Here is a 56,725-nt window from a genome sequence, read left to right as displayed (position 1 = left end):
TCTATGGCACGCTCGGTCTCCTCGTGCAGCTCGCGGGCGGCGCGCTCGGCGTCGGTCTTGATGCCCTCGGCCTGCTCGACGACCTCCTCGCGGTGCCGCTCGGCCTCCTGCCGGGTGCGCTGGAGGGTCTCCTCCGCCTGGCGGCGCAGCGTCGTGGCCCGCTCGATGGCCTCGGTGCGGACCTTCTCGCTGTCCGCGGTGGCCTTCTGGCGCAGCTCGTCGGCGTCCTGCCGGGACTTGGCCAGCAGCTCCTCCGCGGTCTTGGCCGCCTCCTCGATCTGCTGGACGGCCTCCTTGCGGGCCTCCGCGCGGATCTTCTCGCCCTCGGCGACCGCCTCGGAACGCAGCTGCTCGGCCTCGCCGCGCAGCCGGCGGGCCTCCTCCTGGAGCTCGACCGTCTTGGCGCGGTACTCCTTGGTGTCGTCCTTCGCCGCGCCCTTGAGCTGCTCGGCGATGTCATGCGCCTCGCCGCGCAGCCGGTCCGCCTCGGCCTCGGCCTCCCGGCGGATCCGCTCGGCCTCCTCGGCCGCGGCCTTGGTGGTCCGCTGCGCGTCCTCCTGCGCCTTGTTCAGCACGTCCTCGGCGGTCTTGGCCGCCTTGGACAGCTGGGTCGCGCTCTCCTCGGCGGTGAGCGTGCGCGCCTTCTCGGCGGCCTCGGCGAGGACCTTCTCGGCCTCGGCGCGGGCGTCGGCGATGACCTGCTCGGCGTCGGCCTTGGTGGTCTCGGCCTCCTTGGTGGCCTCCTCGACCAGCCGGGCGACCTGCTCCTTCGCCGTGCGCATGCGCTGCTCGTTGGCCGACTCGGCGCCGGAGAGCGTCTTCTCGGCGGCCGTCTTCGCCTCGGTGACCAGCTTCTCGGCCTCGGACTGCGCCTTGCGCAGCGCCTCCTCGGCCTCGGCCATGCGCTGTTCGGCGGCCCGGCTGAGCTCGGTGGCCTGCCGGCGGGCGGTGTCCGACTCGGTCGCGGTGGAGCTGCGCAGCTGCTCGGCGTGGTCGGTGGCCTCCTGGGCCTGCGTGGAGGCGGCGTTCAGCAGTCGCTCGGCGTCCGTGCGGGCCCGGCGCAGGATCTGCTCGGCCTCCGCGCGGGCCTCCTCGGCGGCGTTCGTCAGGCGCCGGCGGGCCTCTTCGGCGAGGCGCTCGGCCTCGGCGCGCGCGGTCGTCATGGCCTGCTCGGCCTCGGCACGGGACTCGTCCAGGAGTCGGCGGGCCTGCTGCTCGGTGCGGGCACGCAGCTGCTCCGCCCACGCCACGTTCTCGTTGACGTGCGACTCGACGGTCTGCCGCCGCTCGGCCAGCTCCTGGTCCAGCTGCTGGCGGCGTGTCACCGCCTCCTGGTGCAGCTCGGCCTGGAGCCGGGCCGCCTGCTCGGCGTGCTCCTGGAGGATCCGCTGGGTCTGCGCGCGGGCCTGGCTGAGCTCCCGCTCGGCGTCCTGGCGCAGCTGGTCGGCCTGGATCTGGGCGTTGCGCAGCAACTGCTCGGCCTGATAGCCGATGTCACCGCCGTCGAAGGCCGGCCGGGACATGATGGTGCGCCGCGCCTCGTGCAACTTGGCGCGCAGCACCTCGACCTGGTAGCCGAGGTCCTCGGCGTGCTGGATCGCCTTCTCCCGCTCGGTCTTCAGCCGATCCATCTCGGCCTCGAACCGAGAGAGGTGGTCGACGTCAGCCGCCGGCTCTCGCTCCTGGCGTTCGTAGCCCCGCACTGCGCGGTCCCATCCGTCCCCTGGTCGCAAGTCTCTCCATACGGGCACCGTCCATCCGCCGAACGGGGCCCCCGGGGAATGGTGTCAGATCAACGGCGGAGCACGGGCTGTCGCCCCGACCCTCGTCCCCCGAAACCCGGACCCCGGACGGTCCCCCCGCGCGGCGGAGGGGCCGGGTCACCCTGGAGTGAGCGGCGACCGCCCCCAACCCTACCGGCCCATATGTACGAGGGTCAGTGCTCAGGTGACTCAACAGGCGCCGAAGTGACCAGTTCTGTCAGTACGCCGTGACAATCCTTGGGGTGCAGGAAGGTGATTCGTGACCCCATGGAGCCGCGCCGGGGCTCTTCGTACAGCACTCGTACGCCCTTGGAGCGGATGTCGTCCGCGTCCGCGTCGACATCTGCCGTACCGAAAGCGATGTGGTGGACGCCCTCGCCGTTCTTGTCGAGCCATTTCGCGACGGTGGAGTCCGGGCGGGTGGGCTCGAGAAGCTGCAGGTAGGAGGCGCCGCCGTCCGAGGTGTCGTTGATCTTGAGCATGGCCTCGCGGACGCCCTGCTCCTCGTTGACCTCGGAGTGGAAGACTTCGAAGCCGTAAGTGGCCCGGTAGAACTCGACGGTCTTGTCGAGATCGAAACAAGCGATTCCGATGTGGTCGATTCGCGTCAGCATGGAATCAGTGGAGCGCCCCGGAGATGGTTACGCAACGTGCGCGCGATCACACCGACGGCCCGGTGACGGCACGGAGTGCCACTCAGTACATTCGAAGTAAACCCTCGTTCACTCCTCGGCCGTGCAGGCTGGAAGGGGATCGCACCTCATGTCTTCTGGAAACGGCACGACCTCCGTCATCGTCGCGGGTGCCCGCACCCCGATGGGACGGCTGCTGGGCTCGCTGAAATCCTTCTCCGGAGCCGACCTCGGCGGCTTCGCGATCAAGGCCGCCCTCGACCGTGCGGGGATCGGCGGCGACCAGGTGCAGTACGTGATCATGGGCCAGGTGCTCCAGGCCGGGGCGGGGCAGATCCCGGCGCGCCAGGCCGCGGTCAAGGCCGGCATTCCCATGAACGTCCCGGCGCTGACCATCAACAAGGTCTGTCTCTCCGGCCTCGACGCGATCGCGCTCGCGGACCAGCTGATCCGCGCCGGCGAGTTCGACGTGATCGTCGCGGGCGGCCAGGAGTCCATGACCAACGCCCCCCATCTGCTGCCGAAGTCCCGCGAGGGCTTCAAGTACGGCGCGGTGCAGATGATCGACGCCATGGCGTACGACGGTCTGACCGACTCCTTCGAGGGCGTCGCGATGGGCGAGTCCACGGAGAAGCACAACACCCGCCTCGGCATCCGGCGCCCCGAGCAGGACGAGATCGCCGCCCAGTCCCACCAGCGCGCCGCCGCCGCCCAGAAGAACGGCATCTTCGAGGCCGAGATCACCCCGGTCGAGATCCCGCAGCGCAAGGGCGACCCGGTCCTCTTCAGCAAGGACGAGGGCATCCGCGGGGACACGACCGCCGAGTCGCTGGGCAAGCTGCGCCCCGCCTTCTCAAAGGAGGGCACGATCACGGCCGGGTCCGCGTCGCAGATCTCGGACGGCGCCGCGGCCGTGGTCGTCATGAGCAAGGCCAAGGCGCAGGAGCTCGGCCTCGACTGGATCGCCGAGATCGGCGCGCACGGCAATGTGGCGGGCCCGGACAACTCGCTGCAGTCCCAGCCGTCCAACGCCATCCTGCACGCCCTGAAGAAGGAGGGCCTGGAGGTCTCCGACCTCGACCTGATCGAGATCAACGAGGCCTTCGCCGCCGTGGCCGTGCAGTCAATGAAGGACCTCGGGGTGTCCACGGAAAAGGTGAACGTCAACGGCGGAGCCATCGCCCTGGGTCACCCGATCGGTATGTCGGGTGCGCGTCTCGTCCTGCACCTCGCCCTGGAGCTGAAGCGGCGTGGCGGCGGCGTCGGCGCGGCCGCGCTGTGCGGTGGCGGTGGCCAGGGTGACGCGCTGATCGTGCGGGTACCCAAGGCCTAGTTCTCGTTGGTAAGACCTCTTTTGTGAACGGAGCTGTGATGCAGGACGTCTCCACCCTGGTGGCCCAGGCCAGGGAAGGCCGGCCGCGGGCCGTGGCCCGGCTGATCTCCCTGGTGGAGGGGGCGTCCCCGCAGCTGCGGGAGGTCATGGCGGCGCTGGCCCCGCTGACGGGCAACGCCTATGTCGTGGGCCTGACCGGATCGCCGGGCGTGGGCAAGTCGACCTCCACGTCCGCCCTGGTGACGGCCTACCGCAAGCAGGGCAGACGGGTCGGCGTCCTGGCCGTCGACCCGTCCTCGCCCTTCTCGGGCGGCGCGCTGCTCGGTGACCGGGTCCGGATGTCGGATCACGCCTCCGACCCCGGCGTCTACATCCGTTCGATGGCGACCCGCGGCCACCTCGGCGGCCTCGCCTGGGCCGCCCCGCAGGCGATCCGCGTCCTGGACGCGGCCGGCTGCGACGTGATCCTGGTGGAGACGGTCGGCGTCGGCCAGTCGGAGGTCGAGATTGCCTCCCAGGCCGACACCTCCGTCGTGCTCCTCGCCCCGGGCATGGGCGACGGCATCCAGGCCGCCAAGGCGGGCATCCTGGAGATCGGCGACCTGTACGTCGTCAACAAGGCCGACCGCGACGGCGCCGACGCCACCGCCCGCGAGCTCAACCACATGCTCGGCCTCGGCGAGTCCCGCGGCCCCGGCGACTGGCGCCCGCCCATCGTCAAGACGGTCGCCGCACGCGGCGAAGGCGTCGACGAGGTGCTGGAAGCCCTGGAGAAGCACCGGGCCTGGATGGAGGAGCGCGGAGTCCTGGCCGAACGCCGCCGCGCCCGTGCCGCCCGCGAGGTGGAGACCATCGCCGTCACCGCCCTGCGCGAACGCATCGCCGACCTGCACGGCGACCGCCGCCTCGGCGCTCTCGCGGAGAAGATCGTCGCCGGCGAGCTGGACCCGTACCGCGCGGCGGACGAACTGGTGGCGGGGCTGACACAGACCTGAAGTCTGGTCAACTCCGCGCGGCCGCTGATACGTTGATCGACATGTTCCTCTCCTTGGCGTAGGGCGCACACCGAGCCACGGTCCGAGCCCCCGGCTCCCGTGGCTCCTCGGTGTCCCCCTTTTTCTCGCCTCCTTCGAGGAACCCACCATGTCTGCGTCCTATGCACAAGTGCTGTGCCTGCCCCATGCCCGCCGCACCTTCGCCGCCGCGCTGACCGGCAGGCTGTCGTACGGGATCGTTCCGCTGTCCGTGCTGCTCGCCGTGGCCCGGGCCTCCGGGTCGTACGCGGTCGCCGGTGTCGTGATGGCGCTGTTCTCGGCGACCAGCGTCTTTCTGTCGCCCGCGCGGGCGACCCTCATCGACCGGCACGGGCCGCGCCGGGCGCTCCTCCCCATGGCCGCGGTGTACACCGCGCTGCTCGGGCTGCTGACGGTGATCGTCTGGCGCCCGGGTGCCGCCTCCCCGCTCGTCCTGGGCGCCGTGACCGCCGCCGCTGGGGCCTGCACCCCACCGCTGGGGCCGACCATGCGGGCCGTGTGGGCCCGGCTCGCACCCGAGCGGGCGCTGGTGCAGCGGGCCTACAGCCTGGACGGCGTCGCCGAGGAACTGCTGTTCGTCTCGGGCCCGTTGCTGGTCGGCGTGATCGTCGGCTTCGCGCCGCCCGCCTTCGGGATCCTGGTCGGAGCGGCGCTGATCGCCTTCGGCACGGCCGCGTTCGTGTCGTCGCCCGCGGTGCGGGACGTACGGCCCGGTGACGGGGCGGCGAAGCCGGGCGGCACGGGCCGGCGTCCGGTGCTGCGCGGGATCCGGCGGCCCGTGATCGCCGCCGCGGGCGTCGGACTCGCCCTCGGCGTGGCGGAGCTGCTCGTCGTGGCGTTCGCCGAGGGACACGGCCACGGCGGCGACAGCGCGGCCTGGGTGCTCGCCGCCCTGTCGGCCGGAAGCGCCGTCGGCGGTCTGCTCAACGGGGCGGTCGCCTGGCGCACCCCGGCCCGCGTACGGCTGCCGCTGCTGGTGGCGGGCCTGGGGCCGGCGCTGCTCGGCGCCGCGCTCGCTCCCGGGCTCGGCACGCTGACGGCGGCCATGGCGGTCACCGGGTTCTTCGTGGCGCCGGCCATCACCACGGCGTATCTCATCGCGGACGAGACCGCCTCGCCCGAGGCCCGAGTGCGGGCCGGTGCCTGGGTCAACACGGCCGTCAACGCGGGCGGCACGGCCGGCGCCGCCCTCGCCGGGCTCCTGATCGGGCCGCTGGCCACGGGTTGGTGCTTCGCGGCGGTCGCCGCGGTGACGCTGCTCGCCGCGGTGGCAGCGGCGAGGGGCGCCACCCGTGACGGGGGCGCCCCTGGGGGAGTGGGGGACGGGGGTGCCGCGGTCGCGGAGCGACGTCAGTCGTCGTCGCCGTCGCTGTCGTCCTGACCGTCCTGGTCGTCGTGGTCCTGGGTGACCTTGCCGGTCTTCAGGTCGACCTTCCACTCGCCCTTGGTGGTCTCCACGCTCCAGGCCGCCGGGCCGTCGTCGTCGAGGTCCACGTCGGTGACGGTGCCCTTCGCCCCCGGGGCCTCGGCGGCGGCACGGGCGTCCACGTCCGCGCCCTTCAGCGCGGCCAGGTCCTCGCGGCCGTCGTCACCGTCGTCGTCGCGCTGGGCGCCGAGGACCTTGCCGTTGTCCGCCGCGACCCGGACGTCGTACTCGGCGCCGTCGCCCTTGACGACGTTCACCTCCCAGACGTTCGCACCGTCGTCGTCCAGTTCGGCGGCGACGGCCGTGCCCGGGGTGTGCTTCAGCGCGGCGGCGACGGCGTCGGCGGCGCCGACCTTCGCGGTGCCGGACCGCGCGCCGGTCTCGGCGGCGTCGTCGTCCCGGTCGCCCTCGGCGGCGTCCGCCCGGTCCTCGGCCCGGTCCTGCGCCCGCTCCTCGGCGGTGTCGTCCGAGGTGTCGTCCGCCTTGTCGTCCTGGTCGTCCGCGATCCTTACGTTGGACTGGCGCTGCGTGGGGGCGCTGTCGCCGTCGCCGGACGCGTAGGCCGCGACGGTGCCACCGCCGACCAGGGCCGCGGCGGTGACGGTGGCGATGACGATGTTGCGCTTCATGGGGTTCCCTCCCAGGTCGTTGCGGTCCACATGGACCCGTGTTGCTTCATGTCGTTCCGTGTCACTTCGTTTCGACGAGAACCAATCTGCCGAACCGACGCTGAGAGGAACCTGAAGCCCCCTGAAGAAATCTTCAGCTTCGCTTTGCCACGCTGTACGCATGCGCATGCTGATCGTGGAGGACGAGAAGCGGCTGGCCCTGTCGCTCGCCAAGGGGCTGACCGCCGAGGGGTACGCCGTGGACGTCGTCCACGACGGCCGGGAGGGGCTGTACCGGGCCTCTCAGGGGTCGTACGACCTGGTGATCCTCGACATCATGCTGCCCGGTATGAACGGCTACCGCGTCTGCGCCGCCCTGCGCGCCGCGGGCCACGACGTGCCGATCCTGATGCTCACCGCCAAGGACGGCGAGTACGACGAGGCCGAGGGGCTGGACACCGGCGCCGACGACTACCTCACCAAGCCGTTCTCCTATGTCGTCCTCGTCGCCCGGGTGAAGGCGCTGCTGCGGCGCGGCGGACAGGGCACGGGTGCCTCGCCCGTGCACGTCCACGGCGATCTCAAGGTCGACACCGCGGCCCGCCGCGTCTTCCTCGCCGACGACGAAGTGACCCTCACCGCCAAGGAGTTCGCGGTCCTGGAGCAGTTCGTGCTGCGGGCCGGCGAGGTGGTGTCCAAGTCCGAGATCCTGGAGCACGTCTGGGACTTCGCGTACGAGGGCGATCCGAACATCGTCGAGGTGTACGTCAGCACCCTGCGCCGCAAGCTGCGCGCCGGGCTCATCCGGACGGTCCGGGGCGCCGGGTACCGGCTGGAGGTCTCGCCATGAGCGGCCGGCTCCTCGGCTCGGTCCGCTCCCGGGCGACCCTGGCCGCGACGCTGGTGGTCGCCCTGGCGCTGGTCGTGGCCGGCGCCGCCGTACTGCTGTCGCTGCGGTCCAATCTGATCGGGCAGGCCGGTACGGACGCCGAGCGCACCGCGCGGGCCGTGGCCACCGACATCGCCATCACACCGCCGAACAAGCCGCTGTCGGTGGACAACGACGATCCGGTCCAGGTCGTCGACGAGAACAAGAAACTGATCGCGGCCGTCGAGGACCTGGAGCGGATCAGCGGCACGGGCACCGGCGAGGTGCAGCCGCAGCGGCAGCCGTCGCCCCCGGCCACCGCCGGCGCCAAGACCCCCGGCAACGCGGACGACGGCCACAACGGCAACGGCAGCAGCAGCGGCAACGACGACGAAGCGGACGACACCGACGGCGACACGGACACCGCCGCCTCCGACGACGGGGACGACCCGGACGACGACTCCGCCCCCTCCCTCGAACCGGGCGAGATCAGCGACCACACCACCTTCACCGACGGCACCGCCACCCTCGACGGCGAGACGGACGACTACCGCTTCGCGGCCGTCCATGTCGAGGTCGAGGGCAGGGGCACCCTCACCGTGTACGCGGGGGCGCCGCTCTCCGCGGAACAGAGCGCCGTCCGCACCGCGCTGACCGTCATGCTGATCGGCTTCCCGCTGCTGCTCGGCGTCGTCGCCGGTGTCACCTGGCTGGTCACCCGGCGCGCGCTGCGCCCGGTGGAGGGCATCCGCAGCGAGATGGCCGCGATCACGGCGTCCGAGGACCTCGCGCGTCGCGTACCGGTGCCGGACACGCACGACGAGGTCGCCCGGCTCGCCCTGACCACCAACGAGACGCTGGCCGCGCTCCAGACCTCCGTGGAACGCCAGCGCCGTTTCGTCGCCGACGCCTCCCACGAACTGCGCAGCCCCATCGCCTCCCTGCGCACCCAGCTCGAAGTGGGCACCGCGCACCCCGAGCTGCTGGACCTGGACGGCGCGGTGCAGGACACCGTACGGCTGCAGGATCTGGCCGCCGACCTGCTGCTGCTCGCCCGGCTGGACGCGGGGGAGCGGCCCGGGGACACACGGTTCGACCTCGGTGCGCTGGCCCGCCGGGAGGCGGAGGGGCGGACCGGGGTGACGGTCCAGGCGCAGGACGTCCAGGTGGCCGGGTCGCGGGGGCAGGTGGGGCGAGTGCTCGTCAACCTGCTGGACAACGCCCAGCGGCATGCCCGCTCCGAGGTCACCGTGACCGTCGGCCGGCAGGGGGACTGGGCGGTGGTGGCCGTCGCCGACGACGGGGACGGCGTGGCGGAGGCCGACCGGGAGCGGATCTTCGAGCGGTTCGTCCGGCTGGACGAGGCCCGCAGCCGCGACGACGGCGGTGCCGGGCTGGGCCTGGCCATCGCCCGCGACGTCGCCGTACGGCACGGCGGCACGCTCACCGTGGGCCGGGCGCCGACGGGCGGAGCCCTGTTCGAACTCCGCCTGCCGTCGGTTCAGTGAGTGCCGGGAGGCACCGGGGCCGCCCGGGTCACGGACGCCCGCGCTGACCGCGCAGGTGTTCCGCGATCGGCTTGAGGGCCTTGTCGAGCTCGGTCAGGGAGTCGGGGGACAGCAGATCGATGAAGTGCCTGCGCACCGACGCCACGTGGTAGGGCGCGACCTTCTGCATCGTCTCCATGCCGTGATCGGTGAGTACGGCGTAGAGACCACGGCGGTCGGACTCGCAGTTCTCGCGCCGGACCAGGTTCGCGTTCTCCATCCGGGTGATCTGGTGGGAGAGCCGGCTCTTGGACTGAAGGGTGGCGGACGCGAGGTCGCTCATCCGCATCCGTACGTCCTCCGACTCGGAGAGATTCACCAGGATCTCGTAGTCGTTCATTGTCAGGCCGAACGGCTGCAGGTCTTTTTCGAGCTGGTACGTCAACAGCCTGTTGACCTCCAGGTGGGTGCGCCAGGCGCACTGCTCCGCATCGGTCAGCCAGCGGGTGGCCGTCTCGGTCTCCATGAATGAAGTCTACCTAAAATGTTGAAAGGCGAACTAGTGAGGGGTTTTCTGTGACAGGACAGTGTGCGCACACGTTCGATGTCACACTCCGCAGACTACCGCTCACAGCCCGAAGCGACGCTGGAGGTCTCCCAGCTGTCCGGGAAGGCGCGGTGCCCCGGCCTGTTGTGAAGAGCCTGTGTGCGTCCCGCCGCCGGGCACTCCGGCCTCCGGCGGAACCGCCCCTGTGGCGTGCTCGGCCATGAGGGTCTCGGACGACTGGAGCAGCACGGTGCCGGCTCCGACGAACTCGAACTGATGCTCCTCCCCGGAGGCCCCTCCGAGGCCCGTCAGTGCACGTAGACCGCCCATTACGCCGGTCATGTAGCCATGGTCGTAGTGGTGGCACGGCGACGGGCAGTCGGCCCAGCCGACGAGTGCCTGCGGGTCCACCCGGATCGGGGGTTCCATGAACACCACCGGACCGTTAGATGCGGCCACGAACTTTCCGGTTCCGATGAGTGTCAGAAAACCCGGCACGATCGATTGCTTGAGGGCGAGACTTGGCTGAAAAGCGAGCAGGTTGCCCGAGCGAATGGTCAGATTGCCGTCTTCGAGGTCGTACGAGTTCACGTCGAAAGCGCGGTCGGCCAGCAGCATCTTGCCCGAGCCCGCCGCCACGACCCAGTCGCTCGCGTGCAGAGGCGAATGGAAGGACGTACGGACCAGTCGGTCGAGTCGGCCGTGCCCGACGCCGTTGAACTCCATCGAGCCGTAGTAGGCGATCATCTTCCCCTTCTGGAGGAACCACTCGGTTCCCTTGAGCTCCACGCAGAAGGTGTAGGCGTTGACGTTGTCGTCGCAGGGCAGCGTCATGGGGTCGTACACGGTGGGACCCGCGCCCGGGTAGTGGCTCACAGCTTCTCCTCCGACGCCTGGACGTACACCGCACCGTTGCCGCTGAGCTCCAGCTGGAAGGCCTCGCCGGAGCCCCTGCCCACCATGTCGCGCCAGCCGAGCGCGGTGGACAGCTTGTTGCGCACGTCGCCGTGGTGGGCGACGTAGGCCTGGGGGTCGACGTGGACGGGCCGCTGCGGGGTGATCGGGATCTCGAAGACGCCGCCGTGCGCCATGACCGCCACGGCGCCGTGCCCCTTGAGGGTCGTGGTGAACAGGCCCTGCCCGCTGATCTGGCCCCGCACCATGCCCATGACCCCGCCCTGCGAGCCGAGGAACATCGTGCCCTGCTGGAGGGTGCCCTCGAAGGCGAGGAGGCGGTCCGCCTCGACGCACAGGGTGTCACCGGAGAGGTGGATCAGCTGGATGTGATGGCCGCCGTGCCCGAACAGCACGGTGCCGCTGCCCTCGACGCTCATCAGCGGGGTGTCCTCGTTCGCCACGCGGCGCCCGATCATCGACATGACGCCGCCCTGGCCGCCTGTCATGTTCGGGGTGAAGGACACCTCGCCCTGGTAGGCGAGCATCGCGCCGCGCTGGCTGAACAGCTTCTGGCCGGGCGCGACCGTCGCCTCGACCATCCTGGAGTTGATCTCACGGAAGGCCATCTCAGACGTCCCCCGCGATCGTGTTCCGCTCGCTCGGCTGTACGTACACCAGCCCGTCCCCCTCGAACCGGATCTGGAAGGCCTCGCCACCGCCCTCGCCCATGAATGTGCGGAACGTCACGCCGGACTGGAACGACTGCCGCAGATTCCCCTGGTGGGCCACGTAGGCCCCGGGGTCGACGGTCAGCGGGTACTGCGCGCTGACCCGCAGGACCACGGCCGGCCCGTCCGACATGATCGCCGCCTGTCCGTGCCCCTCGACGGTCGTCGTGAACAGCCCGTTGCCCTGCGAGGCGCCGCGCAGGCCCGTGAAGGACGTGCCGGTGCGCAGCCCCGCGTCGGTCGCGAGCAGATTGCTCGACTCGACGTACAGCTTGTCGCCCTGGAGGCCGACGAGGCTGATCTCGGACGCGCGGTCCGCGAACCAGCACGTCCCGTGCCCCTTCACCTCCATCACCGTCATCTGCTCACCGGTCAGGCGCCGGGTCACCATGCCCCGGATGCCCTCACCGCCGCCGCTCATCTTCTTGAAGGCCATCTGCCCGTCGTACGCGACCATCGAGCCGTTCTTCGCCTTCACGGCGTCCCCGGTCATGTCGACGGCGAGCACCTTGCTGCCCTGAAGTCGGAACATCGCCACGCAGCGAAGGTAGCCGCAGGTGGCTGCCGCCAACAGATCCTGTGGGCGTACTTCACCCCTGACGACACCCTGAGGGGTCCCGTTCGGGCCGCAGCCGGACGACCGCCTTCCCGCTGTCCAGGTCGACTGTCGACCTCGGTGGCGCCCCGTCCTGCTCGTCGTCCCGCATCACCAGAGCGCTGCGCCGCTCCTCGAGCTCGCTCTGCTTGCCCGGCGAGAAGGAAGCGTGCAGCTGCTCGAAGCCGGTCGCGGAGATCTGCCCCTGCCGCGCGGCGTTCCGCCAGGGCAGCCGCCCGGCCCGGCCGGCCCGCATCAGCAGCTGATCGATGAAGGCGAGCAGGGTGAGAAGCACCACGAGCCCCGGCAGGGTCATGAAGAAGACGAACTGCATGCGAACCCCTCGGATGACCGCGATCAGTCTCCCTCGTCCCCGGCCGTGCCGTCACCCCTCGGTCCGCGATCCCGACCCCCCGGCCCGAGGGGCCCGGCGGGTTTGCCACAATGGGCGAGCGTTTGTGCTTGCGTTCACAAGCTGATCCGAGCCGACCGACGTTCTCTCCCACCGAACCCATCGAAGGTGACCCGTGGACATCAAGACCGCCACCGCCCTCCGCCGCCTCCGTCTCGTCTCGGCCCCCGAGGCGGTGTCGTTCCTGATCCTGCTCGTCTGCTCGGTGCTGAAGCGGACCACCGAGTTCAACGCGGTGCCCGTGATGGGTGCCGTCCACGGCGTCCTCTTCGTTCTGTACGTGATCTTCTGGGCGGACGCCTGGAACCGCGCCAAGTGGCCGCTGAAGACCGCCGCGCTCTACTTCGTCCTCTCGGTCCTGCCGGCCGGCGGCTTCTTCGCCGACCGCAAGCTCAGGCGCGAGGCCGAGGACGCGGTCATCGCCTCCCGCGCCCGTAAGGAAGGGGTCGTGGGCGCATGATCGTCGCGTTCTCCGTGACTCCGCTCGGCGTCGGCGAGGACGTGGGGGAGTACGTCGCCGACGCCGTGCGGGTCGTCCGGGAGTCGGGTCTGCCCCACCGCACCGACGCGATGTTCACCTCGATCGAGGGGGACAGCTGGGACGAGGTCATGGACGTCGTCAAGCGCGCCGTCGCCGCGGTCGAGGAACGGGCCCCGCGTGTCTCGCTGGTGCTGAAGGCGGACATCCGGCCCGGTGTGACGGACGGACTCACCTCCAAGGTGGAGACCGTGGAACGTCACCTCGCCCAGTAGTCGTCGCCCGTCCGCCCGCTCCGGCGATGTCGGCGGTCGGGCGCCGCGCACACCCCGGTCCCTGTGGGCCGGGGTTTTTTGTCTGCCATGGTTGATTCACCAACAAGAATAAAATACCCATTTGGCCTAGTTTAGGTAGCTGGGGTGACTCCAACAGGCCCATAGGCAGAGGAGATCCATCATGGGCACAGTCACCACCGGCGCCTTCAAGACGTACCGGGCCGTGGCCAGCTTCGAGCGGGCCAGGGAGATCGCCAACACCACGTCACCGTTCACCATCGACGTCCGCTTCCTCGGCGGGCTGACCCCGAATCAGGAGGACGCCTTCGCCGCCGCCGCCGACCGCTGGGCCCGGGTCATCATCGGTGACCTGGACACCGCCCTCATCGGCAACGACATCATCGACGACCTGCTGATCGAGGCGGAGGGCGTCGAGATCGACGGCGTCTCCGGCATCCTCGGCATGGCCGGGCCGACCGACTTCCGTGACGAGAACGCCGCGTTCGGCGCCCATCTGCCGGCGAAGGGCCTGATGCGGTTCGACACCGCCGACCTGGCGTCGATGGAGGCGAACGGCACCCTCGTCGACGTCATCACGCACGAGATGGGGCATGTGCTGGGCAGCGGCACCCTGTGGAAGTTCTTCGGCCTCCTTCAGGGCGCCGGCGGCCCGAACCCCCTCTTCACGGGGCCCGGCGCCATGGCCGAGTTCGCGGCGCTGCTGGGTCAGGAAGCGCCGGAGCGGGTACCGGTCGCCAACTTCGGCGGTCCCGGCACCCGGGACAGCCACTGGCGTGAGGCGGTGTTCGTCAACGAGCTCATGTCGCCGTTCATCTCCGGCCGCGACAACCCGCTGAGCCGGATGACCGCGGCGAGCCTCGGCGACATGGGCTACCAGGTCGACCTGGACGGCGCCGAGCCGTACACGCTGCCGAACCTGCTCCAGGTGGCCCGGGACGGCGATCTGGTGCCGCACGTCGCGCCGATCGACGACGGCATCATGCTGCCGGTCGTTCCCACCCGGCTCCCCGCCGCCACACCCTGAGCGCCGCGCCCGGCCGCCGAAGGCCGTACGGCGGCTCGGGTGCGCAGGCACAGGATCGAAGGAACCGACCGCGAGGAGCCGCGGTCCGCAGCTCGCCCGACGAGCGCGGACCGCGGCTCCTCGTGCGCGCTGTCCCGGCTCGCGCCTGTGCTCAATCGCCCGGCCGCTGAGGGAACTTGCAGTGGACGGCGGTGAGCCCGGGGGCGGGACGGCAATGTGTCCGGGCGTGCCTGAACCGCACCTCCACCCGGGGTCCCCGGGCGGCCCCCGAACTGCACGCCCACGACCGCCCCTTCGGTCCCACCCCTACCGCTGACGCCGCGTCGGCAGACATCCCCGCGCCCTTCGTCATCCGGATGCACCTGCGAAGGAACCGGTCGGCGGACAGCGGGCATTTCCCTCAATTGGCCCGCATGGCTCGCGCCCCCCGTGCCGCTCACACACGATGAAGGCTCAGGGCCGACCGGAGTTCGCACTGGTGGGACACGGACGGCCGCCGCTTGCTCCCGCGAAGGAAGGGTCTGCCGGATGACCACTTCGCCCTATACATCCCAGACGGCATTCGACGGCTCCAGGATGCGTGTCACCCTCCTGGTCGACCTCCACGAAGGTGCCCAGCAGGAGTTCCTCGACGCGTACGAGCAGATGCGCGACCGAGTCGCGTCGGTCCCCGGTCACCTCGGTGACCAACTGTGCCAGTCCCTGGAGAACCCGTCCCAGTGGCTCATCACGAGCGAATGGGCGACCGCCCCGCCGTACCTCGCCTGGGTGAACAGTGAAGAGCACCTCGAGACGGTCAAGCCCCTTCAGGACTGCGTCCGTGAACTGCGGTCGATGCGGTACGGCATCGTCCGCGAGACCGGCGGCGCCCGCCCGGGCCTCGGCGGACTCCAGACGGCCGCACGCCTCGGCGACGGCGTCACACGCCACGCTCTGACCTTCACCGTCAAGCCCGGCTCCGAGTCCAAGGTCGCCGAGATCCTCGCCGGCTACGCGCCGCCCGAGTCCCGCGTCGACGACTCCACGCGGCTGCGCCGCACCACCCTCTTCATGCACGGCAACCGGGTCGTGCGCACCGTCGAGGTCGAGGGTGATCTGACGACGGCCCTGCGCCATGTCTCCCGGCAGCCCGAGATCCGGGCGGTCGAGGAGGCCCTCAACCCGCACCTGGAGCAGCACCGGGATCTGACCGACCCCGAGTCCGCGCGGGCCTTCTTCGTCCGTGCCGCCATGCCCGCCGTCCACCATGTGGCGCGCGGCGGCCCCGAACCGGACGGCATCACCCGCCACGCCCTGTACTACCCGGCCCGCGAGGGCTGCGGCATGGCACTGGCCCAACTCCTCTCCCGCCAGGACGAGGCCGCGGCGGCCGACCCGGCGAGCCCCGTGCACCGCAGCACGGTCTTCCAGCGCGAAAACATCGTCGTCCGCCTCATCGACGTGTGCGGCGACCCCGAGACCGATCCGGTCAGGGCGCTCGGCATCCAAGGCCCGAGGAAGGCCGCCGTACTGGCCCGGCTGCTCGACGGCGCCGCACTCGGCGTGAGCGAACCGCCCACGGACGATCGCGCGGCGACCCGGCTGCTGACGCACGCCGACATGAGGCTGATCACCGACCGCAGGGCTGCGCAGTCCTGACCTCGCAGGGACCCCCACCCCACCGAACGACCTGGAGACAGAAGCATGGACAAGATGCGCCCGCGCGTCGTGGACGTGAGAGAGATCGAGCCCAACCGCAAGCGCGGCGGTGACCTGCGCACCCTGCTCACCCCTGTCACGGTGGGTGCCACGAGCGGCTTCATGGGCCTGGCCATCATGCGGCCCGGCGAACGCATCAGCGAGCACTACCACCCGTACTCCGAGGAGTTCGTGTACGTCGTCGAAGGCCGGCTGGAGGTCGACCTGGACGGCGAAGCGGTTCCCCTCCGGTCCGACCAGGGCCTCATGATCCCCATGAACATGCGCCACCGGTTCCGCAACGTCGGTGACGAGGAGGCCCGCATGGTCTTCCATCTGGGCCCGCTCGCACCGAAGCCGAGCCTCGGCCATGTCGACACCGAGGCCCCGGAGATCAGCGACGACATCAAGCCGTATCCCGTCGTCCAGGAGGAGGGCGGGCAGCCCGAGCGACCCGGAGTCCTCTCGTGACCCGGCGGGTGGCGGTCACCGGCATAGGCGTGGTCGCTCCGGGAGGCATCGGGGTTCCGGCGTTCTGGGACCTCCTCTCGAGCGGCCGTACCGCGACGCGTGGCATCACCCTGTTCGACCCCGAGGGACTGCGGTCCCGTATCGCCGCCGAGTGCGACTTCGACCCCCTCGCCCATGGGCTCGACCCCGAGCTGGTCGAACGCTCCGACCGCTACATCCAGTTCGCCCAGGCCGCAGCCACCGAGGCGGTGACCGACAGCGGTGTCGACTTCGGCGCGGAGAACCCCTGGCGCGTGGCCGTGTCCCTCGGCAGCGCGGTGGGCGGCACCACCCGCCTGGAGCACGACTACGTCCTGGTCAGCGAGCGGGGGACACGCTGGGACGTCGACCACCGCGCCGCCGAGCCGCAGTTGCACCGGGCCTTCTCGCCCAGCACGCTCGCGGCCGACGTCGCCGAACGGTTCGGCGCCCAGGGCCCGGTGCAGACCGTCTCCACCGGCTGCACCTCCGGACTCGATGCGGTGGGCTACGCCTTCCACACCATCGAGGAGGGCCGCGCCGACATCTGCATCGCCGGGGCCTCGGACTCCCCGATCTCCCCGATCACCATGGCCTGCTTCGACGCCATCAAGGCCACGTCGCCCAACAACGACGACCCGGAGCACGCCTCCCGCCCCTTCGACGCCCATCGCGACGGGTTCGTCATGGGCGAGGGCGCCGCCGTCCTCGTCCTGGAGGAACTGGAGCACGCCCGGGCGCGCGGCGCGCACATCTACTGCGAGATCGGCGGCTACGCCACCTTCGGCAACGCCTACCACATGACCGGTCTGACCAGTGAGGGCCTGGAGATGGCCCGGGCCATCGACGAGACGCTGGCCCACGCGCGCGTGGACCCCACCGAGATCGACTATGTCAACGCGCACGGCTCGGGCACCCGGCAGAACGACCGTCACGAGACCGCCGCGGTCAAGAAGTCCCTGGGTGCCCACGCCTACGACACGCCCATGAGCTCCATCAAGTCCATGGTGGGCCACTCGCTGGGCGCGATCGGCGCCATCGAGGTCGTCGCCTGTGTCCTCGCCCTGGCCCGGCAGGTCGTCCCGCCGACGGCGAACTACGAGACCCCGGACCCCGAGTGCGATCTGGACTACGTCCCGCGCACCGCACGCCCGCGCAGGCTCGACAACGTGCTCTCCGTGGGCAGCGGCTTCGGCGGGTTCCAGTCCGCGGTCCTCCTGACGGGACCGGCTGGGAGGAAACGATGAGTGGAAGTGACATACGCACCCGGCCCACCGCCGTCACCGGCATCGGCGTGGTCGCGCCCAACGGCCTGCACCCGGACACCTACTGGAAGTCCGTCAAGGAGGGCGCGAGCGTACTGGACCGAATAACCAGGGAGGGCTGCGAGCACCTCCCCCTCCGCGTCGCCGGCGAGGTCCGGGGCTTCGACCCGTCGGCGCTCATCGAGGAGACCTTCCTCGTCCAGACCGACCGCTTCACCCACTACGCGCTGGCCGCCGCCGACGCCGCCCTCAAGGACGCGGGGCTGAGCACCACGGCCGCCGACTCGCCGTACTCCGTCGGTGTGGTGACCGCCGCCGGTTCCGGCGGCGGCGAGTTCGGCCAGCGCGAACTCCAGAAGCTGTGGGGGCAGGGGTCCCGGTTCGTCGGGCCCTACCAGTCCATCGCCTGGTTCTACGCGGCCAGCACCGGCCAGATATCCATCCGCAGCGGCTTCAAGGGCCCCTGCTCAGTGGTGGCCAGCGACGAGGCGGGCGGCCTCGACGCCGTCGCACACGCCGCCCGGGCCGTCGGCCGGGGCACGGACGTGGTCGTCGTCGGGGCGGCCGAGGCCCCGCTCGCCCCGTACTCGGGGGTCTGCCAGCTCGGTTACCCCGAGCTCAGCACCGTCGCGGACCCGGCCCGCGCCTATCGCCCCTTCACCTCCGCGGCCTGCGGTTTCGTACCCGCCGAGGGCGGCGCCGTCCTCATCGTCGAGGACCTGGAGCGGGCACAGCGCCGCTCCGCGCCCGTACGGGCGACCGTGGCGGGACACGCCGCCACCTTCACCGGGGCCTCCCGCTGGGATCGGTCGCGGGAGGGGCTCGCGCAGGCCGTCCGAGGCGCCCTCGACGAGGCCGGCTGCGCGCCGGAGGAGATCGACGTGGTCTTCGCCGACGCGATGGGCGTACCCGAGGCGGACCGCGCCGAGGCCCTCGCCCTCGCCGACGCCCTCGGCCCGCACGGCACCCGGGTGCCGGTGACGGCACCCAAGGCCGGCATCGGACGGTCCTACTGCGGGGCACCCCTGCTGGACATCGTGGCCGCCGTGCTGGCCATGGAGCACGGGCAGATCCCGCCGACGCCGAACGTCTTCGACGTCTGCCACGACCTCGACCTGGTGACCGCCACGGCCCGCCCGGCCGAGCTGCGCACCGCCCTGATCCTCAGCCGAGGGCTCATGGGCTCCAACGCGGCGCTGATCGTGCGCAAGGGCCCCGGGACCGCCGCATAGAACGCTGCCGCCCGGCCGGCGCCCGGCTGCGCGCCGGCCGGGCGGCACCGACCTCCGTACCCGGTACGACAAGGAGAACGGACATGACCACCGAAGTGAAGGAACTGACCGTCGAGGAACTGGCCGCGCTGATGAAGAAGGCCGCCGGGGTGACCGTCGACCCGCAGGAGCTCCAGGCCCGCGCGGACACCCCCTTCGCCGAGTTCGGGCTGGACTCGCTCGGCCTGCTCGGCATCGTGGGCGAGCTGGAGAACCGGCACGGCCGGGCGCTGCCCACCGACGCGGAGCGCTGCAAGAGCCCCCGCGCCTTCCTCGACCTCGTCAACAGCGCATCTACGACGGGAGCCTGACATGGCCGGACACACCGAGAACGAGATCACCATCGCCGCACCCGTCGACCTCGTCTGGGACATGACGAACGACCTGGAGCAGTGGCCCCAGCTGTTCAGCGAGTACGCCTCCTGCGAGGTGCTCTCCCGCGAGGGCGACACGGTGACCTTCCGACTGACCATGCACCCCGACGAGAACGGCAAGGTGTGGAGCTGGGTCTCGGAGCGGATCGCCGACCGCGACAAGCTCGTCGTCCGGGCCCGGCGCGTCGAGACCGGCCCCTTCGAGTACATGAACATCGTGTGGGAGTACGAGGAGACCCCCGCCGGCACCCGTATGCACTGGACGCAGGACTTCGCCATGAAGCCCGACGCGCCGGTCGACGACGCGGGGATGACGGACATCATCAACCGCAACTCGCCCATCCAGATGGCCCTCATCCGCGACCGCGTCGAGCAGGCCGCGGGCGAGCAGCGGGCCCCCTCCACCACCCGCGGCTGAGCGACCCAGTCGCCCGAGGAGATCCCATGCACCACGCCCTGATCGTCGCCAGGATGGCACCGCAGTCGGCCAAGGACATCGCCGGCGTCTTCGCGGACTCAGACCGCGGCGAACTCCCGCACCTCGTCGGTGTGACCCAGCGCTCCCTCTTCCAGTTCGGCGATGTGTACATGCACTTCATCGAAGCCGAGCAGGACCCGGGCCCCGCCATCGCGAAGGTGGCCGGACACCCCGAGTTCGTCGACATCAGCAGACGGCTCGAAGCGTTCGTCAGCCCCTACGACCCGCAGACCTGGCGGAGCCCGAAGGACGCGATGGCGCGGCGCTTCTACCACTGGTCGAAGGACTGAGGTCGAAGGACCGAGGTCGAAGGCATGAGAAGCCGGAAGCCGCCGCCCGCGCTCGGTCAGCGCGGGCGGCGGCTTCGTCGTTCTCGCGGCTCTGCTCGCCGATCGTTCTCGTCGGCGTCGTTCTAGCGGGCGCGGGCGAGCGCCGGCATCAGCCGCAGCGCGTTCTCCCGGTTGATGTCCTGCAGTTGCTGCTCCGACAGGAAGGGATCGCTGTCCAGCGCGGGTGCCACGCTGTCGGCGATGACATGCGCCGGGGTGGGCGGCCAGTCCGTGCCGAACAGGATGCGGCCCGGGTCCACCGTGGCCAGCAGGGTAGGTGTGGCCGAGGGGGACATGGGACCGGCCGTGTCGAAGTAGAACCGGTGCAGATAGTCCCGGACCCGGCCGGGCTCGATCCCCGGCGTGAGCTTCCCGCCGAAGAGCTCCAGCCGGGTGGCCATATAGGGCAGGAAGCCGCCCCCGTGCGGGAGGATGAAGCTGAGGTTGGGATAGCGGTCCAGGGTGCCGTTCCTGATGAGGTTGATGGCCGCGCGGGTGGTGTCCATGAGGAAGTCGCACACGAAGGGCGGCATCCCGGGCAGTCCCGCGTTCCCGTCCTTGCCCCCGGCCGGCACCTCCATGGGGTGCGTGCTGATCACGGCCGACCGGTCGTTCAGCTCCTGGAGGAGCCGGTCGTGCGACTCGTCCCCGAGGACCGCGCCGTCCACGCTCGTGCGGGTGCTCACTCCGATGGCGCCGAGCTCGTCGAGACCGTGACGCACGCTCCACTCGGAGAGCTCCAGGTCGTCGAGGAACACGGGGGTGAAGAAGGCGAAGCGCCCTGGGCTGGCCTCGACGACGTCGGCCGCCGCCCGCAGGGCGACGCGTGCGCTCTCCTGCCGCTGGGCGCGCTCATGGAAGCGGCCGAGCATCGCGACGGTCATCACCGACGTCTCGATGCCCGTCTTGTCCATGACCTCCAGTGCCGTGTCCAGGTCCCAGCGGGTCCACCAGGGCAGCTTCTCGCGGTTGACCACGCCTCGTTCCTCGGCCCAGTCCAGCCAGGCGGGCGAGGTGAAGTGGTGATGGACGTCGACGCGTCCGGCAAGGGTCATAACAACGTCCTCGGGGTGGGGGGTTCGACGGAGTCCGACGGGGTTCGGCGGACGGCACAAGGAGTTCAGTCCCGGGACAGCACGGTCCGCAGCACCTGCGTCAGGACGCGGTCGGCGTCCGGCATCGCCGCGTCCGCCCGCCATGCGACGAAGCCGTCCGGACGCACCAGGACGGCACCGTCCTCGGCCGTGCCGTGCAGCTCCGCCCAGTCGGCGTCGGCTTCGGGGGAGAGGTCGTGGTCGGCTCCCGTGCCCACGAGGTACACCTCGACCGGGACGCCCAGGGCGGCGGCCGCCTTCTCCGCCGCGGTCCGCCACTTCTGCCCGCCGGAACCAGCGAGCAGCACGAAGGACCGCTCGTACAGGTCCAGGGTGGAGATCCGGTCGCCGTCCCGCACGACCCACATGTGCGGGGCGCGGCTGCCCGGCTCGCCGCCCAGCTGGAAGGTGTCCGGGACGATCGGCACCTCGGGCGGGGCGCCCACCACGGCGCCGGACGCGTACCGGTAGCACAGGGCGACGGTCATCAGGTCCGCCGGGTCGTTGTTGCGTCCGGCGGCGGGGCTGAAGCCCGGGTGCTGTTCGTCGGCTGCCTGGACGCAGGCGCGGGTGCCGGTCGCGAGGGCGACGGGGCGTCGTTCGTCGCCGTAGGACTCGAGCAGCGGCAGGCCGGCCCAGCCGCGCAGCACCGCGGCCAGCTTCCAGGCCAGGTTGTGGGCGTCCTGGATGCCGGTGTTGGAGCCGAAGGCGCCGGTGGGCGGCATCTCGTGGGCCGAGTCGCCGGCCAGGAAGACCCGGCCCTCGCCGTAGCCGTCGGCGACCCGCTTCGAGGCGTGCCAGGGCGCCTTCCCGGTGATCTCGACGTCGATGTCGGCCGCCCCGACCGCGGCACGGATGTGGGCCGCGAGCCGCTCGTCGGTGAAGTCGTCCAGGGTCTCGTTCCGGTCGGGATACCAGGGAACGTGGATCACCCAGCGCTCCTCGTTGTCCACCGGCAGCAGGGCGCCCTCGCCGTGGGCGTCGGTGACGTAGCAGACGACGAATCGTTTCTCCCCGACGTACTTCTTCAGGGTCCGGCTGCGGAAGGTGACGCTGACGTTGTGGAACAGCTCGCCCGGCCCCGACTGGCCGATCCCCAGATGACCGCGGATGGGACTTCTCGGGCCGTCGGCGGCCACCAGGAAGCCGGCGTTCACGGTGTACGTCTCACCGGTGTCACGGCGCATGATCCGCGCCCGCACCCCGTCCGCGTCCTGGGTGAAGGAGAGCATCTCGCAGCCGAAGCGGATGTCGGCGCCCTGCTCGCGGGCGTAGCTCAGCAGCACGGGCTCGAGGTCGTTCTGGCTGCACAGGCACCAGTCCGAGGAGCTGACCCGGGAGACGTCCATGCCACCGGAGATGTCCCCGATGATCCAGCGGCGCTGTGTCCCGGTGAGGGTGTCGACCTGAAGAATTCCGTCGTTCTCGGCGAGAACGCCGGCTGCGTCCCGAATACGCGATTCGAGACCGGCGGTCCGGTAGATCTCCATCGTGCGCACATTGTTTCCGCGGCCCCGCGGGTGCGTCGATGTCCCGGCATGCCGCTCCACGAGCATGTGCTCAATTCCGAGGCGCCCCAGGAAAACCGAAGTGGAAAGACCCACCAGGGAGCCGCCGACAATCAGAACTGGTACAGATTCCGCTTCGTGTCCGCTCACGTCGACGATGTTTACCAGTTCGGGCTGCCGCCCACACGTCGAGCGGCGACCCGACCCGTATGGCGCAGTGCCGTTTGCGGCGCGGTGCCGACCGGGAAACCGTGGCAGCACCGACGGAATCCGACCGCCGGAATCCACACCTACCCCGGGACAGCCATGACGCAAGCGTTCGCATCCGAGGAATCCGAGGCACTGTCGCCCGAGGAGGCCGCGGCCGCGGCTTCGTCGTGCAGCCGGGAGTTCCGCGCCAACCCGCACCCGGTGTACGCCACGCTCCGGGAGGCGGCGCCGGTATGTCCGCTGTCGCCGCCCCATGGCGTGGAGACGTACCTGATCACGCGGTACGACGACGGGCGCGCCGCGCTGGCCGACCCTCGCCTCAGCAAGGACATGTACGGGGCCATCGACGCCTACCACCGTATTTTCGGTGACTCGTCGATCGCGCTGGACGACAACATGCTGTTCTCGGATCCGCCGAAGCACACCAGGCTCCGCAGGATCGTCGGAAGCACCTTCACACCGAAAAGGGTGGAATCGCTGCGGACCCGCGTCCAGGAGATCACCGACGACCTTCTGGACCAGTGCCCGACTTCGGGGCCTGTGAACCTGCTCCCGGAGTTCTGCTTCCCGCTCCCGATGCATGTCATCTGTGAACTCCTGGGCGTCCCGGAAAACGAGCGCAAGCAGGCCCAGGAATGGTCCGCCACCGTCGCCCAGACCGGTTTCGGACCGGAGGCGAGAAAGGCCCTGGAAATCGCGGAGGGAAACCTGCGCGAGTATCTGGTCGACCTGTGCGCGCGAAAGCGGCGGGAGCCGGACGGCGGCCTGCTCAGCGCGCTCGTCCAGGCCAAGGACCAGGAAGGCTCCCTCACCGACCACGAACTGGTGTCGACGGCGTGGGTCCTGCTGTTCGCGGGCCACAAGTCGACGGCGTACCAGATCGGCAACGCCGTCTACCACCTGCTCAGCCGCCCCGACCAGAAGGCGCTGGCCCTGCGCGACGCGACCTCCCTGACCTCGGCGATCGAGGAGATGCTCCGCTTCGAGACCTCCGTGGAGAACGCCACCTTCCGCTGGGCGAAGGAAGACATCGTGCTGCGCGACCAGCTCATCCCCAAGGGTGCGCTGGTGCAGATCTCCATCACCGGGGCCAACCGCGACCCGGAGATGTTCGAAGCGCCCGACGAGCTGGACGTCGAACGGCCGAACGTCCAGGCCACGCACCTCGCCTTCGGCTACGGCCCGCACTACTGCGTCGGCGCGCCCCTGGCCCGGCTGGAGATGCACACCGCCCTCAGCTCGCTGTTCAGGCGCTTCCCCGACGTGGCCCTGGACATGGCGCCCGAGGAGGCACGCTGGATGACCGTGCCGTTCCCCGCCTTCCGCGGCCTCGCGGAACTCCCCGTCGTCCTCGACCCGTCCTGACGGGAGCACCATGGAACGCGTACGCGTCCTTCGGCTGCTCCATGTGCGCGACGGCAAGGAGACGGCCTTCGTGGAGTCCTACCAGGGTGTCCTCGAACGTGCCCGGCGATTCCCCGGGCACCTCGGCGAACAGCTGTGCCGTTCGCTGGACGATCCCACTCGCTGGCTGCTCACCAGCGAGTGGGAGAGCCTCGACGCCATCAACAGGTGGCGGGCGGATCCCGATCACTCGGTGCTGGTGGAGCCGATGAACGCCTGCCTGCACGACGACCGGTGGACCGGGGTCTTCGAGGTCCGCGAGACGGTGCCCGGGTAAGCGGTCCGACCGAAGGGCGAGACGGGGCTGACCACCATATGACCGGCCGGTAAGGTCAGTCCCGTGCCGAAGCCGCTCAGCCTTCCCTTCGATCCCATCGCCCGCGCCGACGAACTCTGGAAGCAGCGCTGGGGCAATGTGCCGTCCATGGCCGCGATCACCTCGATCATGCGCGCCCAGCAGATCCTGCTCGCCGAGGTCGACGCGGTGGTCAAGCCGTACGAGCTGACGTTCGCGCGGTACGAGGCCCTGGTGCTGCTCAACTTCTCCAAGGCCGGCGAGCTGCCGATGTCCAAGATCGGCGAGCGGCTCATGGTGCATCCCACGTCGGTGACCAACACGGTCGACCGGCTGGTCAGATCCGGCCTGGTGGCCAAGCGCCCCAACCCCAACGACGGCCGCGGCACGCTCGCCTCCATCACCGACAAGGGCCGCGAGGTCGTCGAGGCGGCCACCCGTGACCTGATGGCGATGGACTTCGGGCTCGGGGTCTACGACGCCGAGGAGTGCGCGGAGATCTTCGCGATGCTGCGGCCGCTCAGGGTCGCGGCGCACGACTTCGACGAGAGCTGACCCGCCACAAGGCCCGACCCAGGGCCCGGAGCAAGATCTCCCGGAACGGGTGGTTACGCTCGTACGCATGAAGAAGAGCGTCCTGACCCGCTACCGGGTGATGGCCTATGTCACCGCCGTCATGCTGCTCGTGCTGTGTACCTGCATGGTGTTCAAGTACGGCTTCGACAAGGGCGAGGACGTCACCTTCGCCGTCTCCCAGGTGCACGGCTTCCTCTACATCATCTACCTGATCTTCGCCTTCGACCTCGGCTCCAAGGCCAAGTGGTCGTTCGGCAGGCTGCTGTGGGTGCTGCTCTCCGGGACGATCCCCTTCGCCGCCTTCTTCGTCGAGCGCAAGGTCTCGCGCTCGGTCGAGCCCCTGATCGGCGAGCCCGCCCCGGCCGTCGCCAAGGCCTGAGAAAACCGCCGTACGCATGAGTGCGGCGGTTCTCCCATCGACATTTACTAGGACGTCCTAGTAAATTCGAAGGTATGGACGCTGACGCCATCGAGGAGGGCCGCCGCCGCTGGCAGGCCCGGTACGACTCCGCACGCAAGCGCAACGCGGACTTCACGACGCTCTCCGGGGACCCCGTGGAGCCGGTGTACGGGCCCCGGCCGGGAGACGCCTACGAGGGCTTCGAGCGGATCGGGTGGCCCGGCGAGTATCCCTACACCCGCGGGCTGTACCCCACCGGCTACCGGGGGCGGACCTGGACCATCCGGCAGTTCGCCGGGTTCGGCAACGCCGAGCAGACCAACGAGCGCTACAAGATGATCCTGAGCAACGGCGGAGGCGGTCTGTCGGTCGCCTTCGACATGCCGACGCTCATGGGCCGCGACTCCGACGACCCGCGCTCGCTGGGCGAGGTCGGACACTGCGGGGTCGCCATCGACTCCGCCGTCGACATGGAGGTCCTGTTCAAGGACATCCCGCTGGGTGATGTGACGACGTCCATGACCATCAGCGGTCCGGCCGTCCCCGTCTTCTGCATGTACCTGGTGGCGGCGGAGCGCCAGGGCGTCGACCCGGGCGTCCTCAACGGCACGCTCCAGACCGACATCTTCAAGGAGTACATCGCCCAGAAGGAGTGGCTCTTCCAGCCCGAGCCGCACCTGCGCCTCATCGGCGACCTCATGGAGTACTGCGCGGCCGGCATCCCCGCCTACAAGCCGCTGTCCGTCTCCGGCTACCACATCCGCGAGGCCGGCGCGACGGCCGCGCAGGAGCTGGCGTACACCCTGGCCGACGGGTTCGGGTACGTCGAGCTGGGCCTGTCGCGCGGACTGGACGTGGACGTCTTCGCCCCCGGTCTGTCCTTCTTCTTCGACGCGCACGTCGATTTCTTCGAGGAGATCGCCAAGTTCCGCGCTGCCCGCCGCATCTGGGCTCGCTGGATGCGCGACGTGTACGGGGCGAAGAGCGAGAAGGCGCAGTGGCTGCGCTTCCACACCCAGACCGCCGGTGTCTCCCTGACCGCCCAGCAGCCGTACAACAACGTGGTGCGTACGGCCGTGGAGGCGCTGGCCGCCGTGCTCGGCGGGACGAACTCGCTGCACACCAACGCCCTGGACGAGACCCTCGCGCTGCCCTCCGAGCAGGCCGCCGAGATCGCGCTGCGCACCCAGCAGGTCCTCATGGAGGAGACCGGCGTCGCCAATGTCGCCGACCCGCTGGGCGGTGCCTGGTACGTCGAGCAGCTGACCGACCGGATCGAGGCCGACGCCGAGAAGATCTTCGAGCAGATAAAGGAGCGGGGCCTCAGGGCACACCCGGACGGGCAGCACCCGATCGGGCCGATCACCTCCGGCATCCTGCGCGGCATCGAGGACGGCTGGTTCACCGGGGAGATCGCCGAGTCGGCCTTCCGCTACCAGCAGTCGCTGGAGAAGGGCGACAAGAGGGTCGTCGGCGTCAACGCCCACACCGGTTCGGTCACCGGCGACCTGGAGATCCTGCGGGTGAGCCACGAGGTCGAGCGCGAGCAGGTGCGGGTGCTGGACGCCCGTAAGACCGCGCGTGACGACCGTGCCGTGCGGGCCGCCCTCGACGCGATGCTCGCCGCCGCACGTGACGGCGCCAACATGATCGAGCCGATGCTGGACGCGGTGCGTGCCGAGGCCACGCTGGGCGAGATCTGCGGCGTACTGCGCGACGAGTGGGGGGTGTACACGGAGCCGGCCGGCTTCTGAGCTCACCCACGGCCCGGGTGGCGGCAAGGCAGGGTCGGGCAAGACCTGACCAGGCCGCCGCGCCCGGGCCGGCGGGGCTTCAGGGGGTCGCGGCTGCCGCCAGGCCGTTCAGCAGGAGGGCGGCGAAGCGCTGCGCCCAGTCCCGGTCGACGGGTTCGGCGCTCACCAGGGCGCGGTGCACGACCGCGCCCGCGATGACGTCGAAGATGAGGTCCGCGGTGCGGGCCGCGGCCTCGGGGTCGGACTCCGCCGGCAGCTCGCCGCGGCCCTGGGCACGGGCGCGGCCCTCAAGCACGAGGCGCTTCTGCCGGTCGACGATCGAGGCGCGCACGCGTGTGCGCAGACCGTCGTCCGTCGTGGATTCGGCGATCAGCGCCATGAGCGCCGTCTTGGTCTCGGGGCGTTGCAGCAGCGCGGCGAACTGGAGCACCACGCCCTCGACGTCGGCCGCGAGGCTGCCCCGGTCCGGCAGGTCGAGCTCGTCGAAGAGAGCCGCGACCGCGTCGACCACGAGCTCGTTCTTCCCGGCCCAGCGCCGGTACAGCGTCGTCTTGGCCACCCCGGCCCGCGCCGCCACGTCGCCGAGCGTCAGCTTCGACCAGCCCAGCTCCACCAGTGCCGCCCGGGTCGCCTCCAGGATCGCCGCGTCGGCGGCGGTGCTGCGGGGGCGGCCGGTGCGGGAGGTGGATGTGGTGGCCATGAGGCCGAACCCTACCCATTGGTTGAATTGTGGCAGTGAGGCAGATCACGGAAGCGTGGTGTTCCGAGGGGTCCGCCTGCCATTACGCTACGACTCGTAGCGAAAGCGATGACCACTGGCGCGGGGTGGGGACCCGGTGCCGAACACACACCCGGGCCGGCCCGGATTTCGCAGCGCTTTTCACGGTGCGCACCGATCGGGGGAGGATAGACGCATGCAGCCACGGAACATGTCCATGAGCGGAGTCGTCGACCTCGCCGCGGTGAAGGCGGCCCAGGAGGCCAAGGCGAAGGCGGAGCAGGCGCGTGCCGAAGCCGCCCGGCAGGGCGGGGGAGGGGCGGTGTCGCCCGCGGACCTCGTCAGTGACGTCGATGAGGCGGGTTTCGAGCGGGACGTCCTTCAGCGGTCCGCCGAGGTGCCTGTCGTCATCGACTTCTGGGCCGAGTGGTGCGAGCCCTGCAAGCAGCTGAGCCCGCTACTGGAACGCCTCGCCGTCGAATACAACGGCCGGTTCGTCCTCGCCAAGATCGACGTCGACGCCAACCAGATGCTGATGCAGCAGTTCGGCGTGCAGGGCATCCCCGCCGTGTTCGCCGTCGTCGCCGGCCAGGCGCTGCCCCTCTTCCAGGGGGCGGCGAGCGAGGCACAGATCCGCCAGACGCTCGACCAGCTCGTCACCGTCGCCGAACAGCGCTTCGGCCTCACCGGTCTCACCGTCGACCCGGACGCCGCGCAGGGCGAGGCCCAGCCCGCCGCCGCAGCGCCGGCCGGCCCGCACGACGCGCTGCTCGAAGCCGCCGTACAGGCCCTGGACGCGGGCGACTTGGGCGGCGCGGTCACGGCGTACAAGAACGTACTGAGCGACGACCCGGCCAACATGGAGGCCAAACTCGGTCTCGCGCAGGCCGAGTTGCTCCAGCGGGTGCAGGGGGTCGACCCCCAACAGGTGCGCAAGGATGCCGCCGACAAGCCCGCCGATGTGACCGCGCAGATCGCCGCCGCCGACCTGGATCTGGTGGGCGGCCATGTGGAGGACGCCTTCGGGCGGCTCATCGAGACCGTGCAGCGCACCGTGGGTGACGACCGGGACACCGTACGACTGCGGCTGCTGGAGCTGTTCGAGGTCGTAGGCGCCGAGGATCCGCGGGTGGCGGCGGCCCGGCGTGCCCTGGCGCGCGCCCTGTTCTGACCAGTCACTAAACGCATTCGCGCATGTTGCGCGAGTGAAAAGATTGTCGACGGAGCGTCACTGCGGCCGCGCTTTACCAAATCTTGGTAATCGCGGCCGTAGTTACTGCGGGTAAGTCGGGGGCGTCGATCTGCCGGATTCTGTCCGGCGAAACCCGGATTTTTCCGGTCGCCTGACGCAACCCTGCGTCGTGGCCCGAGACCTTCGGGTCGTTGTTCGGTTATCCGGCCGTTACTACCGAGTAACGAAGCCCCTTGTGCGGGCGGCGAGAATGCACCACGATCGGCCACGCTCGGTCCGATTCCGCACCCCGACAGCCAGCCGGGTCACGGGAGTTCCTGGGTCCCCACCGGGCAGAGTCGGCGGCAGTGGCGCCGGCTCTTGGACAGGGGGGTCTTCGCCCACCCGGCGAAGCCTGTCCAGCAAGGTTGTGCGTGATGCGTGTCAGGCGCGACCAGTGGTTGTCGCTCGGGGGTGATCGCCGGTGATTCGGGCGCGGTTCGCGCCGCCGAGCGCGGGCGCTCTCCTTCCCGAGGACGTAGCACTTCTCCCATCCCTGCCCGGCTGAGCCGTCGAGCGGACAGTGACAGCCAGGGCCAGGAGATGTACGTCCGAGAAGGAGGAAATATGGAGTCCCAGGTGCGTGGCGGGACCAGATGGAAGCGGTTCGCTGTGGTCATGGTGCCCAGCGTCGCCGCCACGGCTGCGATAGGTGTCGCCCTCGCGCAGGGCGCTCTCGCCGCGTCGTTCAGTGTCTCCGGCCAGTCGTTCAAGGTCACGACCGACAAGCTCGTCGGTACGGGTTTCTCGCAGTACGGCGCTCTTGACGAGGGCTACACGCTCACCGGCAAGAAGACGGTTCACCCCGTCGCCGTGTCGGCGTTCAAGAACGCGACCATCAACAACCTGTGCCAGTCCGTGGTCACCCCCGACGTCCCGATCCTCGGGAACGTCAGCCTGATCCTGCGGGCGGGCGGCGGCGACACACCGGTCGAGGCCAAGAACCTGTACATCGACGTCGCCGACCTGAACGCGGACGCGACGTTCGAGAACATCGACATCGGTGTGGCGGCCAAGGACGCCACCAAGGGTCCGGGCATGAAGGGCGGCGGCGAGCAGGCCAACCCCTTCGGCTTCGCCCAGCAGGCCGACAAGGCCACGCTGGTCGGCGTGAAGCAGACGGCGTGGGCGACCACCGCCGGAACCTTCAAGCTCAGCGGTCTGAAGATGTCGCTGTCGACGGGTGTCAAGGAGTGCTACTAAGCACTCCGTGACGGGCGGGGGAGCCGTTGGCGCCCCCGCCCGTCCACTCTCCGCCCGCTTTCTTCACAGCGGTGACACGTCACCGACTCACCACCGCACCACCACCACAGCAACGCCGTACCAGGGAGCTGTTTTCCATGAGCGCCGAGACTCCTGCCGTACCCGGCCAGTTCACCCGCCGGAGGCTGCAGTTCCGCGCCTGGCGGGGTACGAGGCCGTTCTGGGCCGGTCTGTTCGTCATGCTCGGCGGACTCCCCATTGCCTACTTCCCGTACGCGAACCTCCAGATCGGTCACCTGACGCTGGCGATGCAGACCGCGGGGGGCTCCAGCTCTCTGATCATCGGTGTGCTGCTCGTCGTCCTGGGCTTCACGCTCTGGTTCCAGAAGCACGTACGCACCTTCGCCGGGATCGCAGCGATCCTGCTGGGGCTGGTGTCCATCCCGCTGTCCAACCTCGGTGGCTTCCTCATCGGCTTCCTCTTCGCCCTCCTCGGCGGGGCGATGGCCGTGGCGTGGGCCCCGGGCGCGCCGCCCGAGTCGGAGCCGGCGCAGCAGGACACGACAGCGACGGGTGACGCTCCCGGTGGCCTGGACCCCGACACCACGATCCTCAGTCCCGTCCAGGACACGGCCGAGTTGGGCAAGTCGAACGATCTGTCAGGAACGAGCCCGGCGAACGGGGCGAACGGGAGGCACAGTGCCGGCTGACGAGGTGACCCACGGGGCTGACGTGGATGCGTCCCGTGTGAGAACCGGGCCGCGACACGCGGCACCCAAGAAGCCGCTGTTCACCAGGTTCCACATGCCGGCCGGCAAGGCGATAGCCCTGGCGATGCCCACCGCCGTCCTCATGGGAGTGGGCTTCACGTCGACGCTCGCGCAGGCCGACAGCAACGACGCGTCGAAGCTGACGTCCAACAGCCTGAAGGCCAACGAGTACGACGAGTTCGCGGACGAGTACAAGGAATGCGTGGCGGCCCTGGAGGAGGCCGAGGACGCCTCGGCCTCCCCGTCGCCCTCCTCGAGCGCCGGTGACTCGGCCGGCCAGGACGACGAGCCGGAGCCGAAGCCGTCGGCCACCGCCGGGGGCTCCTCGGACTCCTCGGGCGCCGCGGATTCCGGTGCCGGGTCCGGCTCCTCGGACTCCTCGGACGGTTCGGGTTCCGCGGGTTCCGGGAGCGGCTCCTCGTCGTCGGATTCAGGTTCCGACGACGCGGCCGAGCCCACGCCCGAGCCCTCCCCGAGCAAGGAAGGCGACGCCGGGTCCGGCGACAGCGCCACGCCGAGCCCCTCGCCGTCCGAGAGCGACGGCAACCTGCTGGAGAACATCGGCGACGCCATCACCGGCATCTTCACCGGCGGCTCCAAGGACGAGGAGAGCGCGAGCCCGACGCCGTCGCCCTCCGCGAGCGAGGAGGCGTCCTCCGGCTCCTCCGACGCGTCCGGTTCGGCCGGCTCCTCGGACTCCTCCGGCGGCAACGCCTCCGACCCTGTCGAGGAGACCGCCGAGAAGGTCACCGAGACGGCGAAGGACACCGTCGAGGACGCCGCGGGCAAGGCGTCCGAGGCGGCCGAGGACACCGCGGAGGCGGCCGGAGAGGCTGCCGACGAGGCCACCGCCACGCCCACCCCGTCCCCGAGCGCCTCCACCGACGCCGCGGACTGTCCCGCCGCCACCGACGATGAGAGCGGTGTCGACAACAAGGTGCCGGTGGCGGACGACCCCTGGTTCCTCCAGGCCAGCTCGCTGCTGCTGAAGGGCGCCGACTACCAGGGCATCGTCGAGGTGAAGACGGCGAACGGCACCAAGAAGAAGGTGCTGAAGTACGTCATATCGAACGGCACCGACATCGGTGACCTGCACCAGCTGGTGAAGGACAAGCAGTCCGGCAAGACCTACCACGTGCAGGCGGCCAAGGGCTCGACGTCCACCATCCGGGGCGGCGACACGGTGATGTACACCGAGAGCATCTCCGGCAATCTGCTCGGGCTGATCCCGGTGACGTTCGACCCGGAGCACCCGCCGCCGCTGAACATCCCGCTGATCTACTTCACCAACGTGAAGGTCACCCAGGCCGCTCAGTTCGGCGGCACGCTGCACGTCCCCGGCATGCACGTGTTCACCACCGACTGAAGCTGCGCACAAGCCCGTTCGGGAGCCGCACAACGCTGAGGGCGCCCCCTGGTCGCAGGGGGCGCCCTCAGCGCCGTACCGGACCGGCCACCGGCGGCCCGTGAGGGGTCCTACGCGCGGCTGCCGAGGTGGTGGACGCGGACCATGTTGGTGGTGCCGGGGACACCGGGCGGCGAACCGGCGGTGATCACCACGATGTCGCCCTCGTTGAACAGACCGAGCTTGACGATCTCCTGGTCCACCAGGTCGACCATCTCGTCGGTGCTGTTGACGAACGGCACCACGTGCGGCTCCACGCCCCAGCTGAGCGTCATCTGGTTGCGGGTGGACTCGTCCGTGGTGAACGCGATGATCTGCTGGGCGGCGCGATAGCGGCTCAGACGGCGGGCGGTGTCACCGGACTGGGTGAAGGCCACCAGGCCCTTGCCGCCGAGGAAGTCGGCGATCTCGCAGGCGGCACGGGCGACCGAACCACCCTGGGTGCGCGGCTTCTTGCCGGGGACCAGCGGCTGCAGGCCCTTGCTCAGCAGCTCCTGCTCGGCCGCGCTCACGATCTTCGACATCGTCCTGACGGTCTCGACCGGGTACGCACCCACGCTCGACTCGGCCGACAGCATGACCGCGTCGGCGCCGTCCAGGATCGCGTTGGCCACGTCGGAGGCCTCGGCGCGGGTCGGACGGGAGTTGGTGATCATCGACTCCATCATCTGGGTCGCCACGATCACCGGCTTGGCGTTGCGGCGGCACAGCTCGATGAGCCGCTTCTGCACCATCGGGACCTTCTCGAGCGGGTACTCGACGGCGAGGTCGCCGCGGGCCACCATCACACCGTCGAACGCCATCACGACGTCCTCCATGTTGGCGACCGCCTGCGGCTTCTCCACCTTGGCGATGACCGGGACACGGCGGCCGACCTCGTCCATGACCTTGTGCACGTCCTGCACGTCGTCGGCGTCGCGCACGAACGACAGGGCGACCAGGTCGCAGCCCATGCGCAGCGCGAACCGCAGGTCCTCGACGTCCTTCTCCGACAGCGCCGGCACGTTCACCGCCGCGCCGGGCAGGTTGATGCCCTTGTGGTCGGAGACGACGCCGCCCTCGATGACGATCGTCTTCACCCGCGGGCCCTCGACGTCCACGACCTTCAGCTCGACGTTGCCGTCGTTGATGAGGATCTGGTCGCCCTTGGCCACGTCCCCGGGCAGGCCCTTGTACGTGGTTCCGCAGATGGCCTTGTCGCCCGGGACGTCCTCGGTCGTGATGACGAACTCGTCACCGCGCTCCAGCTCGACCGGGCCCTCGGCGAAGGTCTCCAGACGGATCTTCGGCCCCTGGAGGTCGGCGAGCACACCGATGGCCCGCCCGGTCTCCTGGGCGGCGGCCCGCAGGCGCTCGTAGCGCCCCTGGTGGTCCTCGTGCGTGCCGTGGCTGAAGTTGAAGCGGGCCACATTCATGCCGGCCTCGATCAGCGAGACCAGCTGTTCATGGGAGTCGACCGCGGGGCCGAGAGTACAAACGATTTTCGAACGGCGCATGGGACGATCCTATCGGTTTGTTTCGCCGCGGAATATTCCGTCTGGTGGAAAGTACAAATGAGCTCTGCTTTGCTCAGCCGTGTTACTCGGCCGTTTCCTTCAGTTGCCGGCCTTCCCGACCAGCGCGTAGGTCTGTGTCGCGATCTCCAGTTCCTCGTCCGTCGGCACCACGGCGACCGCGACCCGCGTGCCCGCCGCCGAGATGAGCCGCGGCCCGTCACCGCGTACGGCGTTCAGCTCGGGGTCCAGCGCGAGGCCCAGCTGCTCCAGGCCCGCGACGGCGGCCTCCCTCACCGGTGCCGCGTTCTCGCCGACGCCGGCCGTGAAGGCGATCGCGTCCACCCGGCCGAGCACCGCGTAATAGGCGCCGATGTACTTCTTCAGTCGGTGAATGTAGATGTCGAAGGCCAATTGGGCCCGCTCGTCACCTTCGTCGATCCGCCGGCGGATCTCCCGCATGTCGTTGTCGCCGCACAGGCCGATCAATCCGCTCTTCTTGTTGAGAAGAGTGTCGATTTCCGCGATGGACATTTCGCCAACACGCGCCAAATGGAAGATGACGGCGGGATCGGTGTCACCCGATCGCGTACCCATCACGAGTCCCTCCAAAGGCGTCAGCCCCATGGAGGTGTCCACGCACCTGCCGCCCCGCACGGCGGACGCCGACGCACCGTTGCCGAGGTGCAGCACGATGACGTTCACGTCCTCGGGGGCCTTGCCCAGCAGCTCGGCGGTGGCCCGGGAGACGTAGGCGTGCGAGGTGCCGTGGAAGCCGTAGCGGCGGATGCGGTACCGGTCGGCGGTCTCGACGTCGATGGCGTAGCGGGCGGCCGACTCCGGCATCGTCGTGTGGAACGCGGTGTCGAAGACCGCGACCTGCGGGAGGTCCGGGCGCAGTGCCTGTGCCGTGCGGATGCCGGTGAGGTTGGCAGGGTTGTGCAGCGGGGCGACCGGGATCAGCCGCTCGATCTCGGCGAGGACGGCGTCGTCGATGACGGTCGGCTCGGTGAAGTGCCGGCCGCCGTGCACCACCCGGTGGCCGATGGCGGCCAGCTCGGGCGAGTCGAGCCCGAGGCCGTCCCGGGAGAGCTCCGCCGACACCGCCTTCAGGGCGGCCTCGTGGTCGGCGATGGCACCGCTCCACTCCCGGCTCTCGCCCCCCGCCGCGAGCGGCGTGTGCTTGAGCCGGGAGGTCTCCTCGCCGATGCGTTCGACGAGCCCGGCGGCCAGCCGGCTGCTGTCGCGCATGTCGAGCAGCTGGTACTTCACCGACGAGGAGCCGGAGTTGAGGACGAGGACACGGGTCGGGCTCACTGGATGCCGGCCTTTTCGCTGGAGGACGGGGCGGGGGACTGGGCCTGGATCGCCGTGATGGCGACGGTGTTGACGATGTCCTGGACGAGCGCGCCGCGGGACAGGTCGTTGACGGGCTTGCGCAGGCCCTGGAGCACCGGGCCGACGGCGATCGCGCCGGCCGAACGCTGCACGGCCTTGTAGGTGTTGTTGCCGGTGTTGAGGTCCGGGAAGATCAGCACCGTCGCCTGCCCGGCGACCTCCGACTCCGGCAGCTTGGTCGCGGCGACGGACGGCTCCACGGCGGCGTCGTACTGGATCGGTCCCTCGATCTTCAGATCGGGCCGCCGCGACCGCACCAGTTCGGTCGCCTCGCGCACCTTGTCGACGTCGGCGCCCGAACCGGAGGTGCCCGTCGAGTACGAGAGCATCGCGATCCGCGGCTCCACCCCGAACTGCGCGGCGGTCGCCGCCGACTGGATGGCGATGTCCGCCAGCTGCACGGCGTCCGGGTCGGGGTTCACGGCGCAGTCGCCGTAGACGAGGACCTTGTCGGCCAGGCACATGAAGAAGACGGACGACACGATGGAGGCGTCCTGCTTGGTCTTGATGATCTCGAACCCGGGCCGGATGGTCGCGGCGGTGGAGTGGACGGAGCCGGACACCATGCCGTCCGCCAGCCCCTCCTGCACCATCAGCGTGCCGAAGTAGTTCACATCGGAGACGACGTCGTACGCCAGCTCCACCGTGACCCCCTTGTGGGCGCGCAGCCCGGCGTACTTCTCGGCGAAGGAGTCGCGCAGTTCGCTGGTCGCCGGGTCGATCAACTCGCTGTCGCCCAGGTCGATACCGAGGTCGGCGGCCTGCTTGCGGATCCGGTCGGCCGGGCCGAGCAGCGTGAGGTCGCAGACGTTGCGGCGCAGCAGCACCTCGGCGGCGTGCAGCACGCGCGGCTCGGTGCCCTCGGGCAGCACGATGCGGCGCATGTCCGAACGGGCCCGCTCCAGGAGTTTGTGCTCGAACATCATCGGCGTGACCCGGTCGCTGCTCGGTGCCGAGACCCGCTCGAGCAGGTCGCCGGTGTCGACGTACCGCTCGAACAGGCCGAGCGCGGTCTCCGCCTTGCGCGGGGTCGCCGCATTCAACTTCCCCTCGAGGGCGAAGAGTTGCTCGGCGGTGGGGAAGCTGTAGCCGGGCACCGAGAGCACCGGGGTGCCCGGGGCGAGGCGGGCGGCGAGGGTGAGGATCTCGTCGCCGGGGCGCTCGTCCAGGGTGAGCAGCAGACCCGCGATCGGCGGGGTGCCGGCGCTGTGCGCGGCCAGCGAGCCGACGACGAGGTCGGCGCGGTCGCCCGAGGTGACCACCAGGCAGCCCGGGGTCAGCGCGGTCAGGAAGTTCGGCAGCATCGCGCCGCCGAAGACGAAGCCGAGCGCGTCGCGCGCGAGCCCCGAGTCGTCGCCCAGCAGGACCTCGGCGTCCAGGGACTGGGCGATCTGCGCGACGGTCGGCGCGGACAGGGCGGGCTCGTCGGGGACGACGTAGCAGGGCACGGGCAGCCGTGCCCCCAGCGCCTCGGCGATCTTGTCCCGGTCCTCCCGCGCGACCCGGTTGCTCACCATGGCGAGCACGTCGCAGCCCAGACCCTCGTACGCCCGGTAGGCGTTGCGCGTCTCGGCCAGCACCGACTCGGCGGTCTGCTTACGGCCGCCGACGACGGGGATCACGGAGGCGCCGAACTCGTTGGCGAGCCGGGCGTTGAGCGACAGTTCGTCCGGGAGCTGGGTGTCGGCGTAGTCCGTGCCGAGGACGAGCACGACGTCGTAGTCGCGGGCGACGACCAGGAACCGGTCGACGAGGGTGGACACCAGCTCGTCGGTCCCGCGCTCGGCCTGGAGGGCGGACGCCTCGTGGTAGTCCATGCCGTAGACGGTGGCCGGATCCTGGGACAGGCGGTAGCGGGCGCGCAGCAGCTCGAACAGGCGGTCGGGGGAGTGGTGCACCAGCGGCCGGAACACCCCCACCCGGTCCACCTGCCGGGTCAGCAGCTCCATGACCCCCAGTTCGACGATCTGGCGGCCGTCGCCGCGGTCGATGCCGGTCACGTACACGCTGCGCGTCACGCGTGCTCTCCGTTTCCTCTGTCGTCTTCGTCGTCTGTCGGCTCGGTCTGACAGCTCGGTTTGTCAGCTCGGTCTGTCAGCTCGGTCTGTCTGCGGTTTGGCGGAACCTATGGATCCGAGGACCCGACCGAGTGGTCCGATCCGATTCCAGGGTCGCAAAATCACTCAGTGAGGTGAGCGAAACCCTCTTGACAATACCCTTGCTGCTGGCTAAGGCGCCCGTCAGGATGGAGGGCCGGACCCGGTCGACGGGGACGCCAGGAAGGCTGGAACTGCGGGCAAAAAGGGGCATCTAGGGCTAGATCATATGGAAGCGGCATCGCCTCGAGCGACGTGAAACAATCGGATTGGCTCACCGGCATCCACAGCGAGCAGGAGACACAGCACGATGCGCATCGGAGTTCTCACCGCAGGCGGCGACTGCCCCGGCCTGAACGCCGTGATCCGGTCGGTCGTGCACCGGGCGGTCGACAACTACGGCGACGAGGTCATCGGCTTCGAGGACGGCTACTCCGGCCTGCTGGACGGCCGCTACCGCTCCCTCGACCTGGACAGCGTGAGCGGCATCCTGGCCCGCGGCGGCACCATCCTCGGCTCCTCCCGGCTGGAGCGCGACCGCCTGCGCGAGGCCTGCGACCGGGCCGAGGACATGGTCGCGGACTTCGGTATCGACGCGCTGATCCCGATCGGCGGCGAAGGCACCCTGACCGCGGCGCGCATGCTGTCGGACGCGGGCCTGCCGGTGGTGGGCGTCCCGAAGACGATCGACAACGACATCTCGTCGACGGACCGCACCTTCGGCTTCGACACCGCGGTCGGCGTCGCCACCGAGGCCATGGACCGCCTGAAGACGACCGCGGAGTCCCACCAGCGAGTGATGGTCGTGGAGGTCATGGGCCGCCACGCGGGCTGGATCGCGCTGGAGTCCGGCATGGCCGCCGGCGCGCACGGAATCTGCCTCCCGGAGCGCCCGTTCGACCCCGCCGACCTGGTGAAGATGGTCGAGGAGCGCTTCGCGCGCGGCAAGAAGTTCGCGGTGATCTGCGTCGCCGAGGGCGCCCACCCCGCCGACGGCACCATGGACTACGGCAAGGGTGAGATCGACCAGTACGGCCACGAGCGCTTCCAGGGCATCGGCACGGCCCTCGCGTTCGAGCTGGAGCGCCGCCTCGGCAAGGAGGCCAAGCCGGTCATCCTCGGCCATGTCCAGCGCGGTGGCGTTCCGACCGCGTACGACAGGGTCCTCGCCACCCGCTTCGGCTGGCACGCGGTGGAGGCGGCGCATCAGGGCGAGTTCGGCAGGATGACCGCGCTGCGCGGGACCGACGTCGTGATGGTGCCGCTGGCGGAAGCGGTCACCGAGCTGAAGACGGTGCCGAAGGACCGGATGGACGAGGCGGAGTCGGTGTTCTAGCCGGTGTTGTTCTGGACCTTGGTCCAGAAGAGCTCCACGATCCGGTCGAGGAAGTCCCGGCCGGCCGCGCTGGTCTCGCTGTTGCCGCCGCCCCAGCTCAGGGTGGCGGTCATCTGCCCCTGGTAGTCCTGGTGCAGCTCCTGCAGAGCGGTCTCCAGGACGCGCCGGTCCAGGGGCACCATCTTGCCGACCGGGCGCACATACGCCTGCCAGCGCGTCGTCACGGCACTGCGCAGCAGCTCGGCGAGCTTCCCGTCACGGCCCGTGACGGTGATGAAGTCCGGGATCGACAGGCCGAGCACCTCGGCGAGGGCGGTGGACTGCCGGTCGGTGCCGCGCCAGTCGTCGCGCTCCTCCATGCTCAGATACTCCGCCAGCTGATGGCCGACGGTACGGGCAACGTCCTCGGGCGCCAGCCCGCGGGCGATGCGGTGCTCGCGCAGGGTCCGGGGCCGGCCGAGGAGCTCGCTCGGCGAACACCACAGCACACCCGCGAGGGCGGTCAGCTCCGTGCTGGTCGGCGAGGCGACCTCGCGCTCCCAGGCGACGATCAGATCCTCGGTCACATGGGGCAGGCCGTACGAGGCCCGCATGCCGTAGGCGACATGTTCGGGTCCCATGTTGAGCGCGGCGCGGAGTCTGCGGGCGGCGGGGGCGTTGAACGGAGGGGTGGGCGGGGTCCGGTGACCGGACCGGCTGGTCCGGCCGGATCGGCCCGGCTGGTTCGGTTGAGCTGGGGGTCGGCGCACGCGGCACAACGTAGGGCGAACGGCACGGGATGACTACGGTCTGTTCGGCCAGGATCACGGATTGTAGGAAGCTACGGCTACTCGCCGGTTCGGCGACGGGGAAGTCCGCCCGTGAGGGTGAACGGCATGGTGGCGAGGCCGACGGCGGGCCCCGGAAGGACGGGTCCGGCGGGTGGGCCGGTCGGCGCACGGCGGCGAATGGCAAGGTCATGGAGCATATTCGCGAAGGCTTCCGATTCCGGGCCCGCGCATGGCTCGCGAAGGCGGCTGTCGAACATGTGTCGCGGACCTCGCTCGCGCGCCCGGTCGTCGAAGACGAGTACGGTACGGCGGGCCGGGGAACCGGGTGGGGCGGCGGCACCGGGTACGGCTCAATCCCGACGTTCCGTCCCGCACGCCCGCCCTTACGCCCCGCGCGCACGCCTCCCCGCACACCCGGTGACACGCGCCCGGTCGCACGCGAGGCCCTCACCCCTTGACCGCGCCGCCCAGCGCGAACCCCCCGCCCAGCCGCCGGGCCACCAGCACGTACAGCAGGATCACCGGCGTTGAGTAGATGATCGAGAACGCCGCCAGCTGCCCGTACACCACCGTCCCCCGGTTCCCGAAGAACTCGTTGATGCTCACGGCCGCCGGCATCTGGTCCGGGGTCAGCAGCAGCATGAACGGGACGAAGAAGTTCCCCCACATCATCACGAACGAGAACACCGTCACCACCGCCACGCCCGGCCCCATCAGCGGCAGCACGATCCGCAGCAGCGACTGGAGCGACGACGCCCCGTCCGTCCAGGCCGCCTCCTCCAGCTCCTTCGGCACCCCGTCCATGAAGTTCTTCATCAGCCAGACGGCGAACGGCAGTTGGGAGGCGGCGAAGAAGAAGATCGTGCCCTGCATGGTGTCGATCAGGTTCACCCGCACGAACAGGGCGTACACCGGCACCATGATCGCCGTGATCGGCAGACAGGTCGCGAAGAGGATGGTGAGCAGGAACGGGCGGTTGAAGCGGGAGCGGAACCGCGACAGCGCATACGCGGCCAGCGCCGCGCACACCACGGTCAGGGCCGTCCCCCCGCCGCACAGGAGCAGGCTGTTGAGCAGCGGAGTGAACGTGATGTCCGGGGTCAGGACCGCGTCGAAGTTCTCCAGGGTCACGCCCTCGGGGAGCTTCACCCGGAGATCGGCGTTCGTGTCCAGCGACGAGAGGATCACCCACGCCAGCGGAAGCACGAACGCGGCGGCCACCGCCAGCAGACCCGCGTCCGCGGCCAGTCGGCGCGCGGTCCTGCGGGACGAGGAGGTCCGGCGGGACGGCAGGGTTCTGCGGGACGGGAGGCTCCGGGACATGGGCGTCAGACCTCCGTGCGCAGGAGCCGTAGGTACACCACCGAGAACAGCGAGCCCACCACCAGGAGCAGCAGGGCGACCGCGGTGCCGTAGCCGATCATGCTCTTCTGGAACGCCTCCTCGTACATGAACAGCGGCAGCGTCTGGCTCTTGCCGCCCGGGCCGCCCCTCGTCATCACCCAGATCAGCCCGAAGACGGACAGGGTCTGGAGGGTGATCAGCATGAGGTTGGTGCCGATGGACCGACGGATCATCGGGAGCGTGATGTGCCACATGCGGCGCCAGCCGCCGGCGCCGTCGACCTCGGCCGCCTCGGTGATCTCCTTGGGGATCTCGTTCAGCGCCGCCGAGTACACCAGCATCGAGAAGGCGGTGCCCCGCCAGACGTTCGCGAACGACACCGCCAGGATCGGGAGGGTGAACAGCCAGTTCTGGGTGGGGAGATGGAGCCAGTCCAGGATGGCGTTCAGAGTGCCTTCGCGGCGGAAGAAGGCGTAGAGGAGGAACCCGGCCACGACCTCCGGCAGCACCCACGCGGCGATGACGACGGCACCCACCAGGGTGCGCACCGGCCTCGACGCCCGCTGCATCAGTGCCGCCAGGGCCAGTCCCAGGGTGTTCTGGCCGAGCAGCGCGGAGATGACGGTGAAGACGAGGGTGAGCCAGACCGCGTTACGGAACGCCTCGTCGTCGAACGCGGCGCGGAAGTTGTCGAAGCCGACGAAGGAGTCCTCGGCCTGGCCGGTGAGCTGGAGATCGGTGAAGGCGATGTAGGCGCAGTAGGCGATCGGGCCGGCGAGGAAGAGGAGAAGGAGGACGACGGCGGGGGCGACCGGGAGGGCACGGGTGAGGGAGCGGGCCCGCCTCATACGCGCGGGCCCGGCTCTCGGGGGCTCAGGCCATGTTCCCTCAGGCCATGTTCTCTCAGAACGGCAGCGCTCCGGTCCGAAGCGCTCACTTCTCGATCACCTGGTCGTCCGTCGCCGTCCGCAGTTCCTCGTCGTAGCCCTTGGCCGCTTCCTCCACCGACATGTCACCCGTCGTCACGCCCTCCATCGCCTCCTGGACGGCGGTGGAGACCTTCGGGTACGCCGGGAAGGCGGGGCGGTAGTGGGTGCTCGCGACGAGGTCCGTGAAGAACTTGATGCCGGGCTGCGCCTCCACGTACGCGGGGTCGGAGGCCACGTCCTCGCGTACGGCGATACCGGAGTTGGCGACGTACCACTTCTGGGCGTTCGCCTTCGTCTGCATCGTCTTGATGAACTCGAAGGCCAGGTCCGGGTTGCCCGACTTGGCCGGGATCGACCAGGTCCAGCCGCCGGACATGCTCACCTTGCCGGGAGCCTGGCCGTTCTGGGTGGGCATGGCGGCGAGGCCCAGCTCCTTCGACCACTCGGGCCACTCGTGACCGCTGCCCGGCAGCCAGTCCTGCGGTAGCCAGGAGCCGTCGAGGGCGATGGCGAGCTCGCCCTGGGGAAGCCATTCCCCGCGGACGCGGGTCATGACGTTGGGGTCGAGGGCGTCGGAGACCTCGGGGCCGAGCTTCTCCTCGTAGACCGTCTCGACGAAGGAGAGGGCGTCCTTGAAGCCCTGGCTCCCGGCGATCCACTTCTTGCTGCTCTTGTCGTACAGCGGGTCCGAGCCGCCGTCGTTCGTGCCGTACAGCAGCATCTCGAAGGTCTGCATGGTGGCGGCCTCGCCGACCGGTTTGCCCGTGTACACGTTGAGCGGGATGACCCCGGGGACCTTCCTCTTGACGGCACGGGCGGCGTCGAGGACGTCCTTCCAGGTCTTCGGCTGCCAGTCGGCCGGGAGCCCCGCCTTCGCGAAGATGCGCTTGTTGAACCACAGACCGCGCGTGTCGGTGCCGTCCGGGACGCCGTACGTCTTGCCGTCCTCACCTTTCGCCGCGGCCTTCGCCGTGTCGATGAACCGCCCCCAGTCCCGCCACTTCGCGAGATAGGGGTCGAGCGGCTTCAAGTACCCGCTGGTGATGTCCGAGTTGATGAGGAAGGTGTCCTCGTAGACCAGGTCGGGGGCGGTCTTGGGGGAGCGGAGCATCTGCTGGAGCTTGGTGTAGTACTCCGAGTCCGGGGCCTTGATGGGCACGAACTCGACCTTCTTGCCGGGGTTCGCCTTCTCGAACTGCCGCTTGATGTCCGCGAGATAGGTGTCCATCACCTTGATGGAGTTGTCCGTGGACTGCTTGAAGGAGACCTTGATCGTGTCGGGATCGCTGCCGGAGCCGCTGCCACAGGCGGTGAGGGTGGCTGCGGCGGCGAGGGTGAGGGCGAGGAGAGCGGGGAGGGGGGCGGTGGGGCGCACGGGCATGACCTCCTGCGGACGCACTTCCTTGTGGCGCGGGAACGGCTGCCTGGTGAACGTAGGTTGAGTGGTCTAGTCAGGTCAATGCGTCTGCGTCTGCGTCTGCGACCGTGTTTGCGACTTGGATGCGTATGCGTATGCGTCCGCGGAGGATTGGGCTCGGCCGCCGTGCGCGACGGCGAGGGGGGCCTCGGGTCAGCGGCCCGGCCCCGCCCCCGGCACCCACCGGTACACCAACTCCGGCCTTCCCACCTGCCCGTAGACCGGCTCGCGCGCGGCCCTGCCCGCCTCCACCAGATGCTCCAGGTAGCGCCGGGCCGTGATCCGGGAGATCCCCACCGCCTCGGCGACCCCGGCCGCCGTGAGCCCCTCCCCGGTGTCCCGCACGGCACCGGTCACCCGCTCCAGGGTCGGTGCGCTCAACCCCTTGGGCAGCGCCGCGGGTCCGGGTGCCCGCAGCGCCGCCAGCGCACGGTCCACCTCGTCCTGGCCGCTCGCCTCTCCCACCGCGGCGTGGAACTCGGCGTACCGCACCAGCCGGTCGCGGAGCGTCGCGAACGTGAACGGCTTCAGCACGTACTGCACGACCCCCAGCGACACGCCCTCGCGCACCACGGCGAGATCCCGCGCCGACGTCACCGCGATCACGTCCGCGTGATGCCCGGCGGCCCGCAACGACCGCGCCAGCTGGAGTCCGTGCACATCCGGCAGATGCAGATCGAGCAGCAGCAGATCCACCGGCGTCCGCTCCAGCGCGCGCCTCGCTTCCGCGCCCGTGTGCGCCTTGCCGACGGCGACGAATCCCGGCACCCGTCCCACGTACATCACATGCGCGTCCGCCGCGACCGGGTCGTCCTCCACGACCAGGACGCGAATCGCCCGCTCGGCCGCCGTCATACGTCACCTCTCGAAACCGCCGCACCCTTGGAACCCCGCGAGCCCCGACCCGCGGCGCTCTCGTCCCCGGCACCCTCGCCCACGGCGCCCTCGACCACAGCCTCTTCCACAGCGCCCACCTCCACCGAGCCCTCGCCCTTCGACGCGTCCGCCCCGGCCGCCGAGGCACCCACGGCACGGTCGCCACCGGCGCCTGAACCCCCGGCATCCCTGCCTCCGGCGTTCCTGTCTCCGGCACCCCCGACCCCGGAACTCTCCCCGCCCGCCGCACTCAGCGGCAACCGCACCTCGAACTCCGCCCCGCCCCCGGCGGCCTCCGCCACCGACAGGGTCCCGTCGTGCCGGTGCGCCGCCTGCCGTACCAGCGCCAGGCCCAGCCCGCGTCCGCCCGGCCCCGCCGGCTTCGTGGAGAAGCCACGCTCGAAGACCGCTTCCATGTGCGCGGGATCCACCCCGGCCCCCGTGTCCGAGACCCTGAGCACCAGCTCCGTGCCCTGTGTGTACGCCGTCACCGTGACCCGCGCCCGGACGCTCCCCTGGGCCGCGTCCACCGCGTTGTCGATCAGGTTGCCGAGGATCGTCACCAGGTCCCGGGCGGGCAGCGACGGCGGCAGCAGCCGGTCGTCCAGCCGGCTGTCCTCCGACACCACCAGCTCCACGCCTCGCTCGTTGGCCTGTGCGGTCTTGCCCAGCAGCAGCGCCGCCAGCACCGGTTCGCTGACCGCCGCGACGACCTGGTCGGTGAGGGCCTGCGCCAGCTCCAGCTCGGCGGTCGCGAACTCCACCGCCTCCTCGGCCCGGCCGAGCTCGATCAGCGAAACCACGGTGTGCAGCCGGTTCGCCGCCTCGTGCGCCTGGGACCGCAACGCCTGGGTGAAACCCCGCTCCGAATCCAACTCGCCCATCAGGGACTGGAGTTCGGTGACATCCCGCAGTGTCACCACCGTGCCGCGCCGCTCACCGCCCGAGACCGGCGAGGTGTTCACCATCAGCACCCGCTCCGCCGCCAGGTGCACCTCGTCGACCCTGGGCTCGGAGGCCAGCAGCGCCCCGGTCAGCGGCGCCGGCAGGCCGAGCTCCGCCACCGACCGTCCCACCGCGTCACCGGCGACCCCGAGCAGCTCCCGCCCGCCGTCGTTGATCAACGCCACCCGGTGCTGCCCGTCCAGCATCAGCAGCCCCTCCCGCACCGCGTGCAACGTGGCCTGGTGATAGTCGTGCATCCGGCTCAGCTCGGCGGCGTTCATGCCGTGGGTGTGCCGGCGCAGCCGCGCGTTGATGACGTACGTGCCGACCGCGCCCAGCGCCAGCGAGCCGGCCGCCACCCCGAGCAGGGCCGTCAGCTGGTCCTGCATCCGCTTGCTGATCTCCTCGACCCGGATGCCCGCGCTGACCAGGCCGACGATCTCCCGCGCGTCCACGGGCCCGTCGTAGATCGGCACCACGGCACGGACGGACGGGCCGAGCGTGCCGGTGTACGTCTCGGAGAATGCCTCCCCGCGCAGCGCCCGCTCGGTGTGCCCGCGGAAGTGCTGGCCGATCTGTTCCGGGTCGGGGTGCGTCCAGCGGATGCCCTCGGGGTTCATGATCGTGACGAAGTCCACCTCGGTGTCGCGCTGGACCCGCAGCGCGTACGGCTGGAGCTCGGCCGTCGGATCGGAGGTGCGGATCGCCTCCCGCACGGAGGGGGCGTCGGCGATGGACTGGGCCACGGCCATGGCCTGCCGGCCGGCGGCGTCCTCGGCCTGGCGACGGTCGCTGACGTAGGTGAACACCGCGTACCCGGCGACGAGCACCGCTATCAGCACCGCCTGCATGGCGAACAGCTGCCCGGCCAGGCTCCGGGGTCTCGGGACGGGGATGCGCATGTCGTCAGTCTGCCTCCACGGCCGATTGTGAACTAAATGAACGGAAGGGTGACCGCCCTCACACGGCAGGAGATAGTCACCGCATCGCTGAACACGACCCCCGTCCCCCGGGCGTCGTCCCCGGGCTCGGGGCGCGGCACCCGCTCAGCGAACCCCCACCCCGGACGTGAGCCGCACGCCGGTGATGCCGACGAAGACGTCAAGGAGGGCAGCCGTGGCCGCCGCCAGTTCCCCCGATACGGCACCTGCCGCACCCGTCGCCAAGCGGGACCGCACGCACTACCTCTACATCGCGGTGATCATCGCGGTCGCCCTCGGCATCACCGTGGGTCTGGTCGCACCCGACTTCGCGGTCGAGCTCAAGCCCATCGGAACGGGCTTCGTAGCCCTGATCAAGATGATGATCTCGCCGATCATCTTCTGCACGATCGTGCTGGGCATCGGCTCGGTACGCAAGGCCGCCAAGGTCGGCGCCGTCGGCGGTATCGCGCTGGTCTACTTCCTCGCGATGTCGCTGGTCGCCCTCGCCATCGGCCTTGTCGTCGGCAACATCGTGGAGCCGGGCACCGGCCTCGCGGTCACCGACGCGGTGAAGGACGCCGGCCACGCACAGGTCGACACCGAGGCGATGGGCACCACCGAGTTCCTGCTCGGCATCATCCCGACCACGATCGTCTCCGCCTTCACCTCGGAGTCGGTCCTGCAGACCCTGCTCGTGGCGCTGCTCGCCGGGTTCGCGCTGCAGGCCATGGGCTCGGCCGGGGAGCCGATCCTGCGCGGTGTGCAGCACATCCAGCGGCTCGTCTTCCGCATCCTCGCCATGGTGATGTGGCTCGCGCCGATCGGTGCCTTCGGCGCCATCGCGGCCGTCACCGGCTCGGCCGGACTGGACGCGCTGAAGAGCCTCGCCGTGCTGATGCTCGGCTTCTACGTCACCTGCTTCCTGTTCGTCTTCATCGTGCTCGGCGCGCTGCTGCGGATCGTCGCGGGCCTGAACATCCTCACGCTCTTCAAGTACCTGGGCCGTGAGTTCCTGCTGATCCTGTCGACCTCGTCCTCCGAGTCCGCGCTGCCGCGCCTCATCGCGAAGATGGAGCACCTCGGGGTCAGCAAGCCGGTGGTCGGCATCACCGTCCCCACCGGCTACTCCTTCAACCTCGACGGCACCATGATCTACATGACCATGGCGTCCCTGTTCATCGCCGACGCCATGGGTACCCCGATGTCGGTGGGCGAGCAGATCCCGCTGCTGCTGTTCCTGCTGGTCGCCTCGAAGGGCGCGGCCGGTGTGACGGGCGCGGGTCTGGCCACCCTCGCGGGCGGCCTCCAGTCGCACAAGCCCGCCCTGGTGGACGGCATCGGCCTCATCGTCGGCATCGACCGGTTCATGAGCGAGGCCCGCGCCCTGACGAACTTCGCGGGTAACGCCGTGGCCACGGTCCTGATCGGGACGTGGACGAAGGAGATCGACAGGGAGAGGGTCGAGCAGGTGCTCGCCGGCCGGCTCCCGTTCGACGAGCAGACCCTCATGGACGACGAGCACGGCCACGGCCACGGTGCTCCCGCCGAGGTGCCGGAGAAGGGCGGCGAGAAGGAACTCGCCAAGGCCTGACCCTCCGGCCGTCCCACTCCGGGCGCCCGGCCCCGCCTGAACCGGGGCCGGGCGCCCGGCCATCTCACGGCCTTGCCTTGACGTCGGCGTCAAGGACTACGTTCGTCACCATGCGAATCGGCGAGCTGGCAGCACGCGCCGGGACCACGACGCGGACGCTGCGGTACTACGAGTCGCGCGGTCTGCTGCCCGCGCGACGGACCGGCAACGGCTATCGGACGTACGACGAGAGCGACCTGACGCTGCTGCGCCAGATCCGTACGCTCCAGGACTTCGGGTTCGACCTGGAGGAGACGCGGCCGTTCGTGGAGTGTCTGCGGGCCGGGCACCCGGAGGGCGACTCCTGCCCGGCGTCGCTCGCGGTCTACCGGCGCAAACTGGACGAACTCGACGCGCTGATCGGCCAGTTGCAGGGCGTGCGGGCAGAGGTCGGCGCGCAGCTGGCGCGTGCGGAGGCGGCGCGGGACGAACTGGCCGCCGATGCGCTGGTTCCGGGCGGTCCGGAGCCGTTGTGCGAACTGGGAGGGCGGGAGCTGTGATCAGGGCAGCGGGCGTGGCCGAGGTGACGGACGCGGACTTCGGGGCGGAGGTGATCGGGGCGCGGCTGCCGGTGCTGGTGGAGTTCACGGCCGACTGGTGTCCGCCGTGCCGGCAGATGGGCCCGGTGCTGAGCGCGCTCGCCGCCGAGGCGGGGGACCGCCTGAAGGTGGTGCAGCTGGACGTGGACACCAATCCGCTGACCACGAACGCGTACAAGGTGCTGTCCATGCCGACGTTCATGGTGTTCCGCGACGGTGAGGCCGTGCGGTCGATGGTGGGGGCGCGGTCCAAGCGGCGGTTGCTGGAGGAGCTGTCCGAGGTGCTCTGACCCCGCTGGAATCCCGCCCGGAATACGGAAAAATCCCTCGAGCAATTGCGCTCGGGGGATTTCTTTGCGTATATTCAATGGTTCGCGACTTCACGTCGATGAAGTCGCGGAGAAGTTCAGTGACCACAGTGTATCCGGGCGGGAGCGGAATTGTCAAACACCGAATTCCAAGACGGTGAATTGCGACGCGAGCAGGAATTCATCGACGGCCTGTACGCGCGCGTGGACGCCCTGCGCGGCGACACCGAGGCCGGTGTCACGGACGCGCTCGCCCAGGGCAACACACCGATGCAGGCCCGGCTGGAGCGGGACATCCTGGTCGCCGAGCGCTCCGGGCTGCTCGCCGCGCTGAACGCGGTGGACGGTTCGCTGTGCTTCGGCCGCATCGACCACTCCTCGGGTGCCGTCCACCACATCGGCCGGATCGGGCTGCGCACGGACGACGCCGAGCGCACCCCGATCCTCATCGACTGGCGGGCCGATGTCGCGCGCCCCTTCTACCTGGCCACCGGTCACACCCCGATGGGCATCAGACGCCGGCGGCACATCACCACCAGCGGCCGTACGGTCACCGCCCTGCACGACGAGATCCTCGACCTGGGCGACCGGGAGCGCACCGGCCACGAGGACCCGACCGGCGACGCCGTCCTGCTCGCCGCGCTCGACTCCGCCCGCACGGGCCGGATGAACGACATCGTGCAGACCATCCAGGCCGAGCAGGACGAGATCATCCGGGCGCCCCACCGCGGGGTCCTGGTCGTCGAGGGCGGCCCCGGCACCGGCAAGACCGCCGTCGCGCTGCACCGCGCCGCCTACCTCCTGTACGAGCACCGGGAACTGCTCGCCAAGCGCGCGGTCCTGATCGTCGGCCCCAACCCCGCCTTCCTCGGCTACATCGGCGAGGTGCTGCCCTCGCTCGGCGAGACCGGGGTGCTGCTCGCCACCGTCGGCGAGCTGTTCCCCGGCGTACGGGCGACGGCGTCCGACACCCGCGAGGCGGCTGCGGTGAAGGGGCGCGCCGACATGGCGGACGTGCTCGCCGAGGTCGTACGCGACTGGCAGGCCCTGCCCGACCCGGTGATCGCGATCGAGCACGACCGGGAGGTCCTGATGCTCGACGACGGCCTGGTGAAGGTGGCCCGCGAGAAGACCCGGGCCGCGCGGCTGCCGCACAACGTGGCGCGTGAGTACTTCGAGGGGCACATCCTCAACACGCTCACCGAGCTGTACGCCGAGCGGGTCGGCACCGATCCCTTCGACGGCAGCAGCCTCCTCGACCCCAGCGACATCACCCAGATCCGGGACGAGATCGCCGAGAACCCCGAAGTGTGGGCGGCCATCGACCAGTTGTGGCCGCGGCTGACCCCGCAGCGCCTGGTCGCGGACTTCCTCGCCGACCCCGTGGGTTACCTCCCGGACGAGGACGTGGCCGCGATCCGCCGTCCGGTCACGCGCACCTGGACCGTGGCGGACGTGCCGCTGCTCGACGAGGCCGCCGAACTCCTCGGCGAGGACGACCGGGTGGCCCGGGCGCGGGCCGAACGGGAACGGCGGACGCAGGTCGCCTACGCGCAGGGCGTGCTGGACGTGTCGTACGCCTCCCGGACCTATGAGTTCGAGGACAAGGACGAGGAGGACAGCGAGGTCCTCTCGGCACACGACATCATCGACGCCGAGCGCTTCGCCGAACGGCAGGAGGAGGACGACCACCGCAGCGCCGCCGAGCGTGCCGCCGCCGACCGGACCTGGGCGTTCGGGCACATCATCGTCGACGAGGCGCAGGAGCTGTCGCCGATGGCGTGGCGGCTGCTGATGCGGCGCAGCCCGACCCGCTCGATGACGCTGGTCGGCGACCCGGCGCAGACCGCGGAGGCGGCCGGTGTCGGCTCCTGGGCGAAGATCCTCGCCCCCTATGTCGAGGACCGCTGGGAGCACACCCGCCTCGGCGTCAACTACCGCACCCCGGCCGAGATCATGGAGCTGGCGGCGGCGGTCGTCCGCGCCGAGGCCCCCGGCTTCGAGCCCCCGAGTTCCGTCCGCTCCACCGGCGTACGGCCCTGGGTGCGCGCCACCGACGACCTGCCGGGCGCCGTCGCCGAGGCGGTGAAGGAGCTTACTCCCGAGGAGGGCCGGCTCGCGGTCATCGCCCCGCGCCATCTGCACCGCAAGCTGGCCGCTCGGCTGGACGGCGTGACGGCCGGCGCCGAGCCCGACCTCACACGGACCGTCGTACTCCTGGACCCGCGTCAGTCCAAGGGCCTGGAGTTCGACTCGGTCCTGGTGGTGGAGCCGGGGCTGTACGGTACGAGCGATCTGTACGTGGCGCTGACCAGGGCGACCCAGCGGTTGGGGGTGCTGCACACGGGCCGACTGCCGCGGGGGCTGCCGACTGCCTGAGCGGTTCTCGCCCCCGCCGCCCCTACCCGTCCCATCCCTGGGGGCTGGGCCCCCAGACCCCGCTATCGGCCCTGAACGGGCCTCGTCGTCGAACGCCGGACGGGCTGAGAAGCAGCCGTCCGGCGTTCGAGGAGAGAGCTAAGCCGGGCGGAGCCAGACCGTGGCCAGTGGTGGCAGTGTCAGACGGATGCTGGCCGGGCGTCCGTGCCAGCCCTGGGGCTCCGGCTTGACCGGGTCAGGGTTGGTGACACCGCTGCCGCCGTACTTCACCGCGTCGGTGTTCACCGTCTCGAGCCAGGCCGGGACGTCGTCCGGGACCCCGAGGCGATAGTCGTCGCGGACGACCGGCGACATGTTCGACACCGCGAGCAGCGGAGCACCCTCCGCGTCGAAGCGCAGGAACGCGAACACGTTGTCGTCGGCGGCGTCCCCGACCACCCACTGGAAGCCGGCCGCCTCGGTGTCCCGCTGCCAGAGGGCCGGCGTGTGCCGGTAGACCGTGTTCAGGTCGCGTACCAGGTCCCGCACACCCCGGTGGTCCGCCTCCGCCCCGTACGCCGGGTCCAGCAGCCACCAGTCCGGTCCGTGCGCCTCCGACCACTCGGCACCCTGCGCGAACTCCTGGCCCATGAAGAGGAGTTGCTTGCCGGGGTGGGCCCACATGAAGCCCAGATAGGCGCGGTGGTTCGCGCGCTGCTGCCACCAGTCGCCCGGCATCTTCGACACCAGCGACCGCTTGCCGTGCACGACCTCGTCGTGGGAGATGGGCAGGACGTAGTTCTCGCTGTACGCGTACACCATCGAGAACGTCATCTCGTTGTGGTGGTACCTGCGGTGCACCGGCTCCTTCGCCATGTACTGGAGCGAGTCGTGCATCCAGCCCATGTTCCACTTCAGTCCGAAGCCCAGGCCCCCGAAACCGCCCGGCCCGGCCGCATGCGTCGGTCGGGTCACGCCGTCCCAGGCCGTGGACTCCTCCGCGATCGTCACGACCCCCGGCACCCGCCGGTACACCGTCGCGTTCATCTCCTGGAGGAACGCCACCGCGTCCAGATTCTCCCGTCCGCCGTACTCGTTCGGCACCCACTGGCCCGGCTCGCGCGAGTAGTCCAGGTAGAGCATGGACGCCACCGCGTCCACCCGGAGCCCGTCGATATGGAACTCCTCGCACCAGTACAGGGCGTTGGCGACCAGGAAGTTGCGCACCTCGCGCCGGCCGAAGTCGAACTCCAGCGTGCCCCAGTCGGGGTGGGCGGAGCGCAGCGGGTCCTCGTGCTCGTACAGCGGACGCCCGTCGAACTCCGCCAGCGCCCAGTCGTCGCGCGGGAAGTGCGCCGGCACCCAGTCCATCAGCACGCCGATGCCGGCCTGGTGGAGGGAGTCGACCAGGTACTTGAAGTCGTCCGGGGTGCCGAGCCGGGCCGTGGGCGCGTAGAAGCCGGTGACCTGGTAACCCCAGGAGCCGCCGAAGGGGTGCTCGGCGACCGGCATCAGCTCGACATGGGTGAAGCCCAGGTCCTTGACGTAGGCCGGCAGTTGCTCAGCCAGTTGACGGTACGTCAATCCGGGGCGCCAGGAGGCCAGATGGACCTCGTAGACGGAGAACGGCGCCTCGTGCGCCGGCCGCTCCCCGCGCCGCGCCAGCCACTCGTCGTCGCCCCACTCGTGCCGCGAGGCGTGCACGATGGACGAGGTGTCGGGCGGGGCCTGCGTGCGCCGGGCCAGCGGATCGGCGCGCAGCGTCCTGGAACCGTCCGGCCGGGTGATCTCGAACTTGTACAGCTCGCCCTCGCCGATGCCGGGCACGAACAGCTCCCAGACCCCGGCACCGCCGAGCGAGCGCATCGGGTACCCCGTGCCGTCCCAGTAGTTGAAGGTGCCGGCCAGGGACACGCCGCGCGCGTTCGGCGCCCATACCGTGAAGCGGGTTCCGGTCACGCCCTGGTGCGTCATCGGCTCGGCGCCGAGCGCCCGCCACAGCTGCTCGTGCCGGCCCTCGCCGATCAGATGCAGGTCGAGCTCGCCCAGTGCGGGCAGGAAACGGTACGCGTCCTCGGTCTCCTGAACCGTCCCCTCGTACGCCACGAGCAGCCGGTAGCCCTCCGGTACGTCCCGCAGCGGCATCAGCCCCGAGAAGAACCCGTCGCCGTCGTCGTGCAGTTCGGCCCGCAGGCTGCCGGCGACGACGGTCACCGACAGGGCGTAGGGCCGGAAGGCCCGGAAGGCGACACCGCCGGGCACCGGATGCGCGCCCAGCACCGAGTGTGGGTCGTGGTGCGTGCCGCTGAGGAGACGGTCGCGGTCGGCCGCGTCCAGGGCGGGGGAGACCGCCACGGGTGCCTGCGGCGACGGCGCGGAGGGCGGCGCCGTGACGCCCTGGGCCGGGGGCTTCCTGGCGGGTGCCTGCTGCGCCGGGATCTTCTTCGCGGTGGCCTTCTGCGCGGGGATCTTCTTGGCGGCGGCCTTGCTCGCGGGCGTGCTCTTGGCGGCGGCGGCTTTGCCCGCGGGTGTGCTCTTCGCGGTCACCTTCTTCGCGGCGGCCTTCTTCTCCGCCGCCGTCTCCGCGGCCGTCTTCTTCATCGCCGACTTCTTCACTGCGGTCTTCTTCGTGGCGGTCTTTTTCGCCGCGGTCTTCTTGGCTGCGGTCTTCTTGGCTGCGGTCTTCTTGGCGGGAGCCGTCTCGGCAGCCGCCGTCCTGGCCGCGGTCTTCTTCGCCGCGGCGGGCTTCGGCACCGTCTTCTTCGCCGTCCCCTTCCGCACGGCCTCCGCGGCCTTCTCGGCAGCCTTGGTCGTCGCCTTCTTCGCGACGCCCGCCTTCTTGGCCGTGCTCTTCTCGGCGGTTTTCTCGACGCTTTTCTCGGCCCTGTCCTCGGTCGTCTCCACGGCGGGCTTCTCGGCCGTCAGTTTCGGATCCGAACCGCTGGAGGAAGTGGTGCGGGGGGTCACGGGAGGGGCCTCCTGGGCGAGGGTGGGGTTGCGGGAGCGGGGGTCGGTGCGGGAGTCGCGGGGGAGGGCGGACCGTCGTCCGCGGCGAGGCGGCGTATCGCGGACAGCGGCACCGGGAGCCAGTCGGGGCGGTGGCGGGCCTCGTAGACGACCTCGTAGATCGCCTTGTCGGTCTCGTACGCTCGCAGCAGCACCGGATCGGTCCGCGGATCGGCCCCGCTGACCTGGGCGTACCCGGAGCAGTACGCGGCCCGGCACGAGTTCGCCCAGCCGGGCACGGGCGGGTCGGCCGAGTGGGCGGCGTAGTCGAAGGAGCGCAGCATCCCGGCGACATCGCGCACCGGTGGCTGCGGCATCCGCCGCTCGGCCAGCGGCTTGGACGGCTCGCCCTCGAAGTCGATCAGCCACCACCGTCCGGCGGGCGAGCGCAGGCACTGTCCGAGGTGCAGGTCCCCATGGATGCGCTGGGCGGTCCAGGTGCACCCCTCGGCGGCCAGGTCGGCCAGCGCCTCGAAGGCCGAGCGCAGCCCGACCGCGTACGGCCGCAGCGCCGGCACCGCCTGCACGGCCGCGTCGAGCCGCTCGACCATGCCGTCGACGAGCTGCTGCACCTGGGTGTGCCCCAGCGTCGCCGTCGGCAGCGTGCGGGCCAGCGCCAGATGCACCTCGGCCGTCGCGCGCCCGAGCGCCCGGGCCGCGGCGGCGAAGTCCTCACCCTTGGCCAGCTCGCGCAACGCCAGCTCCCAGCCGTCCGTCGCGCCCTGGACGAACGGCTGGAGCACGCCCAGGACATACGACTCCCCGGCCAGCTCCGCCCGCATCCACGCGGTCGGCGCCGGCACCCGGTCGCAGCCCTCGCGGGCCAGGGCCAACGGCAGCTCCAGATCCGGGTTGACGCCGGGCACGACTCGGCGCAACAGCTTCAGAATGAACGTATCGCCGTAGACGACCGACGAGTTGGACTGCTCGGACGTGACCAGACGCGGCACCAGAGCCGACCGGATCTCCCGGCCCTCGTCCCGGTCGAACCGCAGCCCGCCGATCCGGGCCCCGGTGCGCAGCGCCTCGAGGAGCAGCTCGGCGGGGCGGACGTCGTACAGGGCGTCGTACACCGTGCGTCCGGCGAGCGGGCCCTCGGTCACATGTCCGATCAGCGCGGGCGCCAGCCGGGGAGGCAGCGCCTCGCGCTCACCTATCAGGAGCTGGTAGCAGTCAGCGGGCTGCTCGGCGGCGCCCGGCGTGGGCGAGAGCGGCTGATGGGCGCGCACCAGCAGGTGGTACAGGCCCAGCTTGCCCCCGGGCGGCAGCAGCTCGGTGGCCGCCACCAGTGAGAACCCGGTGACCGGACGCCCCTTGCCGGCGAACCACCGCTGGCGTGGCAGCCACTCCCGCAGCAGCGGATCCAGCGACGGAAGAAATCCGGGCGAGTTCGTAAAGGTACGGGTGACGGCTTCCGACATGGCGTCGCGTCCTTTCCCCGGGCCGTTCGGGGTGATACTGATGCGTGCCCCGGGCGGGGCGGAGGAAACCGCCCCGCCCGGGGTCTCAGGCGGCTTCCTTGCGCAGCCGGAACCAGTAGAAGCCGTGCCCGCCCAGGGTCAGCAAGTACGGCAGTTCTCCGATGGCCGGGAATCGCACCCCGCCGAACAGCTCGACCGGATGTCGCCCGTTGAACCGTCGCAGATCCAGTTCCGTCGGCTGTGCGAACCGGGAGAAGTTGTTCACGCACAGGACGAGATCGTCCTCGTATTCCCGCAGGAACGCGATCACGGCCGGATTCGACGAGGGGAGTTCCGTGTAGGAACCGAGTCCGAAAGCCGGGTTCTGCTTGCGGATCTCGATCATGCGGCGGGTCCAGTGCAGCAGTGAGGACGGCGACGACATCGACGCCTCGACATTCGTCACCTGGTAGCCGTAGACCGGGTCCATGATCGTGGGCAGGAATAGCCGGCCCGGATCACTCGACGAGAAACCGGCGTTGCGGTCCGGCGTCCACTGCATGGGGGTGCGCACGGCGTCACGGTCGCCGAGCCAGATGTTGTCGCCCATGCCGATCTCGTCGCCGTAGTAGAGGATCGGCGAGCCCGGGAGCGCGAGGAGCAGCGCGGTGAACAGCTCGATCTGGTTGCGGTCGTTGTCGAGCAGCGGGGCCAGACGCCTGCGGATGCCGATGTTGGCGCGCATACGCGGGTCCTTGGCATATTCCGCGTACATGTAGTCGCGCTCTTCGTCGGTGACCATCTCCAGGGTCAGCTCGTCGTGGTTGCGCAGGAAGATGCCCCACTGGCAGCCGGAGGGGATGGCCGGGGTCTTGGCGAGGATTTCCGAGACCGGATAGCGCGATTCCCTGCGCACGGCCATGAAGATCCGCGGCATGACCGGGAAGTGGAAGGCCATGTGGCACTCGTCGCCGCCGCTTTGGAAGTCGCCGAAGTAGTCGACGACGTCCTCCGGCCACTGGTTGGCCTCAGCCAGCAGCACCGTGTCCGGATAGTGCGCGTCGATCTCCTTGCGCACCCGTTTCAGAAACTCGTGCGTCGCGGGAAGGTTCTCGCAGTTCGTGCCTTCCTCGGCGTACAGGTAGGGCACCGCGTCGAGCCGGAAGCCGTCGATTCCCAGGTCCAGCCAGAACCTCAGCGCGGAAAGGATCTCCTCCTGCACGACCGGGTTCTCGTAGTTCAGATCCGGCTGGTGGGAGAAGAAGCGGTGGAAGAAGTACTGCTTGCGCACCGGATCGAAGGTCCAGTTGGAGACCTCGGTGTCGACGAAGATGATGCGGGCGTCGCCAAAGGCTTTGTCGTCGTCGGCCCAGACGTA

At 70.2% G+C, this 56,725-nt stretch carries 52 protein-coding genes (1 of these 52 cut by a window edge); 29 read left to right on the top strand and 23 right to left on the bottom strand.

Annotation, left to right across the window (positions count from 1 at the left end; all coding sequences use genetic code 11):
- Together scy and mce are read right to left on the bottom strand one after the other, a co-directional pair.
- Positions 1–1,703, bottom strand: partial view of a polarized growth protein Scy gene (gene scy, locus ACHBTE_RS33125; protein WP_394728957.1) — the start only. Its footprint begins 2,146 nt before the window's first position; 1,703 of the gene's 3,849 nt are visible here — the first part of the coding sequence; its start codon is at positions 1,701–1,703; the stop codon falls past the left edge of the window.
- Between the two features lie 233 nt (positions 1,704–1,936).
- Positions 1,937–2,377: a methylmalonyl-CoA epimerase gene (mce, locus tag ACHBTE_RS33120; protein WP_380844526.1), complete on the bottom strand. Its 441-nt coding sequence runs from the start codon at positions 2,375–2,377 to the stop codon at positions 1,937–1,939.
- Positions 2,378–2,525: 148 nt separating this feature from the next.
- Here mce and ACHBTE_RS33115 point away from each other — a divergent pair, with 148 nt between their 5' ends.
- The 3 genes from ACHBTE_RS33115 to ACHBTE_RS33105 all read left to right on the top strand — a co-directional run bounded on the left by ACHBTE_RS33115 (position 2,526) and on the right by ACHBTE_RS33105 (position 6,143).
- Complete coding sequence (locus ACHBTE_RS33115; RefSeq protein ID WP_394728954.1) at positions 2,526–3,728, top strand: acetyl-CoA C-acetyltransferase; 1,203 nt, start codon at positions 2,526–2,528, stop codon at positions 3,726–3,728.
- A gap of 38 nt (positions 3,729–3,766) precedes the next feature.
- Entirely contained in the window at positions 3,767–4,723 is a 957-nt protein-coding gene (gene meaB / locus ACHBTE_RS33110) for a methylmalonyl Co-A mutase-associated GTPase MeaB (RefSeq protein ID WP_394728952.1), read from the top strand.
- A 148-nt stretch (positions 4,724–4,871) separates the two neighbouring features.
- Complete coding sequence (locus ACHBTE_RS33105) at positions 4,872–6,143, top strand: MFS transporter (protein WP_394728950.1); 1,272 nt, start codon at positions 4,872–4,874, stop codon at positions 6,141–6,143.
- Here ACHBTE_RS33105 and ACHBTE_RS33100 read toward each other — a convergent pair.
- A complete protein-coding gene (locus ACHBTE_RS33100) occupies positions 6,113–6,817 on the bottom strand; it encodes a PepSY domain-containing protein (protein WP_394728948.1) in 705 nt (234 codons plus the stop codon). The genes ACHBTE_RS33105 and ACHBTE_RS33100 overlap by 31 nt on opposite strands.
- A gap of 160 nt (positions 6,818–6,977) precedes the next feature.
- On the opposite strand from ACHBTE_RS33100, the gene ACHBTE_RS33095 reads away from it, so the two are divergent.
- Both ACHBTE_RS33095 and ACHBTE_RS33090 read left to right on the top strand, forming a co-directional pair.
- Complete coding sequence (locus tag ACHBTE_RS33095) at positions 6,978–7,646, top strand: response regulator transcription factor (RefSeq protein WP_394728946.1); 669 nt, start codon at positions 6,978–6,980, stop codon at positions 7,644–7,646.
- Positions 7,643–9,172, top strand: coding sequence for a sensor histidine kinase (locus tag ACHBTE_RS33090; protein ID WP_394728944.1), 1,530 nt, complete (start codon positions 7,643–7,645; stop codon positions 9,170–9,172). Before ACHBTE_RS33095 ends, ACHBTE_RS33090 begins: the two co-directional genes overlap by 4 nt.
- A 28-nt stretch (positions 9,173–9,200) precedes the next feature.
- On the opposite strand, the gene ACHBTE_RS33085 is transcribed toward ACHBTE_RS33090, so the two are convergent.
- The 5 genes from ACHBTE_RS33085 to ACHBTE_RS33065 all read right to left on the bottom strand — a co-directional run bounded on the left by ACHBTE_RS33085 (position 9,201) and on the right by ACHBTE_RS33065 (position 12,252).
- Positions 9,201–9,677: a MarR family winged helix-turn-helix transcriptional regulator gene (locus ACHBTE_RS33085; RefSeq protein ID WP_394728942.1), complete on the bottom strand. Its 477-nt coding sequence runs from the start codon at positions 9,675–9,677 to the stop codon at positions 9,201–9,203.
- 102 nt (positions 9,678–9,779) lie between these two features.
- Positions 9,780–10,574, bottom strand: coding sequence for an AIM24 family protein (locus tag ACHBTE_RS33080; RefSeq protein ID WP_394728940.1), 795 nt, complete (start codon positions 10,572–10,574; stop codon positions 9,780–9,782).
- Positions 10,571–11,221: an AIM24 family protein gene (locus ACHBTE_RS33075; protein WP_394728938.1), complete on the bottom strand. Its 651-nt coding sequence runs from the start codon at positions 11,219–11,221 to the stop codon at positions 10,571–10,573. Before ACHBTE_RS33075 ends, ACHBTE_RS33080 begins: the two co-directional genes overlap by 4 nt.
- Before the next feature lies 1 nt (position 11,222).
- Positions 11,223–11,855, bottom strand: coding sequence for an AIM24 family protein (locus tag ACHBTE_RS33070; RefSeq protein WP_394728971.1), 633 nt, complete (start codon positions 11,853–11,855; stop codon positions 11,223–11,225).
- A gap of 58 nt (positions 11,856–11,913) precedes the next feature.
- Complete coding sequence (locus tag ACHBTE_RS33065) at positions 11,914–12,252, bottom strand: DUF6191 domain-containing protein (protein ID WP_394728936.1); 339 nt, start codon at positions 12,250–12,252, stop codon at positions 11,914–11,916.
- A gap of 193 nt (positions 12,253–12,445) precedes the next feature.
- On the opposite strand from ACHBTE_RS33065, the gene ACHBTE_RS33060 reads away from it, so the two are divergent.
- The 10 genes from ACHBTE_RS33060 to ACHBTE_RS33015 all read left to right on the top strand — a co-directional run bounded on the left by ACHBTE_RS33060 (position 12,446) and on the right by ACHBTE_RS33015 (position 19,972).
- Positions 12,446–12,790 carry a DUF3817 domain-containing protein gene (locus tag ACHBTE_RS33060; protein ID WP_394728934.1) on the top strand — a complete coding sequence of 115 codons (345 nt, stop codon included), beginning with the start codon at positions 12,446–12,448 and terminating at the stop codon, positions 12,788–12,790.
- Positions 12,787–13,083 (top strand): MTH1187 family thiamine-binding protein, encoded by a 297-nt coding sequence (locus ACHBTE_RS33055; RefSeq protein ID WP_394728932.1) that lies wholly within the window; start codon positions 12,787–12,789, stop codon positions 13,081–13,083. The genes ACHBTE_RS33060 and ACHBTE_RS33055 overlap by 4 nt, the downstream gene beginning before the upstream one ends.
- A 181-nt stretch (positions 13,084–13,264) precedes the next feature.
- A complete protein-coding gene (locus tag ACHBTE_RS33050) occupies positions 13,265–14,128 on the top strand; it encodes a leishmanolysin-related zinc metalloendopeptidase (protein WP_394728930.1) in 864 nt (287 codons plus the stop codon).
- A 528-nt stretch (positions 14,129–14,656) separates the two neighbouring features.
- Entirely contained in the window at positions 14,657–15,766 is a 1,110-nt protein-coding gene (locus ACHBTE_RS33045) for a SchA/CurD-like domain-containing protein (protein WP_394728928.1), read from the top strand.
- Between the two features lie 45 nt (positions 15,767–15,811).
- On the top strand, positions 15,812–16,276 hold the full coding sequence (locus ACHBTE_RS33040; RefSeq protein ID WP_394728926.1) for a cupin domain-containing protein: 465 nt from the start codon (positions 15,812–15,814) through the stop codon (positions 16,274–16,276).
- Complete coding sequence (locus ACHBTE_RS33035) at positions 16,273–17,541, top strand: beta-ketoacyl-[acyl-carrier-protein] synthase family protein (RefSeq protein ID WP_394728924.1); 1,269 nt, start codon at positions 16,273–16,275, stop codon at positions 17,539–17,541. The genes ACHBTE_RS33040 and ACHBTE_RS33035 overlap by 4 nt, the downstream gene beginning before the upstream one ends.
- The gene (locus tag ACHBTE_RS33030; protein ID WP_394728922.1) at positions 17,538–18,791 is read left to right on the top strand and encodes a ketosynthase chain-length factor; all 1,254 of its coding nucleotides are present in this window, start codon (positions 17,538–17,540) and stop codon (positions 18,789–18,791) included. Before ACHBTE_RS33035 ends, ACHBTE_RS33030 begins: the two co-directional genes overlap by 4 nt.
- A gap of 83 nt (positions 18,792–18,874) precedes the next feature.
- Positions 18,875–19,141, top strand: a complete 267-nt coding sequence (locus tag ACHBTE_RS33025; protein WP_394728920.1) for an acyl carrier protein — start codon at positions 18,875–18,877, stop codon at positions 19,139–19,141.
- Between the two features lies 1 nt (position 19,142).
- Positions 19,143–19,622: an SRPBCC family protein gene (locus ACHBTE_RS33020; RefSeq protein ID WP_394728918.1), complete on the top strand. Its 480-nt coding sequence runs from the start codon at positions 19,143–19,145 to the stop codon at positions 19,620–19,622.
- A 26-nt stretch (positions 19,623–19,648) separates the two neighbouring features.
- Positions 19,649–19,972, top strand: a complete 324-nt coding sequence (locus tag ACHBTE_RS33015) for a TcmI family type II polyketide cyclase (RefSeq protein WP_394728916.1) — start codon at positions 19,649–19,651, stop codon at positions 19,970–19,972.
- A gap of 122 nt (positions 19,973–20,094) precedes the next feature.
- Here the strand turns inward: ACHBTE_RS33015 and ACHBTE_RS33010 are convergent, their stop codons facing one another.
- Together ACHBTE_RS33010 and ACHBTE_RS33005 are read right to left on the bottom strand one after the other, a co-directional pair.
- On the bottom strand, positions 20,095–21,066 hold the full coding sequence (locus ACHBTE_RS33010) for an amidohydrolase family protein (protein WP_394728914.1): 972 nt from the start codon (positions 21,064–21,066) through the stop codon (positions 20,095–20,097).
- A gap of 65 nt (positions 21,067–21,131) precedes the next feature.
- Positions 21,132–22,763: an FAD-dependent oxidoreductase gene (locus ACHBTE_RS33005; protein WP_394728912.1), complete on the bottom strand. Its 1,632-nt coding sequence runs from the start codon at positions 22,761–22,763 to the stop codon at positions 21,132–21,134.
- Between the two features lie 156 nt (positions 22,764–22,919).
- Between ACHBTE_RS33005 and ACHBTE_RS33000 the strand changes: the two genes are divergently transcribed.
- The 5 genes from ACHBTE_RS33000 (at position 22,920) to ACHBTE_RS32980 (ending at position 27,252) form a co-directional block, all read left to right on the top strand.
- Positions 22,920–24,188 (top strand): cytochrome P450, encoded by a 1,269-nt coding sequence (locus ACHBTE_RS33000; RefSeq protein WP_394728910.1) that lies wholly within the window; start codon positions 22,920–22,922, stop codon positions 24,186–24,188.
- A gap of 10 nt (positions 24,189–24,198) precedes the next feature.
- The gene (locus tag ACHBTE_RS32995; RefSeq protein ID WP_394728908.1) at positions 24,199–24,504 is read left to right on the top strand and encodes an antibiotic biosynthesis monooxygenase family protein; all 306 of its coding nucleotides are present in this window, start codon (positions 24,199–24,201) and stop codon (positions 24,502–24,504) included.
- Between the two features lie 63 nt (positions 24,505–24,567).
- Positions 24,568–25,077, top strand: a complete 510-nt coding sequence (locus tag ACHBTE_RS32990; RefSeq protein ID WP_394728906.1) for a MarR family winged helix-turn-helix transcriptional regulator — start codon at positions 24,568–24,570, stop codon at positions 25,075–25,077.
- A 67-nt stretch (positions 25,078–25,144) separates the two neighbouring features.
- Positions 25,145–25,477 carry a DUF3817 domain-containing protein gene (locus ACHBTE_RS32985; RefSeq protein ID WP_394728904.1) on the top strand — a complete coding sequence of 111 codons (333 nt, stop codon included), beginning with the start codon at positions 25,145–25,147 and terminating at the stop codon, positions 25,475–25,477.
- 74 nt (positions 25,478–25,551) lie between these two features.
- Positions 25,552–27,252, top strand: coding sequence for a methylmalonyl-CoA mutase (locus ACHBTE_RS32980; RefSeq protein WP_394728902.1), 1,701 nt, complete (start codon positions 25,552–25,554; stop codon positions 27,250–27,252).
- A 79-nt stretch (positions 27,253–27,331) separates the two neighbouring features.
- Here the strand turns inward: ACHBTE_RS32980 and ACHBTE_RS32975 are convergent, their stop codons facing one another.
- Complete coding sequence (locus ACHBTE_RS32975) at positions 27,332–27,952, bottom strand: TetR/AcrR family transcriptional regulator (RefSeq protein ID WP_394728900.1); 621 nt, start codon at positions 27,950–27,952, stop codon at positions 27,332–27,334.
- A 214-nt stretch (positions 27,953–28,166) separates the two neighbouring features.
- Between ACHBTE_RS32975 and ACHBTE_RS32970 the strand changes: the two genes are divergently transcribed.
- The 4 genes from ACHBTE_RS32970 (at position 28,167) to ACHBTE_RS32955 (ending at position 32,540) form a co-directional block, all read left to right on the top strand.
- Positions 28,167–29,141, top strand: a complete 975-nt coding sequence (locus tag ACHBTE_RS32970) for a tetratricopeptide repeat protein (RefSeq protein ID WP_394728898.1) — start codon at positions 28,167–28,169, stop codon at positions 29,139–29,141.
- Between the two features lie 627 nt (positions 29,142–29,768).
- Positions 29,769–30,404 carry a DUF6230 family protein gene (locus ACHBTE_RS32965; RefSeq protein WP_394728896.1) on the top strand — a complete coding sequence of 212 codons (636 nt, stop codon included), beginning with the start codon at positions 29,769–29,771 and terminating at the stop codon, positions 30,402–30,404.
- A gap of 137 nt (positions 30,405–30,541) precedes the next feature.
- Positions 30,542–31,114, top strand: a complete 573-nt coding sequence (locus ACHBTE_RS32960; RefSeq protein ID WP_394728894.1) for a DUF6114 domain-containing protein — start codon at positions 30,542–30,544, stop codon at positions 31,112–31,114.
- Positions 31,104–32,540, top strand: coding sequence for a hypothetical protein (locus ACHBTE_RS32955; RefSeq protein ID WP_394728892.1), 1,437 nt, complete (start codon positions 31,104–31,106; stop codon positions 32,538–32,540). The genes ACHBTE_RS32960 and ACHBTE_RS32955 overlap by 11 nt, the downstream gene beginning before the upstream one ends.
- Positions 32,541–32,650: 110 nt before the next feature.
- Here ACHBTE_RS32955 and pyk read toward each other — a convergent pair whose 3' ends face one another.
- The 3 genes from pyk to pta form a co-directional block, all read right to left on the bottom strand.
- Complete coding sequence (gene pyk / locus ACHBTE_RS32950) at positions 32,651–34,075, bottom strand: pyruvate kinase (protein ID WP_394728890.1); 1,425 nt, start codon at positions 34,073–34,075, stop codon at positions 32,651–32,653.
- 99 nt (positions 34,076–34,174) lie between these two features.
- Positions 34,175–35,389 (bottom strand): acetate kinase, encoded by a 1,215-nt coding sequence (locus tag ACHBTE_RS32945; RefSeq protein WP_394728888.1) that lies wholly within the window; start codon positions 35,387–35,389, stop codon positions 34,175–34,177.
- The gene (gene pta / locus ACHBTE_RS32940; protein WP_394728886.1) at positions 35,386–37,488 is read right to left on the bottom strand and encodes a phosphate acetyltransferase; all 2,103 of its coding nucleotides are present in this window, start codon (positions 37,486–37,488) and stop codon (positions 35,386–35,388) included. Before pta ends, ACHBTE_RS32945 begins: the two co-directional genes overlap by 4 nt.
- 388 nt (positions 37,489–37,876) lie before the next feature.
- On the opposite strand from pta, the gene ACHBTE_RS32935 reads away from it, so the two are divergent.
- A complete protein-coding gene (locus ACHBTE_RS32935; RefSeq protein WP_394728884.1) occupies positions 37,877–38,902 on the top strand; it encodes an ATP-dependent 6-phosphofructokinase in 1,026 nt (341 codons plus the stop codon).
- On the opposite strand, the gene ACHBTE_RS32930 is transcribed toward ACHBTE_RS32935, so the two are convergent.
- From ACHBTE_RS32930 to ACHBTE_RS32905, 6 genes are all read right to left on the bottom strand, one after another.
- Complete coding sequence (locus tag ACHBTE_RS32930) at positions 38,899–39,651, bottom strand: helix-turn-helix domain-containing protein (protein ID WP_394728882.1); 753 nt, start codon at positions 39,649–39,651, stop codon at positions 38,899–38,901. The genes ACHBTE_RS32935 and ACHBTE_RS32930 overlap by 4 nt on opposite strands.
- A 468-nt stretch (positions 39,652–40,119) precedes the next feature.
- Positions 40,120–40,995: a carbohydrate ABC transporter permease gene (locus ACHBTE_RS32925; protein ID WP_394728880.1), complete on the bottom strand. Its 876-nt coding sequence runs from the start codon at positions 40,993–40,995 to the stop codon at positions 40,120–40,122.
- Positions 40,996–41,000: 5 nt separating this feature from the next.
- Positions 41,001–41,864, bottom strand: a complete 864-nt coding sequence (locus ACHBTE_RS32920; RefSeq protein ID WP_394728878.1) for a carbohydrate ABC transporter permease — start codon at positions 41,862–41,864, stop codon at positions 41,001–41,003.
- A gap of 85 nt (positions 41,865–41,949) precedes the next feature.
- Positions 41,950–43,326 (bottom strand): extracellular solute-binding protein, encoded by a 1,377-nt coding sequence (locus tag ACHBTE_RS32915; protein WP_394728876.1) that lies wholly within the window; start codon positions 43,324–43,326, stop codon positions 41,950–41,952.
- 189 nt (positions 43,327–43,515) lie between these two features.
- A complete protein-coding gene (locus tag ACHBTE_RS32910; protein ID WP_394728874.1) occupies positions 43,516–44,217 on the bottom strand; it encodes a response regulator in 702 nt (233 codons plus the stop codon).
- Positions 44,214–46,085: an ATP-binding protein gene (locus tag ACHBTE_RS32905; RefSeq protein WP_394728872.1), complete on the bottom strand. Its 1,872-nt coding sequence runs from the start codon at positions 46,083–46,085 to the stop codon at positions 44,214–44,216. Before ACHBTE_RS32905 ends, ACHBTE_RS32910 begins: the two co-directional genes overlap by 4 nt.
- A 184-nt stretch (positions 46,086–46,269) precedes the next feature.
- Between ACHBTE_RS32905 and ACHBTE_RS32900 the strand changes: the two genes are divergently transcribed.
- From ACHBTE_RS32900 to ACHBTE_RS32885, 4 genes are all read left to right on the top strand, one after another.
- Entirely contained in the window at positions 46,270–47,697 is a 1,428-nt protein-coding gene (locus tag ACHBTE_RS32900; RefSeq protein ID WP_394728969.1) for a cation:dicarboxylate symporter family transporter, read from the top strand.
- Positions 47,698–47,807: 110 nt separating this feature from the next.
- A complete protein-coding gene (locus tag ACHBTE_RS32895) occupies positions 47,808–48,236 on the top strand; it encodes a MerR family transcriptional regulator (protein ID WP_394728870.1) in 429 nt (142 codons plus the stop codon).
- Positions 48,233–48,565, top strand: a complete 333-nt coding sequence (locus ACHBTE_RS32890; RefSeq protein ID WP_394728868.1) for a thioredoxin family protein — start codon at positions 48,233–48,235, stop codon at positions 48,563–48,565. Before ACHBTE_RS32895 ends, ACHBTE_RS32890 begins: the two co-directional genes overlap by 4 nt.
- A gap of 180 nt (positions 48,566–48,745) precedes the next feature.
- Positions 48,746–50,962 carry a HelD family protein gene (locus ACHBTE_RS32885; RefSeq protein WP_394728967.1) on the top strand — a complete coding sequence of 739 codons (2,217 nt, stop codon included), beginning with the start codon at positions 48,746–48,748 and terminating at the stop codon, positions 50,960–50,962.
- 138 nt (positions 50,963–51,100) lie between these two features.
- On the opposite strand, the gene glgB is transcribed toward ACHBTE_RS32885, so the two are convergent.
- The 3 genes from glgB to treS form a co-directional block, all read right to left on the bottom strand.
- Positions 51,101–53,908: a 1,4-alpha-glucan branching enzyme gene (glgB, locus tag ACHBTE_RS32880; RefSeq protein ID WP_394728866.1), complete on the bottom strand. Its 2,808-nt coding sequence runs from the start codon at positions 53,906–53,908 to the stop codon at positions 51,101–51,103.
- Positions 53,905–55,368: a maltokinase gene (locus ACHBTE_RS32875; protein WP_394728864.1), complete on the bottom strand. Its 1,464-nt coding sequence runs from the start codon at positions 55,366–55,368 to the stop codon at positions 53,905–53,907. The genes glgB and ACHBTE_RS32875 overlap by 4 nt, the downstream gene beginning before the upstream one ends.
- 85 nt (positions 55,369–55,453) lie before the next feature.
- Positions 55,454–56,725 (bottom strand): maltose alpha-D-glucosyltransferase (gene treS, locus ACHBTE_RS32870; RefSeq protein WP_394728862.1); only part of this gene is annotated, 1,272 nt, incomplete at its 5' end.

Origin of the sequence: Streptomyces sp. M41 (assembly GCF_043673425.1) — a bacterium.
GTDB lineage: Bacteria > Actinomycetota > Actinomycetes > Streptomycetales > Streptomycetaceae > Streptomyces.
The sequence above is the reverse complement of the archived record's forward strand: the minus strand, read 5'-3'. Positions and strand labels throughout refer to the sequence as shown.

Coding starts and splice junctions, on each gene's coding strand:
- ACHBTE_RS32925 (WP_394728880.1), bottom strand. CDS start 40,995: ATGTCCCGGAGCCTCCCGTCCCGCAGAACCCTGCCGTCCCGCCGGACC.
- ACHBTE_RS32915 (WP_394728876.1), bottom strand. CDS start 43,326: ATGCCCGTGCGCCCCACCGCCCCCCTCCCCGCTCTCCTCGCCCTCACC.
- ACHBTE_RS33015 (WP_394728916.1), top strand. CDS start 19,649: ATGCACCACGCCCTGATCGTCGCCAGGATGGCACCGCAGTCGGCCAAG.
- ACHBTE_RS33095 (WP_394728946.1), top strand. CDS start 6,978: ATGCGCATGCTGATCGTGGAGGACGAGAAGCGGCTGGCCCTGTCGCTC.
- meaB (WP_394728952.1), top strand. CDS start 3,767: ATGCAGGACGTCTCCACCCTGGTGGCCCAGGCCAGGGAAGGCCGGCCG.
- ACHBTE_RS33010 (WP_394728914.1), bottom strand. CDS start 21,066: ATGACCCTTGCCGGACGCGTCGACGTCCATCACCACTTCACCTCGCCC.
- ACHBTE_RS32970 (WP_394728898.1), top strand. CDS start 28,167: ATGCAGCCACGGAACATGTCCATGAGCGGAGTCGTCGACCTCGCCGCG.
- ACHBTE_RS33075 (WP_394728938.1), bottom strand. CDS start 11,221: ATGGCCTTCCGTGAGATCAACTCCAGGATGGTCGAGGCGACGGTCGCG.
- ACHBTE_RS33030 (WP_394728922.1), top strand. CDS start 17,538: ATGAGTGGAAGTGACATACGCACCCGGCCCACCGCCGTCACCGGCATC.
- ACHBTE_RS32875 (WP_394728864.1), bottom strand. CDS start 55,368: ATGTCGGAAGCCGTCACCCGTACCTTTACGAACTCGCCCGGATTTCTT.
- ACHBTE_RS33025 (WP_394728920.1), top strand. CDS start 18,875: ATGACCACCGAAGTGAAGGAACTGACCGTCGAGGAACTGGCCGCGCTG.
- ACHBTE_RS33065 (WP_394728936.1), bottom strand. CDS start 12,252: ATGCAGTTCGTCTTCTTCATGACCCTGCCGGGGCTCGTGGTGCTTCTC.
- ACHBTE_RS32975 (WP_394728900.1), bottom strand. CDS start 27,952: ATGGCCACCACATCCACCTCCCGCACCGGCCGCCCCCGCAGCACCGCC.
- mce (WP_380844526.1), bottom strand. CDS start 2,377: ATGCTGACGCGAATCGACCACATCGGAATCGCTTGTTTCGATCTCGAC.
- ACHBTE_RS32935 (WP_394728884.1), top strand. CDS start 37,877: ATGCGCATCGGAGTTCTCACCGCAGGCGGCGACTGCCCCGGCCTGAAC.
- ACHBTE_RS33100 (WP_394728948.1), bottom strand. CDS start 6,817: ATGAAGCGCAACATCGTCATCGCCACCGTCACCGCCGCGGCCCTGGTC.
- ACHBTE_RS33090 (WP_394728944.1), top strand. CDS start 7,643: ATGAGCGGCCGGCTCCTCGGCTCGGTCCGCTCCCGGGCGACCCTGGCC.
- ACHBTE_RS32895 (WP_394728870.1), top strand. CDS start 47,808: ATGCGAATCGGCGAGCTGGCAGCACGCGCCGGGACCACGACGCGGACG.
- ACHBTE_RS33085 (WP_394728942.1), bottom strand. CDS start 9,677: ATGGAGACCGAGACGGCCACCCGCTGGCTGACCGATGCGGAGCAGTGC.
- ACHBTE_RS32900 (WP_394728969.1), top strand. CDS start 46,270: ATGCCGACGAAGACGTCAAGGAGGGCAGCCGTGGCCGCCGCCAGTTCC.
- ACHBTE_RS32980 (WP_394728902.1), top strand. CDS start 25,552: ATGGACGCTGACGCCATCGAGGAGGGCCGCCGCCGCTGGCAGGCCCGG.
- ACHBTE_RS32995 (WP_394728908.1), top strand. CDS start 24,199: ATGGAACGCGTACGCGTCCTTCGGCTGCTCCATGTGCGCGACGGCAAG.
- ACHBTE_RS32960 (WP_394728894.1), top strand. CDS start 30,542: ATGAGCGCCGAGACTCCTGCCGTACCCGGCCAGTTCACCCGCCGGAGG.
- ACHBTE_RS32985 (WP_394728904.1), top strand. CDS start 25,145: ATGAAGAAGAGCGTCCTGACCCGCTACCGGGTGATGGCCTATGTCACC.
- ACHBTE_RS33000 (WP_394728910.1), top strand. CDS start 22,920: ATGACGCAAGCGTTCGCATCCGAGGAATCCGAGGCACTGTCGCCCGAG.
- ACHBTE_RS33045 (WP_394728928.1), top strand. CDS start 14,657: ATGACCACTTCGCCCTATACATCCCAGACGGCATTCGACGGCTCCAGG.
- ACHBTE_RS33040 (WP_394728926.1), top strand. CDS start 15,812: ATGGACAAGATGCGCCCGCGCGTCGTGGACGTGAGAGAGATCGAGCCC.
- ACHBTE_RS32905 (WP_394728872.1), bottom strand. CDS start 46,085: ATGCGCATCCCCGTCCCGAGACCCCGGAGCCTGGCCGGGCAGCTGTTC.
- pyk (WP_394728890.1), bottom strand. CDS start 34,075: ATGCGCCGTTCGAAAATCGTTTGTACTCTCGGCCCCGCGGTCGACTCC.
- ACHBTE_RS33020 (WP_394728918.1), top strand. CDS start 19,143: ATGGCCGGACACACCGAGAACGAGATCACCATCGCCGCACCCGTCGAC.
- ACHBTE_RS32965 (WP_394728896.1), top strand. CDS start 29,769: ATGGAGTCCCAGGTGCGTGGCGGGACCAGATGGAAGCGGTTCGCTGTG.
- ACHBTE_RS33055 (WP_394728932.1), top strand. CDS start 12,787: ATGATCGTCGCGTTCTCCGTGACTCCGCTCGGCGTCGGCGAGGACGTG.
- ACHBTE_RS33070 (WP_394728971.1), bottom strand. CDS start 11,855: ATGTTCCGACTTCAGGGCAGCAAGGTGCTCGCCGTCGACATGACCGGG.
- ACHBTE_RS33050 (WP_394728930.1), top strand. CDS start 13,265: ATGGGCACAGTCACCACCGGCGCCTTCAAGACGTACCGGGCCGTGGCC.
- ACHBTE_RS32910 (WP_394728874.1), bottom strand. CDS start 44,217: ATGACGGCGGCCGAGCGGGCGATTCGCGTCCTGGTCGTGGAGGACGAC.
- ACHBTE_RS33115 (WP_394728954.1), top strand. CDS start 2,526: ATGTCTTCTGGAAACGGCACGACCTCCGTCATCGTCGCGGGTGCCCGC.
- ACHBTE_RS33105 (WP_394728950.1), top strand. CDS start 4,872: ATGTCTGCGTCCTATGCACAAGTGCTGTGCCTGCCCCATGCCCGCCGC.
- ACHBTE_RS32920 (WP_394728878.1), bottom strand. CDS start 41,864: ATGAGGCGGGCCCGCTCCCTCACCCGTGCCCTCCCGGTCGCCCCCGCC.